This window comes from Vallitalea okinawensis (assembly GCF_002964605.1).
Lineage (GTDB): Bacteria > Bacillota > Clostridia > Lachnospirales > PQDH01 > Vallitalea_A > Vallitalea_A okinawensis.
In genome coordinates this window covers 403,700-461,370 of record NZ_PQDH01000003.1, presented here as the reverse complement: position 1 = coordinate 461,370, position 57,671 = coordinate 403,700, and the positions used below count along the sequence as shown (strand labels likewise).

The following is a 57,671-nucleotide window of genomic DNA, read 5'->3' as shown; positions in this document are numbered from 1 at the left end:
TCATATCATAAAGACCTTCTTTTCTACCATGCATAAATTTAGCAGCTCGAACTGCACCAACTGCAAAAACTTCTTTTGATAATGCGTTGTGTTTTAATTCAATAATTTCATCTTGACCTGCAAATAGGATGCTATGTTCACCTACAATAGTTCCGCCACGCATAGCATGAATACCAATCTCATTTTTATGACGCTTTTCTCTTTCACCCGAACGATCAAATTTATATTCATATGAAAAGTCCAAGGTCTCATTAATGGAGTGGGCGATAGCTAGGGCAGTTCCACTAGGAGCATCAACTTTTTGATTATGATGTTTCTCAATAATTTCTATATCAAAATTAGAGCCAGTTAAAACTTTTGCAGCCTGTTTAGCTAGACCGATAAGTAAGTTCACTCCGATTGACATATTAGCAGAAAAGAATACTGGGGCAGTCTGGCTGATTTGATAAACTCGGTCCATCTGCTCTTTTGATAAACCTGTCGTACAAAGTATGAGTGGGACTTTGGTTGCCTCAACATAATCTAATAAAGAATCAACAGCTACTGCGATGGAGAAATCAATAATTACATCTGCATCTACAGTACAGTTCTCCAAAGAATCAAATACTGGGTAAGAAAGTGCAGTATTTGTATTTAAATCAATTCCAGCTACGATTTCTGTTTCAGAGTCATTAGCAGCAACTTGGGATATCACTTGCCCCATTTTACCATTACAACCATGCATAATAATTTTTGTCATAAGTAAATCTCCTCGTGATTAAAATTTTAGTCCATAATCCTGCATAGCGCCCATGAGTTTGTCACGGTTGCTATCATCCATAGATGTTAAAGGTAGACGGCAAGGACCAGCTTCCATACCTAATATATTCATTGCTTCTTTAACTGGTATTGGATTAACTTCACTGAATAATGCTTTGTTTAAAGGCATCATATCCAACTGCATCTTTCTACTACCTGCTAGATCGCCATCCATGAATTTCTGTACAAGGTCATGAAGATCTCTTGGAACAATATTAGCTGCTACAGATATAACACCTTTTCCACCTATAGACATTAAAGGTACCACTTGATCATCATTACCAGAGTAAAGATCAAGTTTGTCACCACATAATGCCATCATTTCAGTAATAGTAGAAATATTACCACTGGCTTCCTTAACAGCTATGATATTTTCAATTTCAGCAAGTTGAGCTGCAGTAGTAGGTTCAATAGCAATGCCTGTACGACTAGGTACATTATATAAGACAATAGGAATCTTTACATTATTTGCGATATAGGCATAATGCTCATACAGACCTTTTTGTGTGGTTTTATTATAATAAGGTGTTACGATTAAAGCGGCATCTGCTCCTACTTCCTCCGCTTTCCTTGTTAAATGCAAAGCATGTTCTGTGTAGTTAGAACCAGTACCTGCTATAACTGGAACACGTTTATTAACTTTCTCTACAGTAAATCGAATACACTCTAATTGCTCTTCGTCTGTCATTGTAGATGCTTCACCAGTAGTACCACAAATAACAATGCAATCCGTATGATTGCTGATATGAAATTCAATTAATTTCTCTAACACTTCATAATTAACCCCTGTTTCTGTAAAAGGTGTTACAATTGCTACACCTGATCCTGTAAATAATGACATTCCATTAACCTCCTAATATTATTAAAAGTCAAAAATAAGCTTTTATTTCATTTCTTCTATTAGTTTTTCAGCGATTTGAATCGTATTTGTAGCGGCTCCTTTTCTAATATTATCAGCAACCACCCATAAGTTGACACCATTTTTAACACTTTCATCACGTCTGATACGACCTACAAAAGTCTCATCACGTCCAGATGCGGTTTCAACTAATGGGTAGATAGCCTTCCCAACTTCATCTTCAACAACAACACCTGGAGCATTAATCAAAGCTTCTTTTAATTCTTTTAGATCAAATGGTTTCTCAAATTCTAAATTGATGGCTTCACTATGACCATTAAAGACAGGAACTCGAACACATGTCGCTGTAATTGGTAGGTCTGTTTCATGAAGAATTTTGCGAGTCTCATGGACCATTTTCATCTCTTCTTTAGTATAACCGTTATCCATAAATACATCAATATGAGGTAAACAGTTAAAAGCTATTGGATGCTGGAACTTTTCAGGTACAAATTCTTCATTGTTTACATGTGCTTTCATACCTTCTTCTAAGTCTCTCCAACCAGCTACACCTGCACCAGAAACGGCTTGGTATGTAGAATAAACGACTCTTTTAATCTTAAATAAGTCATGTAGTGGCTTAAGAACCACCATAGCTTGAATAGTAGAGCAGTTTGGATTGGCGATGATACCATTGTGTCTGAAAATATCTTCAGGATTAACTTCTGGTACTACAAGAGGGATGTCTTCAACCATACGCCATGCAGACGAGTTATCGACTACAACGCATCCTTTTGAAGCTGCGATAGGAGCAAATTTCTTGCTAGTACTACCACCTGCTGAAAATAATGCGATATCAATTCCTCGGTCAAAGGATGTTTCAGTTAATTCCTCTACAGTATATTCATGGTCTTTAAACGTTATAGTATTTCCTGCGGACCTGGAAGATGCAAATAGATATAAATTTTTTATCGGTAAATTTCTTTCTTCTAAAATCTTAAGAAATGTTCTACCTACCATGCCTGTTGCTCCAACAATAGCTAGATTGATTTGTTTCATATGATCCCAACTTTCTACGTTATGTGTTTTTCTCTAATATTCATTCTAGTTGATATAAGTTGAATGACTTATATTCAATGTACATTTTATGAATATGCCAGGGGTATAGATGAAATTTCTTAAGTGTATTCCGCTGATTCTATTATAACAGAAAACATTAAGAGTGATAACCACTTTACATGTGAAGCAGGAAAGCATGATACCTTGATAGCAGAACTCAAACTTCCCTAGTACACAAAAAAACCAGCTACAGAGCTGGCCCATAAATATAGAAATACTATTCAAGTTCATCTATATTGGGTAGCACTCCATCATAAGTGATGACAGTCATACGACTATTAATCATATGCCCAGAGTTGGATGTACAGACATCTTTCCCTTCGGCATTTCACCCTTTCACTCATCCTCAACTATGTCTGTACATATCAGATAGGTTACTCATGAAAAATGCGCCTCTACCATATTTTTATGAAATTAGTTGAGCATATGATACCATTATCTAGAGGTGATGTCAATAATATTTTAAATAATCAAAATGGTTGAGGGTTATTCTATTGACTAAAACTTACATAGAATTAGTTATTGATTATTTCTTAAAATCCATGTAATATATAAGGGAAAAAGTTAATTTAGTAAAAGTGATGAGTTAATTTATTAAAATATCATAAAATATGTAAAATGTGCTGAAAATTGAATGTCAATTAGTTATGATGAGCCATTTCTTCATTGAGAATAATGTGTGGTAGCGTTATAAGCGGGTTGAAGATCATCATACTAAATGAGTATAAATATATAAATTATGTAGAGGAGTTATGATGTGATAAAATCAAGGATGAGTAAACTTAGCAAACAATTTTTAAGAGATAAAGTATCCAAAGTAGCAAGTTATATGGAAATCTTCTTATCTGTACTTATTTTGCTTGGTATTTTATTTGCTTCTTTTACCGTAGTACAACAGCTTAAAGATTTAACGTTCCAATTTACAAATGGGGGGACCATAGAGTTTCAAAGTTTCTTGACTCATGCTATTGAAATAATTATTGGTATTGAGTTTGTAAAAATGCTTGTCAAGCATACACCTGGTAGTGCTATTGATGTATTATTATTTGCCATAGCTCGTAAGCTGATTATATCAGAGTCAAATATGCTAGACTTTTTAATTGGCGTCGTTGCTATCGCAATTTTGTTTGGGGTAAAGAAGTACTTAACCAGCCTAGACAATAATAATACTGAAGATGAGATTATACTCAATGGAGGGACAACCATTGATGATGCCAATCAATTAGCACACCTTCACTTGAGAAATGATATGGGAAATACTTTAGCTGGTATACTAGCCAATATGGCAAAAGCTGATAATATTACTATTCAACCTGGGTACGAGTTACAAATTGATAATTATCTTCTTGAAGTATATTCAATGGATAGTAATTTGATTAAGCAAGTACGCATTAAAAGAGTCATCTAAACTTCCTATAATTAGGAAGTTTTTTGTCTATTAAGGTATGAAGTAAAAGAATATGTTAACAATAAAGTATGTAAATAAGCGTGATGGGGGTGCTATATGAAAAAAGAAGTATGGGATTTAATTGATCAAACTCGGGTTATTGATAAGAAGATTGATAAGTATTATGAAGGTTACTTAAAAGAGCTTATTGAAGAAAATAAGGGTATTGAAGAAGGTGTTTCTTACCTAGTTATGCCTTTAGGATTGCATTATGAAATATCTGCTATTACATTAGGTTTGACAAAACCGGGACATATACTCTTTTTATACACGAAAGAATCAAAGGAAACACTAGAACGAATAATTGAACTATTAGAGATTGAAAAAAACAAATTTGAAGCATATATTGTTGATGATGCTGATCCTTTAGACGCGTATAATATCATCAACAATGCATTTATGGAGTGGGAAAAACCGAAGAGTGTTTATATTGATATAACAGGTGGAACTAAAGCGATGAGTGTGGCTACTGCTCTTGCTGGAGTCAATATTGATGCGAAATTCTTATACTTAACAGCTGAGAACTTTATAAGGGTTATTAACCGACCGGAAATGGGAACAGAACACTTGAAGATTCTTGATAATCCGATTAAACTTTATGGTGACTTCGATGCAAATATTGCTCTTGAACATATGGAAGCTTATGATTATGTCAGTTCATCAGAAATCTTCAAACAGCTTATGAATAGTGCTTTAGATATTGAACGACGTAATTACTATCGTATTTTATTTTTACTTGCAGCAGGTTATGAGCATTGGGATAATTTAGAGTTTCAGGAGGCTTATAAGTGTTTTGATAGGATGATTGATTCAATTAATAAGGTTGAGAAACAGTATGGACAGTGTGTTTTAGCTGATAGGGTAGATGATTTAAAGTTACAAAGAGGTATCTTGAAGAACTTAGGTTTTGAATTTGAAAACACAGTTAATTACGATATAGTTCAAGATTTAGATAGTATACTAGCCTTAATCATGACCATTTACAGATCAGCTTATCGAAGAAAAGAACAAGAAAAATACGATATGGCTGTTCTCTTGTTATATCGACTAGTAGAAATCATTGGACAAAGGCGACTTGCGGTTAACGGTATTAATTACGAAGACCCTAATTTTTTTAATAAGTTAGGTGAGAGAGATTATGTTGATTTTAAGCTTAGGTTTAACAAGTTAAAAAATAGAGTATTTAATGATCACAGAACATATAAACCTCCTAGACGTAATATTACATTAATGGATGGGTATATCATACTAGGAACGATCAATGATGCTTTGTTTAGAGAGAAGGATAAAGAAGGCTATATCCAAGAATTATATAATTTTTGTAAGATTAGAAATCAAAGTATATTTGCTCATGGCTTTAAGGTCATAGGCAAAGAACACTATGACGAGTTTGAAGAATTCGTTGAAAATTTATTAAAAGAATTTGCAAGACATGAAAACATTGATCTTCATGCTTATGAAAGTAAAGTGAAATTTATTAATCCTGAAAATACGAAATATATCAAGTAATAGAGTGAAGTACCAAGATATAGGTAGCTAAGTCTTCTGACAAGCTTAATCAATTAGCAAGAAAGCTTAACGAGGAAATAACTATTTTAAAATATAATGATGTAATCGATAAATTTAGATTCAGGCACAGGAGCAAAAGGTTTGGGATTGTGCCTGATTTTTCATTGCAAATTTTTGAGGAGTAACATCATTCTCCTTGACAAACCAAAGAGGTTGTGATAAAAGTTAGAAGGTAGGATATAATTTCCATTGGTATAATAGTTTTATTAATCTTCTTTTATATTCATAAGTAGTTTCATATATTTTTACATACAATATATAGCGTAATAATTGGACTTATTTAAATACTATATATTATATGAGGTAGTTAATGTAGGAACTTTCTATAGTTGATTTTATTATAAAATGGATAAAACATATCTTATAAAAATATGAATATTTATTTTGAAAGGTGATGCTAATGAGTTACCATAATAAATCGATTAAACAAGTTTTAGCCGATGAAGGTACCAATGCTACACAGGGATTAGATTCGAATGAAGTCAAGAAGCGGATTGATAAGTATGGTGAGAATAAATTAGAAGAGAAAGACGGTAAAACACTGAAAGATATGATTATCGATCAGTTTAAAGATGTCTTAATCATCATTTTAATTGTTGCAGCTATTATTTCTATAGTTCTAGGAGAAATTATAGATGGAACCTTTATTATCGCAATCGTAATATTGAATGCTGTCTTAGGTGTGGTTCAAGAGAATAAAGCCAGCAATGCATTAAAAGCTCTTAAAGAGATGGCAGCTCCCGCTGCTAAAGTAATAAGAAACAGCAAGTTGGAAAAAATAGCGTCATCTGAACTTGTTCCAGGAGATGTGGTTATATTAGAGGCTGGTGATTATGTACCAGCAGATATTCGCCTAATTGAAAGTGTTAATTTAAAAATAGAAGAAGCTGCTTTAACAGGAGAATCAGTACCTGTTGAAAAGGAAGCAGATGCCCTTGTCGATACAGATGCCCCTTTAGGTGATCGTGAGAACATGGCATTCATGAGTACAATCGTAACCTATGGACGTGGAAAAGGTGTTGTCACATCGACAGGTATGAAAACAGAAATAGGTAATATTGCAAACATGTTGAATGAAGTAGAAGAAGTAGCAACGCCACTTCAAAAAAAGTTAACACAATTTGGTAAAGTACTTGGTGTTGTTTGTCTTGCAGTCTGTGCCATTATATTTGTTTTAGGTATATTAAGAGATGAACCTTTATTAGAAATCTTTATGACATCTGTTAGTTTAGCTGTTGCAGCTATTCCAGAAGGTTTGCCGGCTGTTGTAACTGTCGTCCTAGCCTTAGGTATGCAGAGGATGGTAAAACGTGATGCCATCGTTAAGAAGCTTGCAGCTGTAGAAACTTTAGGGAGTACGACTGTTATCTGTACAGACAAAACAGGGACTTTAACACAAAATAAAATGGTTGTTACAAAGCTTTTTGATGGCAATCATATATGGGATGTAAGTGGTGTGGGTTATTCTACTGTCGGTCAAATTGTTTGTGAAAAGGGTGAATGTACTTCTGATTCACTAGAGAGAATTATGCAGGTATCTGTATTATGTAATGATGCTAAAATTGTTAAAGAGAAAGAAGATATCATAGGTGATCCAACCGAAGGTGCCCTAGTTGTGTTAGGAGCTAAAGGGGGTTATCCTCAAGAAGAGCTCAATAAAAGCTATCCACGTATTGATGAGTTTCCTTTTGACTCTGAACGTAAACTTATGTCAACGATTCATCAAAGAAAAGACGATCGTGTCATGTATACCAAAGGAGCACCTGATGTTATTTTAAGTAGATGTACAAAAATCAATATTAACGGCGAAATTCAAACCTTAACTGAGGAGCATATTAATCGAATTAAAGAAATTAATGATCAATTTGCTAATAATGCATTAAGAGTTTTAGGCTTTGCATATAAAGTGGTGACAGAAGGTGTAGATATTACTCAAGAGGAAAAGGATCTTGTATTTCTAGGGTTAACGGGTATGATGGATCCGCCAAGAGAAGAAGCACGTGAAGCAGTAAAACTTTGTAAACGTGCAGGCATTCGTGTTGTCATGATTACAGGTGACCATAAAACTACTGCAAGTGCAATTGCAAAAGACTTAGGTATTATTGATGGGCAATCAGAAGCTATGAGTGGTTCTGAAATTAATGGTTATTCTGATGAGGAATTCAAAGAAAAAGTTAAGCATGTCAGTGTGTTTGCAAGGGTTTCTCCAGAGCATAAAGTTAAAATTGTTAAAGCCATTAAGTCTAACGGCGATATTGCAGCTATGACTGGTGATGGTGTAAATGATGCCCCAGCACTGAAGCAAGCTGATATAGGTGTTGCTATGGGTATTACAGGAACGGATGTTGCTAAAGAGGCAGCAGACATGGTATTAACGGATGATAACTTTGCTAGTATTGTAGATGCGGTAGAAGAAGGCAGGGTTATATTTAGTAATATCCGTAAGTTTGTAGGATTTCTATTGTCCTGTAACTTTGGTGAACTGTTATTGATATTCGTAGCTATGTTAATTAACTGGGGTTCTCCATTAGTAGCTATTCAAATACTTTGGATTAACCTGGTTACTGATTCTTTCCCAGCTTTTGCATTGGGACTGGAAGCTAAAGAAGATGGTATTATGGATGAAAAACCTCGTGATCCTAATGCACCGATTACAGATAGAGATATGCTTATTGCTATAGGTTTTCAATCAGTCGCCTTAGCTGTAGCAGGTTTAGCTTCATTTTGGTTAGGTTCACAGCACGGTGGCGTTGTGGCAGGTCAAACCTATTGCTTCATTACGGTAATTATAGGTGAATTGTTAAGAGCTTATTCAGCGCGATCTGAAGAGAAATTCCTTATTAAAATGAAAGTTTTTGGTAATAAATACTTGAATTACTCCGTGTTACTAGCACTTGTATTATTATTTGTTGTCGTTTATGTACCATTTTTACAACCAATCTTTAGCACGACATTTGTACCACTAGCCGATTTAGGTATTATTATAGCAATGGCATTAATACCATTAGCAGCTGGTGAGTTATCTAAAATCTTAAAAAAAGCCAACTAAAAACCCTTTGAATTACCTATGATGTCCATTCGTCATAGGTAAATTTTTTGCTAAGATTTGTTAAAAAGCGGGTTTTTTTAACAAATTGTTAACCAATCCATTGACTTTAGGCGACAAATATTATAAAATTTTGACTGGTAGCATATATGTTCAATACATAAACGCGTTCATGAATAATTAGTATACTGAAAGGGTGTGTTATCATTTTAACAGACTTTAGGAATACTAATGAAGGGAGTGCGTGTATATTAAACAGAAGAAAAGTAAAATCAAAAAGAGTAAAAAGGGTAACATGAGTGTAAAGTTTAAACTTGTTTCAATGTTTGTAGTAGCAATTCTTGTCCCCATTATGATACTTGGAATTACTGCTACAAGTATTTCGGAGGGTATGCTACAGAATACCTTCAAAACCACTAGCGAAGAGATAAATAGAGAGATTGCCAGTATCTTCGATGAGCATTTAAATGGCTACGAATTAATGATTGCCACATTAAGTGAAAGTAGCTTTTTAAAGAATTTCAATGAAGATAATGAAGCAATTATGAATGAATTTTTCTCTTCATACATAGCAACAAATGAAGATGTATTACATATTTATTTTGCAACAGAAAAGAAAGAGTTGTTTTTCATATCCCAGGGTGAGGTGGATATCCCTAGTGATTTTGATCCTACTGTTAGACCTTGGTATGTGGAGACAGTAGAAAAAGACCAACTTATTTGGACAGGACCATCCATCGATAGTGGAACTGGAGAGATGGTATTAGAGGTAACGAGTCCTGTTAAAGATAAGAATGGTCGCTTGCTAGGGGTGGTAGGATCAACAGTAGCCATATCATCCATTACAGAGTACATCGATACTATCCAATTCGGTAAAACAGGTTATGCTTTCATTGTTGCTGATGATGGTACAATCGTTGTACATCGTAATCAAGACTTAGTTGGTCAGAATTTTAGTGACCTTAATCAAGATCTTTATACAGCTATTATCAACAATGAATCCATGCAAGATTACGTTAAAGTTGAATCGGATGGTAAAAAAGAAGATAAACTTGCTATGTTTCAAGATCTAGAGAGTATAGAGTGGAAAGTCGTCGGTACTATTTATATGGCAGATATCTATAGTACGATTAATATACTCAGAATATTAACAATTGGTATTGCTCTGATTACTTGCATAGTTGGTGTCATAATATCCTACCGTTTTTCAAGAAAACTAACAAAAGCTATTAGAGCTCTTGATGATGGTATGTTACGACTAAAGGAGGGGGACTTTAAGGCTGAACTTCTTATTAAGAGACAAGACGAATTAGGTTCTCTTGGTAAAAGCTTTAATGCTATGGCGACTCAGGTAAGAAACCTCATCGCCCAGGTAACAGAGGTATCGGATTATGTTAATGAATCTGCTGAAGGTTTAGCATCCATATCCGAAGAGACCTTAGCTACATCTCAAGAAATTGCTGAAGCTGTTGAAGAGATTGCAAAAGGTGCAACTCATCAAGCTTCAGAGACGGAAACAGGTGTTAGATTGGTAAGTGATTTGGATGGGAAACTGAACCAACTAAGTAATAATTCTGAAGTTATGAAGACTAAAGCTTTATCAGTTGTGAATGCTAACGACATAGGTATGAAAAAAATGACAGAGTTAAAGGCTAAGAACGAGGAAAATACTTTTGCCAACGCGGAAGTCGAAGCTGTTATACTTAGTTTAGCAGATAAAACTGAAAAAATAAGTACTATGCTTCAATCCATTAAATCCATTGCAGGACAGACTAATCTTTTAGCTTTAAATGCATCCATTGAAGCGGCTAGAGCAGGAGAAGCTGGTAGAGGTTTTGCAGTGGTTGCCGAAGAGATTCGAAAACTTGCCGAAGATTCCAATGAAGCTGCCGATCATATTTCACAAATAGTAAGTGCTATCCAAACTGAAAGTGGTAATTCAGTTGCCATTATTACAGAAGTTAAATACATCATGGAAGATCAAACAGCAGCTGTGGCAGATGTCTATAATGCCCTCAGTACCATAACAGAAGCTATCAATGATATTAGTGCATCCATTGATCATGTTAGTGAAGACGTTGGTCACATTAATAATCAAAAGATAGAGATTGTTTATGCTATAGAAAACATCTCAGCTGTCTCAGAAGAGACTGCTGCATCATCTGAAGAAGTAACCGCTTCCATAACGCAACAAACATCGGCTGTCGAAGAAGTCGCTAAGGCTGCTGATTTACTAAATGACACAGCTAAAAAATTAAGTGAAGAAGTATCAAAATTTGAAATATAGAAAAACAGGGCTCCTTTGAGAGCTCTGTTTTTTAAAACTTAAATAGATGAAGATCATGAATTACATAACCTAAAGCCGTAAAGTGTTCTATGAACTAGCGTTATGGAGCTCCTTTGGTACTTAACTTTTTTTGTCACTAGATATTTTAAGAACTTTATAGGGTTCCTTGACAAAAGAAATTTTCTGATACTATAATGAATTAGATAATAGAACTAATGTGGCTAACGCCACATTAAAACTGGAATAGGTTGGGTGTAAAACAAAGTACTTTCCTATTTCAAATACGAGGTGAAATATGAAGATTTCAACAAAGGGAACATATGGACTCATTGCAATTGTAGATTTAGCACTTCACTCTAATGGAGACTGTATACCTTTATATAGTATAGCCGAAAGACAGAACATTTCAACGAGTTATTTAGAACAAGTTTTTGCAGTACTTCGAAAAGCAGGTTTCGTTAAAAGTATTAAAGGACCTCAAGGTGGCTATATCATTGCTGATAAACTTAATCAAATAACAGTTGGGAATATATTAAAAGCTCTTGAAGGTGATTTATCTATAGTCACCAATTCGAATAAGGAGCCTGATAATCGGAATACTATTGAAGAGTGTATTAGTGAAACAGTTTGGAAAGAAATAAATACGAGTATTAATGAAATAGTAAGTGGTATCACATTACAAGACTTAGTTGATGAATATAGACAAATGCATATTGATGATGCCAATATGTATTATATCTAGAGCGGCATGATCAATACTAATTGGATGATTTAATTTATAATTGAAAAAAATATTCAAATAACTTTGCAAAAAGTATTGACAAGACAGCCGCTTTTAGCATAAACTATAACCAAGTAAACCAATAGGATAACTAAGATATTGAATGGAGGTTTTTATGTATGAGTAAAATAGCTAAGAATTTAACAGACTTAATTGGGAATACACCATTACTTGAGTTAGGCAACTATACTAAAGATCAGGAATTAAAGACAAATGTTATAGCTAAGCTGGAGTATTTTAATCCAGCAGGAAGTGTTAAGGATCGTATTGCAAATGCAATGGTTAAAGATGCAGAAGAAAACGGAAAAATCAACAAAGATACAGTTATTATCGAACCAACAAGTGGTAATACAGGTATTGGATTAGCTTTTGTTGCTGCGTCTAAAGGATATAAACTCATATTAACAATGCCAGATACTATGAGTATTGAAAGAAGAAACTTACTTAAAGCTTTAGGTGCGGAATTAGTTTTAACGCCTGGAGCTCAGGGGATGAAGGGTGCAATTGATAAAGCCCAGGAATTAGCTGATAACACACCTAATTCATTCTTACCACAACAGTTTAATAACCCTGCTAATCCAGAAGTGCACAGAAAAACAACTGCTGAAGAAATTTGGAGAGATACAGATGGTCAAGTGGATATCTTTGTAGCTGGGGTTGGTACAGGTGGTACTATTACAGGTGTTGGTGAAGTATTAAAAGCTAAGAATCCAAACATAAAGATTGTAGCAGTTGAACCCTTTGGATCACCAGTATTATCTGGGGATAAGCCTGGACCACATAAAATTCAAGGTATTGGCGCTGGCTTTATACCACAAATCTTGAATACTGACGTTATTGATGAAATCATTAAAGTAAAAAATGAAGAAGCCTTTGAGTCTTCAAAAAAACTAGCTGAAACTGAAGGTTTATTAGTAGGTATCTCAGCAGGAGCTGCTGTTTTTGCTGCAGCTCAATTGGCTAAAAAAGAAGAGAATGCTGGTAAAACAATTGTTGCTTTATTCCCAGATACAGGGGAAAGGTATTTGTCTACAACTCTCTATGGAGATAAATAAGTTCTTATATAATTGTATTAGGAACGATAATAATGATACGCCCTTGCTAATAAATCTAGTAAGGGCTTTTTCTTTTAAAATTAGACAAACAAGTTAAGATATGCTAAGATTATCTCTAGGCAAAGGAATTATGGGATAGTGATCATGTCTTGTCATAGAGAGGAGTATATCTTATGGCTGAAGTTGTACAGTCTGTGGACCGAGCTCTCGAAATATTAGAGTTATTATCCTGTCATGTGGATGGTCTCGCTATCAAAGAAATTAGTGAAAAATTAGAGCTTCATAAGAGTACAGTTCATCGTCTTTTAGGTACATTAATTTATAAAGGTTATGTTGAACAAAACGAGCTAAATAATCGCTACCTCGTTACACTTAAACTCTTTCAATTAGGTTCAAGAAAAGTAGAAAATACAGATGTCATTGAAACCAGTAAGCCTTATCTTAATCAATTAGCTCAATTCAGCGGAGAAGTGGTTCATCTAGTACTGCGAGATGGGACTGATATCATTTATGTTGATAAGGTTGAGGGGAATCAGACGATTCGTATGCATTCAAAAATTGGTAACCGCAGTCCAATGTATTGTACTGGAGTAGGTAAAGCTATTATGTCTACACTAGAAGAAGACGAAATTAAGATGATTTGGGAGAACAGCGAAATAAAACGTCTCACAGAACATACAATTATTGAATTAGCAGAGATGCATCAAACTATTGAACAGATTAAGTTATCTGGTTATGCTTTAGATAATGAAGAGAATGAATTAGGTGTAAAGTGTGTTGCCGTATCTATTAAAGACTATAGAGGTATAAGTATTGCAGCAATTAGCATATCAGGACCTAAAGAGCGTATGACTAATGAAAAGATTATTACTTATAGTCAAAAGTTGAAGAAAAGTTGTCAAGAAATATCTGAGCGACTTGGATATAACCCAATGTAGTAAAAGAATGTTCAATCTCGATTTCAGGTTTGTACCCTGAGATAAAAAATCACCAAAGCTGGGAGGAAGCTTTGGTGATTTTTTATGGTCGATTATATTTTAAAAGTGTGCATGTGGTTGTCAAGGGTGTAGGTTTCATCTTCTAATGTTAGGATACTTTTATGTGTTATTTTAGCTAAGTCATTATATTGCTTCATTATGGCTTGAACTTCGATGGCTGTACCTGCATGATTCTTTGATAATTCCATTATATGCTTCATTAATTTAGAGACATCGTTTTTCTGAAGGGTAACCCCTCGAATGATCTGATTAGATTGCTCATAATTGACTGTTAGATTATTAATAATCTGATCAATTTCTTGAAAAGTTGAATCAATTTCTTGTACATTCTTTTCTTGTTGAGCAGATGTTTTTCTAAGATGTTCCATTGTTGTTTCGGTATTATTACTTAATATCATTATTTCTGACACAATACCGCTAATATTCTCTGCAGCTTTTGTACACTGAGTAGATAACTTTTGTATTTCTTGAGCTACAACTTTAAATCCATGACCACTATCACCGAAACGAGCTGCTTCAATCGTTGTATTTAATGCAACTAAATTGGTTTCATTAGCAATGTGGCGTATAACATTTAGTATATCTTCAATGGTTTTCATACGATGACCTAATTGATCAACTAGGGATTCCATCTTATTAAAGTAACATTGGTTAAGCTTATGATCCTCTTGAAAAACATGGAGTATTTTTCTATTTTCAATATTAAAATCTTGTACAGAACTATAGAGTTCTCTATCTGTTTCAAACTTACTATGTAATGAATCAATTTCATTACCAATGACATTCATGGCATCAAAACATTTTATTGCATCTTCTTCTTGCACTTGACCACCTGCAACGATTTCATTGAGTTGATTTTCTATAGTGTAAGCAGAATCTAAGCTGGATTTGGACTGTTCATTAACTTGTCTTGAAATACTGATGATCTGCTCTGACACCCCAGTTGACATTTCAATCAATGCCTTTAAATTATTAATCATATCGTTGGTTTTATGTGCAATCTTTCCAATTTCATTCTGTGACTTGATGGAGATCTGTAGGTCGAGTTGACCCTGTGAAACCTTATTGAGTATCTCGAGAATATGGGGTATATCACTTAGAGTATTCTTGAGCGTTAATCGTGAACATAATAATGCTAATACCACAATTGCAATAAACAAACAAAGCAAAATGATAATACTCCATAAAATTTGATCATACATGCTTGTTAAATTATTATAGAGTTCAATGGTCCAACCTAACTCATCAAGGAAGATTTCTGTTTTGTAGAGTGATGGTTTATGATCCCATAATTCGTAAAACTTTTCTGCCTTTTTTCCGATAAAAGAGGCGTCAGGACCATAGATAAGATCTCCCTTTTTATCAATGATAAGTATGGTTATGTCATCATTAATAACTTCTTGGATATATGAATCAAGGAAATCTAATGCCAAATCATATGCTATGATACCTTTAATTTCTCCCTTTTTATCCTCGATAGGGATTCCTATGGTCATGACTAAACCGGTGGTGTTGAAATCTAAGTAAGGTGATAACATAATGACTTCTTTGTCGTTAAAGTTGGTAAGTTGATCATGATTAAAATTTGTGATTGTTAAAGAGTCCTTATTAATTTCACAATTTGTCTCAGTTAATATGAATGACACTTTTTTTATGTCACTATGATTGGCTTGTAATTCACTCATATATAGCTGTAAGTCCTCACACTCAGGTAAAGGGCCGATTTGATTGAGCATTAGGTTCTTTTCCTTAAGTATTGATACTACTGAATGACTGTAGGCTAGGTTCTCAAGACTGACAATATATTTATCAATAAAGTGGTTAATTTCAGCAGATATATACTCCTTTTTATCATCCAGTGATGCATAAGTCTTTTCTTTAATAATCCTTGAATAATAAAAGATTGAAAAGGATGTACATAGGCCTAAACTTATGATTATGATAGCAACTATAAAGACATTAAGTTGTAGAAGTAGACTTTTTTTCATAGACAGAATTCCCCCGTAATCTTTTGTTAAGTACTCAACCAATGGTAACTCTTAGAACGAATTACACAGCAATTATAGCATTATTTTTGAGGGAATTCCTTTAATTTACATAGACGTTACATAGAATTTACATCAGAGTTATATAACCATTTTTTATGATTGTTAATAACTGTCTTCATAGTATTGATGGCAGGACCACCAATTATATTTCGGCCATTTATACAGGCATCGATTGTTATATAATTATAGAGATCGTCTTCAAAGTAGGAGGATAACTGAGTAAGTTCATCTACAGTTAGATCTTCGATATTTTTTTCATTTTCCATACAATACAAAACTGTTTTCCCAATGATCTCATGGGCATCTCTAAAACTAACACCTTTCTTTACTAAGTAATCAGCTGCATCAGTAGCATTACAAAAGCCGCTTTTTAGACCTTTTAGCATATTGTCTTTTTTAAAACTTGATGTTTCTAATAGCTTTGTTAACACTGATATGCAGGCTTTTGTTGTGTCCAGAGCATCAAATAGAGCTTCTTTATCTTCCTGCATGTCTTTGTTATAAGCTAGGGGAAGGGCTTTCATTGTTGTTAAAAGAGCCATTAAGTCACCGTAAACTCTGCCAGTTTTTCCTCTTATGAGCTCAGGAATATCTGGGTTTTTTTTCTGTGGCATGATACTACTGCCAGTAGAGAAGGCATCATCTAATTGGATATACTGAAATTCGTCTGTATTCCAAATAATGAGTTCTTCACATAGACGACTCATATGCATCATCATAACTGAACAGCTAAATAAAGTTTCAAGTGCAAAATCTCTATCACTGACAGCATCCATACTGTTTAAGGTCAGGGCTTGAAAATCTAATGAGTCAGCTACAAATTGACGGTCAAGAGGGTAAGTAGTAGAAGCTAACGCACCTGAACCAAGGGGCATGATTTTGGTTCGTTTTAAATTATCTTCTAAACGCTCATAATCCCTCTTAAACATTTCAAAATAAGCCATGAGATGATGAGCTAATGTCGTAGGCTGTGCTTTTTGAAGATGGGTATAGCATGGCAAGTAAGTACCCATATGCTCTTCAGATATTTTTATGATAATCCCTAGTAAATCTGTTACTAAGGCAAAAAGTTCTTGTATCTCGTCTGTTATATAGAGTCTTAGATCAAGAGCCACCTGATCATTTCGGCTTCGACCAGTGTGAACTTTTTTGCCCACAGTACCTATACGTTGAATTAATAGTTTTTCGATGTTCATATGAATATCTTCTGCTTCTATATCGAATTCAATCTTACCCTTCTCGATATCTTCATGAATATCTTCCAATGTTTTTGTGATCATCTCAGCTTCCGAAGGAGGAATAATATTTTGCTTACCAAGCATTTTTGCATGGGCAATACTACCTTTAATATCCTGAGAATATAGTCTTTGATCAAATGATATTGAAGCATTAAAAGCGTTCACTTCTTTGTCTGTGTCTTTAGTAAAACGACCTTTCCACATTTTCATAATTAACAACCTTTCCAATTATACAATGTTTTGCTCCATTAATGCACGGACTTTTAAAGGTAAGCCAAAGAGATTGATAAAGCCTTCGGCATCTTTATGATCGTATAAATCACCTGTATCAAAACTAGCGATATCTTCATTGTAAAGAGAATAGGGTGAAGAACTTCCAGCAGATACAATGTTCCCTTTATAAAGCTTTAGGGCAACTGTACCTGTTACAGTTTTTTGAGTTTCATCAACAAATGCAGAGATAGCTTCACGTAATGGGGTGAACCATTCACCGTTATAAATTAATTCAGCAAATTTATTAGATAATTGCTGTTTCATTGCGAAAGTCTGCTTATCCAAGCACATATGCTCCAACTCTTGATGAGCTGCGTAAAGAATACTACCTCCTGGCGTTTCATAAATACCTCTTGATTTCATACCTACAATTCTATTTTCTAATAAATCGATAATCCCTATACCGTTAATGCCACCAATAGTATTTAATTTTTTTAGCATATCAATTGGAGAAAGGATTTCGCCGTTTAATTTTGTAGGAATACCTTCTTCAAAATCTAAAGTAATATAAGTAGGTTTGTCTGGGGCGTTTTCGGGTGTGTTGGATAGGTGAAGCAATGTATTATAGTTAGGTTCATTTTCTGGATTTTCTAGATCTAAACCTTCGTGGCTAATGTGCCAGATGTTTAAGTCACGGCTATAGCTGTCATCTTCTTTCATAGGCACATCAATACCTCTAGCCTTGCAATAATCAATCTCATCTTGACGAGATTCCATATCCCATATTCGCCAAGGGGCAATAATCTTTAACTCTGGCGCCAATGCTTTGATGGTTAACTCAAAACGTACTTGATCGTTTCCTTTTCCTGTTGCACCATGGCAGATGGCTACAGCGCCTTCTTTTTTAGCAATCTCTACTAATTTCTTAGTAATGATAGGACGTGCCATGGAGGTACCTAGTAAATATTTATTTTCATATTTAGCACTTGCTTTGAGAGTTGGGTAAATATAGTTGACGATGAAATCTTCTGTTACATCTTCAATATAGAGCTTGCTGGCTCCTGATGCTAAGGCTCGTTCTTCCATACCAACAAGTTCTTTATCTTGCCCTACATTAACACATACTGCAATAACATCATAGTTATAGTTTTCCTTTAACCATGGAATAATGACTGTGGTATCCAATCCACCTGAATAAGCTAAAATAATTTTATCATTCATATTCTTTCACCTCTATGTATAAATATTCATTTTTATTAATAAATATAATAACAGATAATCAATTAAAATTCAATAACTAAATTCGAAATATCGTTGAAATTAAATATTTTAACACATTTATAGCAAATTGCATAAAAATATAAATATAAATTAAAATAAATAATTATACATTACCAATTGAAATAATATTCATAATTATGTATAATTATAAACAATTTAAATTATTTACTGCTGTTTTCATCTTTAAGACAGGGTGGATGATCAATAGATATTAAAATGAGGGTTAAGTACTATAGGAGGTGCTAAAATTGATAAAAGCGTCAATTATCGGAGCGACAGGTTATGCAGGAGGAGAAATATTACGCTTACTTATTAACCACCCAAATGTTCATATTGAAGCCATTAATTCTAATACATACGCAGAAATGAAATATGATACCCTTTATGGCGGATATAAGAATATATTTGAAAAAACTTTAGAAAGTGTTGATTTAGAAGAATTAGCTAATCGCTCAGATGTCATTTTTATGGCTATGCCAAATGGGAAAGCCATGGAGTTTGTTAATAAAGAACTACTTAATCAAGTAAAAGTAATCGATTTAAGTGGGGATTTTCGATTAAAAAATATGGATCTCTACGAAAAGTGGTACAAAATAAAGCATCATGAATCAAAAAGTTTAAAAGAGGCTGTTTATGGCTTAACAGAATGGAATAGGGAAAGTATTAAAGAAGCTCGTTTAATAGCTAATCCAGGTTGTTATACAACTTGCAGTCTATTGATTCTTCTCCCACTTTTAAAAGAAAACTTAATAGATCCAAAGCATCTGTTTATTGATGGTAAGTCGGGAGTTTCAGGTGCAGGAAAAGGTCTAGCTTTAGGTACCCACTACCCAGAATGTAATGAAAATATCAAAGCTTATAAAGTTGCAGAACATCGTCACACACCAGAAATCGAAGCTTGCATAAAGGATATGACGGATAAGAACATACAAGTCAATTTTACACCCCATCTTGTTCCTATGAATCGCGGAATTCTATGCTCTGCATACACAGTGGCAAATCAGGGTGTTACAAGTAAAATGATTGAGCAAGTTTATGACCATTATTACAATGAAGAACCCTTTATACGGTTTCGTGGAGATAAGCAAATGCCAGAAACAAAATGGATAAAAGGAACTAATTATTGTGATATAGGATTTAAACTGGATCAACGTACAGGACATCTTATGTTGTTCGGAGTAATTGATAACATGATGAAAGGTGCTGCAGGTCAAGCAGTACAAAACATGAATCTACTATTTGGCTTAGAAGAACAGATGGGCTTAAATCAGATACCGCTAACAATATAAGAATTTATTTACTCAGCAGTCTAAGACATGGACGTCTTTCCAGCTGATGTAATTGATCTCCTTACATGCTTGATCCCACGGAACTATCTTTACAAAGAAGTTTTAATAAATAGAGAGGATGGTAGCTATATGATACAAAAAAATAAAGGCATCACATACCCTACTGGTTTTATGGCAGCTGGCAGCCATGTAGGGCTTAAAAAGAAGAAAAAAGATTTATCCATGGTAGTTTCTACTGAGAAGGCCAATATGGCAGCAGTATTCACAACGAATAAAGTTAAGGCTGCTCCAGTACTATGGAATCAAAAGGTTCATCAACTAGGTAAAGGTGTAAAAGCTTTGGTCATAAACAGCGGGAATGCCAATGCATGTACAGGTGAGATAGGGCACCAGCATACCGAGCAAATGGCAGAGCAAATGGCGACTTCATTTGAAGTAAAAGCTGATGAAGTTCTTATTGCATCAACAGGGGTAATAGGTGTGCCATTACCCATAGACAAAGTAATAAAAGGCATTCAGAAGGTTGCTCCTACTGTTTGTAGTGATGACAAAGCAGGTCAAGATGCAGCAGAAGGCATTATTACGACAGATACATTTATCAAACAGGGGGCCATACAAGTTCAATTAGAGAACCAAGTAGTGCGTATAGGTGGAATGGCAAAGGGGTCAGGGATGATTCATCCAAACATGGCTACCATGCTATCCTTTATAACGACAGATGCCAACGTGGACCCATTACTACTGCAAGAGATGTTAACTGAAACAACTGAGGATACCTATAACATGATTTCTGTTGATGGGGACACAAGTACCAATGATATGGTAATCGCATTAGCTAACGGTTCGAGTAATGGAAGTCCTATCATAAAAGGAACAAAAGACTATAAGATTTTTAAAGGAGCCTTTCTCGAATTAAATATTTACTTAGCCAGAGAAATTGTAAGAGATGGTGAGGGAGCAGGTAAGCTAATCAAAGCAACAGTCAATGGAACAGCCACCAAGAGAGACGCTAAACTTCTTGCAAAAGCCATTGTAGGCTCAAATCTTGTCAAAACAGCCTTCTTTGGAGAGGATGCTAATTGGGGACGGATATTATGTGCAATGGGTTATTCAGGAGCACAATTTAATCCTAATCAAGTTGATATACGCTTTTTATCGAAAAGTGGATTAATAGAAGTGTTTAAGAATGGAATACCAGTAAGTTTCAGTGAGGATAAAGCTTTAACAATTTTGAAAGAAGATGAAGTAGAAGTGCTGGTGAATGTCTACGATGGAATAGCACATGCAACAGCATGGGGCTGTGATTTGAGTTATGAATATGTCCGAATTAATGGTGAATACAGAACATAGGGAGTGATAGAATGGAAAAGTATATTTCAAAAGCAAAGGTATTGATTGAAGCGTTACCATATTTTAAAGCTTTTAATGATAAGATAGTCGTCATAAAATATGGCGGAAGTGCCATGATTGATGACCATCTTAAATCAGCAGTTTTAGAAGATATCGTTTTGATGCGCTATATTGGTATGAAACCTGTCATTGTACATGGTGGAGGTAAAGAGATTAGCACAACTTTAGAACGTTTAGGTAAGAAGACGGATTTTATACAAGGTTATCGTGTAACAGATGAAGAAACAATGGAAATAGCTGAGATGGTTCTATCAGGTAAAGTAGGTAAGAACATTGTTAGACATCTTCATGTACATGGCGTCAATGCAGTAGGTATCAGTGGCAAAGATGGTGGAATTCTTAAATGCTGTAAAAAAAGTATTGGAGATATCGATGTTGGTTTAGTTGGTGAGGTAACAGATGTCAATCCAAAGTTAATCATGACATTACTTGAAGATGGTTTTATACCTGTCATCTCTCCTATTGGTATTAATAAAGAAGGTGAAACATTTAATGTGAATGCTGATCAAGCTGCATCCTCTATTGCAGGAGCAGTGAATGCAGAAAAATTGGTTTTCCTGACAGATGTACCAGGTGTGTTAGGTGATAAAAACGATCTTTCAAGCTTAATGAGTACTTTATCCTTGAGGGAGATTCAACTACTTATTAAAGAGAAACAAGTAGAAGGTGGGATGATTCCTAAGCTGCAATGTTGTTATCAAGCAGTAATAGATGGTGTGAAAAAAGTGCATATACTGGATGGTCGTGTGGAGCATAGCCTGCTTCTAGAGATGTTTACCAATGATGGTATAGGAACAATGGTTGAAGGAGGCGAGCAGGATGAAAAAATGGTTATCTAGAGGTGAAGAAGCCTTGATGAATACTTATAACTCTTTTCCTGTTGTACTTCATTCCGGCGAGGGCGTCTATGTTAAAGACATAGAAGGAAAAAGGTATTTGGATTTCGTGAGTGGGATAGCAGTCAACAGTCTGGGTTATGGTAATGAGAGTTTTATTAAGAGTGTGACGAACCAACTACATAAGATATGTCATTGCTCAAATTTATACTACAGTCAACCCAATATTGAAGTAGCAGAAAAGTTAATCGAACTATCAGGCTTAGATAAAGTATTTTTCTGTAACAGTGGTGCAGAAGCAGTGGAAGGAGCACTTAAGCTGGCAAGACAGTATGGAAAAAAGTATAAATCAACTCAGGCGGCAAAGGTGATAGCCATGGAAAATTCTTTTCATGGTAGAACATACGGAGCGTTGACCTTAACTGGACAAAAAAAATATCACGCTGGATTTCAACCACTTCTGGATCAAATTCAGCATGTTCCCTTTAATGACTATTCCAGTCTTGAGCAAGCAATTGATGATGACACCTGTGCTATATTTTTAGAGCTCATTCAAGGTGAAGGTGGCATTAACATGGTGGACCAAGACTTTTTAGAACAAGTGAGAAAGTTATGTGATGATAAAAATATCTTACTGATCTTTGATGAGGTTCAAACTGGGATTGGTCGAACAGGCAATTGGTTTGCTTTTCAAAATTTTGGTATCAAACCGGATATTGTCACTTGTGCAAAAGGTCTTGGTGGCGGTTTTCCAGTAGGAGCGCTCATAGGAAATGAGAAAGCAAGTAGAGGTTTTAGTCCAGGTGAACATGCATCTACCTTTGGAGGAAATCCATTAGCCATGTCAGCAGTAAAAGCTGTTCTTGAAGAAGTAGAGAAAGAAAATATATTGCCACATGTTAAGGAGGTAGGTGAGTATTTATCTTATCGTTTGAATAAATTAAAGAAAAAATATGCTGTAATCAAGTCTGTTAAAGGGATAGGTCTTATTCAGGGGATTGAAGTAAGCAACATGAAAGACATGAAAGAAATAATAAACAAGGTAATGGAGGAAGGCTTATTATTAGTCAATGCAGGTCCAAAAGTCATACGTTTTGTGCCACCTCTTGTGACAACAAAAGCTCAGATAGAAGAAGGTATAACAATCTTAGAAGTTGCTTTGAAGGAGGTTACTGATGGAAGTTAATATTTTACTAGAAGATGGCACCAGCATGAAAGGGAAGACTCAGATACATTTTGATCATTTAGTGGGGGAGCTTGTATTCAATACTGGCATGACAGGATATCAAGAGGTGATGACAGATCCATCCTATGCAGGCCAGATGGTTTTAATGACTTATCCTTTAATAGGTAATTACGGTATTCGAGTAGGGGAAGAAGAATCTGAGCGAATTCAAGTAAAAGCCTTTATAGTGAAAGAAGTCACCGAGGAAATCAGCGATTATACGGCAAAACAAGATATCCCTTTAATCTATGATCTGGATACAAGAATGCTTACTCGGAAAATAAGAAAAAGTGGTACAATGAACTGCATGATTCAATGTGAATACGATAAAGATGAGGAACTTGATCAACTTTATACTTATGCAGCTGATAAAGAGATTATCGATGTGGTATCATGCAAAGAAATTATCGATTACTCAGGTTCAGGCACAAAAGTAGGTGTACTGGATTTTGGAGTCAAAAGAAGTATAATTGATCGCTTAAAAGCTTTGAATTGTCATATTATTCAGTTTCCTCATGATACACCAGCAAAGGTTATTTTGGGCTATAAATTAGATGTATTGTTGTTATCCAACGGACCTGGTGATCCAAAGTGGGCTGAGATAGGGATAGACTGTTGTAAAGATTTAGCTGGGCAGATACCTTTAAGAGGTATTTGCTTAGGTCATCAAATATTGGCCCTAGCTTTAGGAGGAGATACCTATAAGTTAAAGTTTGGCCATAGAGGGAGTAATCATCCAGTCATGGAACTAGAAACAAATAAAGTTTTTATCACTTCCCAAAACCATGGTTATGGTGTTCGAGATGAAAAACTCCCAGAGGGAATGAAGGTCACTTATCGAAACATTAACGATCAAAGTGTTGAAGGAATAGAAGTTAAGGCACTCAATATTAAATCTGTTCAATTTCATCCAGAAGAAGGGCCTGGTCCGGAAGAAGGGCATATTATTTTGGATAACTGGATAAAAGAAATAGAAAAGGAGGATCAGATCAATGCCATTAAGAAATGATATTAACAAAGTTCTTGTCATAGGATCCGGTCCTATTCTTATTGGACAGGGTGCTGAATTTGATTATGCTGGGACTCAAGCGTGTAAGGCACTTAAAGAATTGGGGATAGAAGTAATTCTTGTCAACAGTAATCCAGCTACCATCATGACAGATGACCATATTGCTGACAAAGTATACATACAGCCCTTAACTGTAGAAGCTCTAACATGGATCATAAAAAGTGAAAAGCCAGATGGATTATTAGCTACATTAGGAGGACAGACGGGTCTTAATATGGCTATTAAGTTGAAGGAAGCTGGAGTACTGGAAGAATATAAAGTCACCCCCCTTGGAACATCCATCGACACCATCAAGAAGGCTGAGGATCGTGAATCCTTTAAGGAGTTGATGCTGGCTATTAAAGAGCCAGTTGTAAAAAGTGAAATTGTATCAACAGTTGAAGATGCCTTGATCTTTGCAAAACAAATTGGTTACCCTGTTGTTGTAAGACCTGCTTTTACACTTGGAGGAACAGGTGGTGGCATTGCTGAAAACGAAGAAGTTTTACGAAGTATTGCTAATCGTGGGTTGCTTTATAGTCCCATTGATCAAATACTCGTGGAACAGAGTATTGCAGGATGGAAAGAGATCGAATATGAAGTGATGAGAGATGGCAATGATACGTGTATCATTGTGTGTAATATGGAGAACATGGATCCTGTAGGTATTCATACAGGAGACAGTATAGTGGTTGCTCCGTCTCAGACATTATCCGATAATGAATATCATATGCTTCGTACATCAGCAATTAAAATTATTAAAGCTTTGAATATAGAAGGTGGTTGCAATGTTCAATACGCTCTACATCCAGATACAGCAGAATACTTTGTTATTGAAGTCAATCCAAGGGTTAGTCGATCCTCGGCCTTAGCGTCTAAGGCAACAGGCTATCCTATTGCTAAAATATCCGCTCAGATAGCAGCAGGATTGCATTTGCATGAAATAATTAATCCAGTTACAGGTAAAACAGTTGCAGCCTTTGAGCCAACCTTGGACTATATTGTAACTAAAATACCAAAGTTACCCTTTGATAAATTTAATTATGCAGATAGAAGTTTAGGAACTCAAATGCAAGCTACAGGTGAAGTGATGGCTATAGATAGGAGTTTTGAAAGTTCTTTACTCAAAGCTCTGATTTCCTTAGAAGGTGGATGTATAGGTTTAAGAGATGAATCGCTCAGTCAATTGTCCGATAACGAGGTATTTAAGAAATTACATGAACCCAATGACCAACGAATTTTTGTCATTGCAGAATGTTTACGTAGAGACTTTACACCTATTGATCTAGCTGACATAACTATGATTGATATGTGGTTCATTAACAAAATCAATAACATCATTTTAATGGAAAAGCGATTAGCTAATGAAGTGTTAAACATGGATCTGCTTAAGGCTTGTGAAAAAATGGGTTTTACAGATCAAGAGATTTTAGAATTATCAAGAGTTTCTAAGACAAAGATCGATACTCTTCGACGAGTTAACAACATCTACCCTGTATATAAAATCGTTGACACATGTGCGGCAGAATTCGAAGCCAAAACCCCTTATTACTATTCTTCTTATGATGAAGAGGATGAAAATAACATTAGTTTAAATGAAAAGATTATTGTCATTGGCTCAGGACCTATACGTATTGGGCAAGGTATAGAATTTGACTATGCTTCAGTACATGCTGCATGGGCTATTGAAGAACTGGGATTTGAATCAATTATGATCAACAACAATCCGGAAACAGTGAGTACAGATTTTGATACATCCAATAAGTTGTACTTCGAACCATTGTATTTTGAAGATGTACTTAATATTGTCAGAGCAGAGGTACCAAAAGGTGTTATTCTACAATTTGGAGGACAAACAGCAATTAACTTAGCTGAAAAGCTGATGAAAAAAGGTGTTCAAGTTTTAGGTACATCTGTTGAGGCTATTCATTTGGCAGAAGATCGTAAACAATTTGATAGTTTGTTGGAAGAACTCAATATACCAAAACCAGATGGAATGTCAGTTATTACTTATCAGGGGGCTGCCATGGTTGCTAAGGAATTAGGCTATCCTCTTTTGGTCCGCCCTTCTTTCGTCATCGGTGGTAGAGCTATGCAGGTAGTTAATAACGAGATTGAATTAAAAACATACGTAGAGGAGGCAGTAAATCTTTCATCAGAACATCCTATTTTGGTTGATAAGTATATAGAAGGTATCGAGGTTGAAATCGATGCAATCTGTGATGGAGAAAATATCTTGATCCCAGGAATTATGGAGCACATAGAAAGAACAGGGGTTCATTCAGGAGACAGTATGTGTGTCTATCCTCAACAGACCATTAATCAAGCGGCTATATCAAAAATTATTGATTATACATCAAAACTAGCGAATGCTTTACAAATAAAGGGATTAATGAATATTCAATTTGTTATAGCTAATGATCAAGTTTATATTATTGAAGTTAATCCAAGAGCTTCTCGTACAGTGCCAATTATTAGTAAAGTAACGAAGGTACCCATGGTGAAATTAGCTATCGCAACGATCTTAGGACATAAATTGACTTCCTTAGGTTATGGAACAGGACTCTATCCTTCATCTCAATTAATAGCTGTTAAAGCACCAGTTTTCTCTTTCCATAAATTAAAGCAGGTAGATATTGCTCTTACTCCTGAGATGAAATCAACAGGAGAAGTTCTCGGTGTTGATAGCAACTATGAAAAGGCATTATTAAAGGCATTTATTGGGGCTGGTTACCCCATTATTAAAGAGGGTAATGTTCTCATTTCACTGACAAAAAACCGATATGAAGAATGTCTACCTCTCATTGAAAAACTAATCGTTAGTGGATTTAATCTCTTGGCTACTGAGGGAACTTATGAATTCATCAATCAGAAGGGTTATCCTGCTCTTAAAGTGGAAAAGGATGAAGTAGAAGCTTTGCAACATATGCTCCAGGAGGGCAAAGTGCAGATGTTATTTAATCTTCCAACTGCGGGTAGACAGCCTGAACGAAGTGGTTTTAAGCTTAGAGAAACGGCCAACTCATTCGGCATTCCTTGCTTTACATGCTTGGATACAATAGAAGCTTATTTAACAGCTATCCAACAAGAGGCAAAGGTTTTAACTTATAACGAGATTAAGGCATATATGTAAGAAAAGGGACTATCTCAAATTGAATAGGTTTGAGATAGTCTTAGTTTATTTAAATAACCTCTTTCTGAGCCTTATATTCGGATGGTGAACAACCGTATTTCTTTTTAAATAATTTACTAAAGTAATAGGGATCTTCATAACCCACTTTTTGTGATACCTCTTGAATGGTAAAATGACCTTCTTCAAGTATCTGCTTAGCTTTTTCTATGCGTAGATTAATGAGATAGTTAATGAGTGTATCCCCTGTAATTTCTTTGAATATTTTAGATATGTAATTTGAACTTAAATATGTACTCTGAGAAAATTGTTCTATAGAGACTTTTTTCATGTAGTTCTCATTAATGTATGTGATAATGGTCTCCACAACAGTATGCTTATCATATGTCTCGAAATTAAAATAGTGTTCGATCTTTTCTGAATTAATAGGTGAAAGCTCTTTTAAAATTATAATTAAAAATTTTAAGATTAAAGCTTTATTCAATAATTCCCACCCTATATCTTTTTTTTCTTGAACAGTCATGATCTCATGGTAGCAATTATAAAGTTCTTGTTTGTACTTTTTTATGGATAGAACAGGGCAACTAGTCTGTAACCTATTCTTTTCTACACCTTTTATTTCAATATCATTGAGTCCAAAGTGGAATATGCTAACATCTTCAGTTGAAGTTATTTCTTTATAATGACTTGTAAAGGGATTAAGGATAATGATATCACCTTTTTTCGCCAAATAACTTTTATCATTAATAATATAGTCACATGTGCCTGATGTGATATAGTTGATGGTTAAAAATTCATGTTGATGTACTTGAGCAAGTTTGCTTGAATGATTTAATTTACATTTAAATGAAAACATAATTTGTGGGTTAAAATCATTAGGTATAATACCTAAGCTATACATATAATATAATCCCCCTCATATAAATTCTTTTCTATTCTATAAGCAACCATTTATAATTGCAACATGTAAAATCGCCTAAACATATCTATTATTTGTAATGACATCCCATTGGGTCCTTTTAATGCTTATATTCATAATTAAACTTGATAATGCTTTAGAATGCATCGCAAGTCGGACTTTAGTTTAGAAAAGTCCATTAATCAAATAGAAAAATCCATTTTCTTTTGTAGCTAAAAGAGCATAATAGAATAGAAATCATAATAAATCTTATTCCATGAGTTAAGCTTTTTGCATATGGATGTAGATGAAAAACTTGAGGTGATTGATATGAAAGAGGCTTTAAGATACCTATGGTCATTTGTCAAACATTATAAATGGCAGTTGCTTCTTGCTTTGTCCTTAACAGTAATAGTAGCTGTACTAACCATGATCAACCCCTATTTAATAGGTGTTGTTATTGACCACGTCATTTACGATGGCCATAGAGATATATTGCCAGTGATTATTACTGTTATGATAGGTGTAACTTTAGTAGTAGCTGTTCTAAGGTATGTGTTTCTTATGAATTTTGAAAGTATATCACAAAAAGTTGTTTTTAATATTAGGGAGGACTTATATAGGAAAATACAAAAGTTAGACTTTGAATTTTTTAATAACAATAAAACTGGAGATATCATGTCACGAATGACCAGTGATATTGAAGCCATTAGGCATTTTGTGGCTTGGGTTGTTTATCAAATTTTTCTCAACCTGCTTAGTTTCATATTTGCTATCATGATGATGATGCATGTTAATTTTAAGATCACTGTGATCATGTTATGTTTAACACCTGTTATAGCTTTTTTTGCAGTTAAGCTTTCAAGGAGTGTTAGACCTACTTTTATTGCCATAAGAAATCAATTTTCAAAATTAAACTCTGTTGTACAAGAAAATATTAGTGGAAATAAAGTTGTTAAGGCTTTTGCTAAAGAAAGCTATGAAATAGAAAAATTTGAAAGAGAAAACAGGGCTTTTAGAGATAGAAATCTAGAATCAGCAGCGGTGTGGGGAAAATATGTACCGATTCTAGATTCATTAGCTGTGATGATGACTGTTGTCATGCTATTAGCAGGTGGCATTATGTGTATCAATCAACAAATGAGTATCGGTGATTTAGTTATTATTAACGGCTATTTATGGGCGATTAACGGACCATTACGAATGTGTGGCTGGCTAATTAATGATACGCAACGATTTATTGCTTCTTATCATAAATTATCAAACATCATTAAAACAGTTCCAAAGATCCAAAATAAACAAGAGGAATCTGAAAAAAATCTTAAAGGCACTGTCACTTTTAATCATGTATCCTTTAAGTATGATGATGACCTCATACTTAAAGATATTAATTTTACAGCACATGTTGGGCAGACAGTGGCCATACTAGGACCCACAGGGTCTGGCAAGTCTACATTAGTTAATCTGATTTGTCGATTCTATGATTGTGATGATGGCATGGTGTTGATTGATGGAAGGAACGTTAGAGATATTAATGTTAAAGAACTAAGGAGTAATATTGCGGTAGCTATGCAAGATATTTTCCTTTTTTCAGATACCATAGAGGGGAATATTGCCTTTGGTAATCCAGAAGCATCCATGAAAGATGTTCAGTGGGCTGCTGGATTGGCTGGTGTTGAAGAATTTATTAGTAAGTTTCCGCAGCGTTATGACACCATAGTAGGTGAGCGCGGAGTTGGTTTATCAGGTGGACAAAAACAAAGAATTGCTTTAGCACGAGCATTGCTGAGAAATCCCTCAATACTAATATTAGATGATACGACATCAGCGGTGGATATGGAGACAGAATTTAAAATATACACGAACCTAAGGGAAATCAGCAAGAAGAAAACAACCTTTATCATAGCTCATAGGATATCTTCTGTTAAAGATGCGGATTTAATATTAGTCATGGATAGGGGGAAGGTAGTGGAAAAGGGTACCCATAAAGAGTTAATTCAAAATAAGGGACATTATTACCATGTGTTTATTAATCAATTAGGCGACTTTGATCATGAACTCGTTAAGGAGGTTGGCTAAGATGGCGAGAAATACATTCAATGTGGACGAAAAATTAGAATCTCAATTCAACTTTCAGCATCTTAAACGCATAGGAGGCTACTTAACTCCCTATAAGAAAACACTACTGATTACTGTAGGTATTATGTTAATAGCTAGTTTATCCAACATCCTTGTGCCTTTACTAATGAAAGTGACTATTGATGATATCATTCCTAAGGGGAACTTAAAGCAACTTTTTATAATGGTGGCATTTTTTATTCTCGCTATTCTAGTTAGTGGCATCTGCTTACACTTGAGAATAAAGATTATGAGTCGAATGGGTCAGGAAATTATAGCAACAATACGAAAAGATCAATTTATACATCTTCAGAAACTTCCATTTACATATTACGATAGTCGACCTCATGGAAAAATACTTGTAAGAGTTGTTAATTATGTGAATGCATTAAGCGACCTCTTATCCAATGGTTTAATCAATGTCATCACTGATTTATTTAGCTTAGTACTCATAATTGGGTTTATGTTTGCTATGAATGTTCAATTAACCCTAATCTGTTTATTGGTTCTTCCGGTGATGAGTGGATTAATATTATGGCTTAAAAATGCTCAGAGAAAATCATGGCAAACCTTAAGTAATAAACAGTCCAATATGAATGCTTATATTCATGAGAGTATTAGTGGCATGAAGGTAACTCAGTCATTTGCTAGAGAAGAAGTTAATTTAGGAATCTTCCGAGAACTGATGACCAACTATAAAAATAGTTGGATGAATAATCGCAAAATAGCCTTTTTGATTTGGCCTATAGTAGATAATAGTGCAATGATTGCTAGATGTCTTGTAATTGGTATTGGTATTTTGATGATTGGTGAAGGTATAACTGCAGGGGTCTTAGTAGCTTTCATTGGCTATGTGGGGCGATTCTGGGGACCCATCATTAATATTAGCAATTTTTATAACCAGCTTATATCAGCCATGGCCTATTTAGAACGTATATTTGAAACATTAGATGAAGAACCTGATGTGAAAGATGCTGACAATGCCTATGAGATGCCTAGTTTAAATGGAGAAGTCACCTTTCAGCATGTCACGTTTGGCTATGAAGAGGGGCAAAAGATATTAGATGGTGTAAGTTTCCATATCAAACAAGGAGAAACCGTTGCCCTAGTCGGTCCAACAGGAGCAGGTAAAACCACAGTAATCAATCTAATCAGTCGATTTTATAATGTAAATGATGGGTCTATCGTTATTGATGGGCATGATATATCTCAAGTTACATTACAGTCCTTAAGAAAACAGATGGGTATCATGCTTCAGGATTCATTTATTTTTTCTGGAACTATTATGGATAATATCCGTTACGGTAAGTTGGAAGCTAGTGATGAAGAAGTTATAACCGCTTCAAAAGCTGTTAAAGCTCATGATTTCATTATGGAGATGGAAGAGGGATACGAAACACAAGTTAATGAACGAGGAAGTCGACTTTCTGTTGGGCAAAGACAATTGATTTCTTTTGCACGAGCTTTGCTTGCTGACCCAAGAATATTGATTTTAGACGAAGCAACATCAAGTATAGATACTCAAACAGAAAAAGCTGTTCAGGAGGGACTGGAAAAATTATTAAAAGGAAGAACATCTTTTGTCATAGCTCATCGACTATCTACCATCCGTAATGCTGATAAAATCATGGTTATCAATCATGGAAGAATTGAAGAGGAAGGCAATCATGAAGAGCTTATTAAGCGTAAAGGTCATTACTACAATCTCTATACAACTCAAAATAGATTTTTAGCATAAAATAATCCCCTACTACATCATCATTGATGATTGAGTGGGGGATTTGATTAAGGTTTTACTGTTCATGAACAGCTGATTCGGCATCTAAAATGTCATCTTCTAAATGGATATTATTTAATTTTTCATTCTTGATTTCTTTAATGCTGAAATAAAATAATACTAAAGCTATCATAATGCTTAAACCATCTGCTACAGGCTGAGCTATTAATACACCTGTTAAACCCAAATACTGAGGCAGTATAAACAGAAGGGGTATAAGAAATAATCCTTGTCTGGAAATAGAAACTATCGCAGCTTTTCCAGCATGACCAAGGGCTTGATACAAAGCAGTTGCTACCATAAAAATGCCTAAAACAGGTAAGAAGATGGCGTAGTAATGTAAGCCGGTTACAGCAATCTTCGTTACAGATTCAGAAGCTTTAAATAATAAGACAATAGGTTCTGTAAAGAACTGAAATATGATAGTTAGAAAAAGGCAAAAGCCTGTAATCCACAAGGAAGCAGCTTTAATGGCATCTAAAAGGCGGTCATAGTTTTTAGCACCGTAAGAGTAGCCCGCAATAGGTAAAAAGCCTTGTGAATATCCAAACATAATGTAGAAGCCCATCATAAACACTCTTGAAACAATACCCATAGCTGCCAAGGCTTCTGAATTCCCATAAAGAGCTGCTTGATTATTTAATAATCCCATGGCTACACTGGTAAGCATCTGAACTAAAAAGCTAACAATACCAATTTTATAAATCTCTGCATACATCACCTTATCAGGCGAGAAATATTTGAACGATAATTTTAAAGATGACTTTTTTCTTATGTAAAAGGAAATTAAAATAGCTGTTGAAACAATTTGAGATAATACAGTTGCTATTGCTGCACCAGCTACGCCTAGATTAAAAACAAATATAAAAAGAGGATCTAAAATAATATTAAGAATGGCACCAACACTTAATCCAACCATGCTAAAAGTGGCACTTCCTTCAGCTCTTAATAAGTTATTCATTGTAATATTAATCATTGTAAAAACACTACCCATGATTAATATACCGACATATTGACGAGATAATAGTAATACACTGTCATTAGTAGCTCCAAATAACCTTACCAATGGGTTGAGCAATAATAAACCTAATAGGGTAACTCCTACTGCAGTGATTATGGAAGTAATGATGGATGTGGATACGGCTCGGCTAGCTCTTTTTACATCTCCTTGCCCTAGTAGACGGGATACATAAGTACTTCCACCTAATCCATATATGGAACCAAGACCACCTAGTAACATGATAATGGGAAACCCAACTGTAGCAGCAGAGAGTGCATCGGTACCAGCCCAACTCACAAAGATGGTATCAACAAAATTATAGATTGCCGTAATCAATAAACCTATTATCGTTGGTATCGCTAATTTTAAAATAGATGTTGATACGTTACCTTCACCTAGAATCTTATTTTTATCTTCATTCATTACAATTCTCCTTCATCTTTGCTTATTTTTAAGTAGTATTGCGGCAATTATGTACAGACATGTTTAAAATACAGCTTATATTTGTATATTGAACAAAGTTCATATCTATTATATTGAACTTTGTTCAATAAGTCAATAATAACATATAACTGTTACAAAATGACTGATATTCATTATTGACCATGTATTGAAAAAGTTATAAAATAGAAGTAGATGCAAACCACAGCATATCTTAAAACTTTCATGAAAAATTCTACTCAGTATGTCTAAAAGATTTCCAATATGATCACTTCATCAAATAACTTAGATCCCATAAACTCTTAACTCATATAAAAGGTGCGTAAAAGTGAATAAAATGTTTTCTGAAGGAGGAGTTAGATGACTTGGACATTGAAAAAGGCAATGTACAGAGGGTATCACAAGATTGCAAAAAGAATCATTGCAAAACAGGAATTCCCTATTCCAGAATTATTAACTGGGGCTGGGTGTCTAAAAAACTTACCTGAATTAGTTAAAGAATATGGCGTTCATAAACTTCTTATTGTGACAGATAAAGTTTTAGTGAGTTTAGGACTTTTAGACGAACTAATTGAAGGATTGAAAGAGGCAGAAATAGACTTCATAATCTATGACGGGGTACTTCCAAATCCAACTATTGAAAATGTTGAGTGTGCAAAAGAGATGTTTGAAAGTAATCATTGTGAAGGCTTCATTGGTTTTGGTGGGGGATCACCAATGGATTGTTGCAAATTAGCGGCAGCTCGTGTAGCAAACCCTAATAAAACTATTCGAGATATGAGTGGTTATTTTAAAGTTAAAATCCCTCTTGCGCCTTTATTTGCAGTGCCTACAACATCAGGAACAGGATCAGAAACTACTGTGGCTGCCTTAGCAACAGATACTCTCACTCATGAAAAATTAATCGTTGGTGATTTGAAGCTGGTACCTAAAGTAGCCGTATTAGACCCAGAATTAACCCTAGGTCTCCCATCACATATTACAGCTGCTACAGGAATGGATGCACTCACCCATGCAGTAGAAGCTTATATCGGTATACATGGAACTGAATTTACAGATGAGCATGCAGAAAAAGCTACTCAAATCATATACAATTATCTCGAAAGAGCTTATGTTAATGGTGAAGATATAGAAGCTAGAGAGCAAATGGCTCTGGCAGCTTATCACGGTGGATTAGCTTTTACAAGAGCATCTGTAGGTTATGTCCACGCAATAGCCCATAATTTAGGAGGTATGTACGGTGTGCCTCACGGCTTAGCAAATGCTGTTGTTTTACCTTATGTACTGGAATACTACGGGGAAACCATAGAAGAAAAGTTAGCTAAGCTAGCAATTGTTGGAGGTATAGGTAAACAAGGAGAGTCTCATCAAGCATTAGCCACAAAGTTCATTGATCAAGTGAAGGTTATGAATAAAGAAATGCAAATCCCTACGAAGATCAAAGATTTAAAGGCTGATGATATAGATATAATTGCTGAAAGAGCTTTGAAAGAAGGTAATCCTACATATCCTGTTCCAAAGATCATGAGTAAAGAGGATTGTATAGCAGTTCTGAGAAAATTATTAAGATAACCAAATCTTTAACCTGATGGATAATAAAAATTCCATCAGGTTTTTTTATTGAACCTATTGACTTTAACCTAAGGGAAAGGTTTATACTCACCATGTTATCGTCAAATTAAGGGATAAAGGAGGCAGTAAGCATGAATGAGTATGTCAATGAGGCGGAGATTGTTCTTAAAGTTGAAGGGTTAAGCAAGACGTATAAAGATATCACAGCTGTTAATAACCTGAGTTTACAAGTTCATCAAGGTGAAATATTCGGTTTGTTGGGTCATAACGGTGCAGGTAAATCCACAACCATTGAATGCATTTTAGGCACTAAAAACGTAGATGGAGGGTGTATCTCGTTACTTGGACTGAATCCCCGACAACAGCGTAAAAAATTATTTGAAAACGTGGGTGTCCAATTTCAAGAATCATCTTATCAAAGCAAAATTAGAGTGGATGAGATATGCAAAATAACAGAATCATTATACAAGAAGACTTTAGATTGGAAAAAACTTCTTAGAGACTTTTCATTGGATCATAAGCATAAGAGTTTAGTATCTCAATTATCAGGTGGTGAAAGACAAAAGTTATCAGTATTACTAGCATTTTTACATCAACCACAAATAGTTTTTCTTGATGAATTAACCACAGGGCTTGATCCCAAAGCCCGTCGTGATATGTGGAAATACATTGAGTTGCTCCGAGATGAGGGGGTCACAATTTTTCTAACATCTCACTATATGGATGAAGTAGAGTATTTGTGTGATCGAATTTGTATCTTAAAAAAAGGTTCTGTTGTAGCCTTTGACACGCCTCAAAATATTCTATTGAAAAGTGAGAAAGAAACCTTAGAAGATGCCTATTTATACTATACAGAGATGGAGGTTATGTAAAGATGAAATCACTGAGCATACTCTTTTATATAGAGCTTAAACTAGCTATCCGAGAATTTTCTGCTATATTTTTTGGGATAATATTTCCCGTAGGAATTGTATTATTAATGGGTGCCATATACGGTGATCAGGTAGCTTATGAAGGAGCATCTTATACCATGATGCAACAATCTTTTGGTGCATTTGTAGCCGTTGGCATATGTGCAACTGGTTTAATGGGGATACCCCTTAGTCTATCGGATTATAGACATAACAAAATCCTCAAAAGATTTAAAGTAACTCCAATTAGTCCTGCACAACTTCTCATAGCTCAAGTAGCTGTTAACTTTTTGACAGCGATTGTATCTGGAATATCTGTTTTTCTTGTTAGCAGTACTATTTTCGGATATACGATGACAGGTACATTAAGCCATTTCATATTGGCATACTTTTTAGTTACATTATCCATTTATGCTCTAGGCATGTTAATCGCAAGTGTTGCTCCCAATATTAAAATCGCTAACTTTCTATGCACCTTGTTTTATTTTCCTATGTTATTTTTATCAGGTGCAACCATTCCATTTGAGATCATGCCAAAGAGTTTACAGCTTGCAGCTCATATTTTTCCATTAACTCACGGCATAAAGTTATTAAAAGGTGTCTCCCTTAATCAATCCATTAAAGCCTTTTCAACAGAGATGGTCATATTAGTCTTAATAGCTCTAGTTGGAACAGTCATTTCTCTAAAATATTTCAAATGGGAATAGATGATTCGTATAATTACTCAAAAAAATATTGACATGACCCTAAGGTAAAAGTTTATACTGATTATAACCGTATCGTTTTTACACTGTGGTTAGACTTTGTTCTTGCAAGCACATTATGTCATGTCACAATTATATGAGGAAAAGTTGGTGATAGAATGTTTTCCATTGGGGTATTTTCAAGCATTAATAAAATTACAACAAAAACATTGAGGCACTATGATGAAATTGGGCTACTTAAACCGGAGTACGTAGATGATTTTACAGGATATAGATATTACTCTTCTAATCAATTACCACGGCTCTATAAAATCAGAACATTAAAACAGATGGGGCTTTCTCTTTGTGAAATAAAGGAAGTTATTGATAACCCTATAAGTATTAATATGTACCTCAAACTAAAAGAACAGGAAATTCAAACGAATATAGATCTTGAAAAAACTAAATTATTGCAGATTCAAAATTATATAAAGGGAATGAAAGGTGAGTTGGATATGCCTTATAATGCTATTATAAAAGAACTACCTGAGGTTATTGTGGCATCCATGAGGAGAGTTGTTCCTGACCATGGAGCCTATTTTACGATCTATCCTGAGATGGGTGAGTACATGCATGAGCAAAAGGTAACATGTGCTGTTCCTGAATACTGCTTTACGATCTATCATGATGGAGAATATAAGGATAAGGATATTGATATTGAAATTTGTGAAGCTGTAACTGACTATGCTCAAGATTCAGAGGACGTGAAATTTAAAAAGATGGATAGAGTGCCAACAGCAGTATGTACACTTCATAAAGGTCCCTATACGACTTTTAACCTTGCATATGGGTTTATTTTCAAGTGGATTGAAGATAACGGTTATAAAGCTATAGGTATGCCAAGAGAATCCTATATTGATGGCGTTTGGAATAAAGAAGATCAAAATGAGTGGCTTACTGAAATACAAGTTCCTGTCAGTAAGATTTAGATGAATGAAAAGCCTGTAGGTAGTCATAATATTACCAACAGGCTTTTGCACCTTTGGATATTGAAAATGAAAATCAAATGTGATAAGATGTTATGAGTTTAAGAGAAAGGAGGCAAATCAATTGAAAAAGCAACCAAAGGATACAAAAATTATTATGGGGATGTCTGGTGGCGTGGATTCATCTGTCGCTGCATTATTATTAAAAGAGCAGGGATATAATGTGATTGGTGTTTTCATGAAAAATTGGGATGAAAAAGATGAGAATGGTGTATGTACTGCTACTGAAGATTATGATGATGTTCGAAAAGTTTGCGACCAAATAGGTATTCCATATTATACGGTTAATTTTGAAAAAGAATACTGGGATCGGGTTTTTACCTATTTTTTAGATGAGTACAAAAAAGGTCGTACACCTAATCCAGATGTATTATGTAATAAAGAAGTAAAGTTTAAAGCTTTTCTAGATTTCGCATTAAAATTAAAAGCTGATTATATCGCAATGGGGCATTATGCACGTGTTGGAGAAGAAAATGGCGAATTTAAATTGTTAAGAGGTGAAGATAACAATAAAGATCAAACCTATTTCTTATGCGCCCTTAATCAAAAACAACTTGCTAAGGCGATGTTCCCTATAGGGCATTTAACAAAGGCTGAAGTTAGAGAAATAGCTATTAGTCATAAACTTCATACAGCAAAGAAGAAAGATAGCACAGGTATATGTTTTATTGGTGAAAGAAACTTTAATGAGTTCCTAAAAAAATATTTACCAGCTCAAAATGGTGACATAAAAACTTACGAAGGTGAAATATTAGGTGAACACTATGGGTTAATGCACTATACCATTGGTCAAAGAAAAGGCTTAGGTATTGGTGGTATTGGATCTGGAGAACCATGGTTTGTTAGTGAAAAGGATCTAGAAAATAATACCCTCTATGTCGTACAAGGATCTAATCATCCAAAACTTTTTTCTAAGGGTTTGATAGCTACAGATGTGAATTGGATCAGTGGTAAGAACATTGAAAAACCACTAAAGTGTACTGCTAAATTTAGATACCGTCAATTGGATCAAGATGTTAGAGTTGAGCCTTTAGAAGGTAACCAAGTAAAAGTTATCTTTCATAAGTCCCAGAAGGCTATAACTGAGGGGCAATTTGTAGTTTTCTATGAAGGAGAACTTTGCCTAGGTGGGGGCATCATTGATGAAGTTATACAATAATTGGACCTAATACTTGCTTAAAAGTATAGGTCCTTTATTTTTTTAGTTCTATTAAGCTTCAACTGCATTTCTGTTTTCTTTCTTTGATTGAGCTTCTTTAATAAGCGCTGAGCCATGACCCATTGGGCAAACTTGGCACCAGCTTCTAGGTTTAAAGAAAATGCCTATAACAATTCCTACAATAAAGGACATCAGCATAAAGCGATAAAAGACTTTAGCTATGACGATAAAGTGGAAACCGTGAACGATAACAGCATAGCTGAGGACAGTTCCAAAAACAGATAACATAATGATTAATATAATGTTTTTAGCTTTCTTAGTTCTTAGCCAACTAGGTAAAGTATGACCTAATGATATTTTACTTAAAAATTTACCAAGGAATGAGCCTCTAGGACAATATTTTGAGCAATGAATTTTACCTCTTCCTTTAAGTGCATGATAGATTGGTGCGCCCATACAGAGAACGCCTAGAATACCAAAACGTATATCAATAATACCAAGGACAAAGAATGTAATGATAATGATCCAGCTCCATTTCATGTGACTTTTATGCTTTTTCTTGTTAGTCATAATAAGTTCCTCCTAAATAAGTTTAATTTTCGTTCCAAGATGTAATAACTAAGTTCAATTTAATCTATATATTATTATATTCAAATAATGCGATATGTCAACTAAAAATATAAAAGTTTTAAAAAAAATTATAGTTTTTAACTATCTTTATCTCTTGATATTTTAAAGCTTATATTAGAAATGGCCTAGAGATTAAAGGCTTTGAATGACTATCAAATTATAATAAATTATGGATTTTATACATAAATTAGTAATAAAATTTATTAATTACCGAATTTGTTATATTGAAATAAAAATAAGAATGTGTTAGTATGTTCATGTGAGAGTGAACAAAAAGAACTTTGCCTATAGTAGTTTATACTTTTTCATAAGGATAAAGAAGGAGGTATTATTATGAATAAGAAGAAAACTGGAATGATGGAGTTCATTAAATTTTATAAAGACAATGGAAAAGCTTTTAAAGCCTATCCATTAAGAGATAAATCACGAATAAAGCTAACACTTGCCAACTTGAAAATAGCAAGACTTGATCCACTTTCAAAGATCTATCAACTTCGAGTTAAAGAATTCAATGATGGTATGATTTATCACTACAGTGGTAAATGGCTAGCGACTAAAGCACTACAAACAAAAGATAAAGAAACATGGTATAAAGCTTTTGATGCTTTCAAAAAAGCAATTCATATTGCTGATGAATTACATCATCATCTAGACACAAAGAGCAATGATGAAATTCATTATGAAACACCGGATATTCATCAAGAAAAAGAAATATTATTTTCTAATGATATTCCCTTAGTACCAGACATAACACCTATTGTTTTATTACAAGGGTCAAGTTATGAGATGGGGTTTCAGTATGCTGAGCAACTCGTTACCATTTACGGTAATTGGATGCTTGAAAGGCATACAGAAAAAAAGTTCAATCAAGATGAAATAGATGAAATTAAAAAGTGGGAAGAGATGCATCAAAAGTATACACCGGAGATCATTGATTTCGTAAGGGGATGGGTTGACTATAGCAAGGATCATGGGATTAATCTTAGTCACAATCAAGTAATGGATTTATGGGTAGGGCATAAGCCCCCAGCTTCATCTTATCTCAATGCAGAGTCGGGAATACCAGAATTACCACCTCTTGCATGTACAGCCATTGCAGCTTGGAATAGCGCTACTGAAGATGGTGAGTTAGTTGTTGCAGCTACAGGTGACCATGATATGAGTTATCAAATTACCATAGTCATGTATCCAGACCATGGAATACCTTTGATCTTCACACCTTTTGAAGCGACAGGAACATTACCAACCATGGGACCTAACTGGTTCTTTGGTCATCCTGGAATGAATCTTGAAGGTCTTGCTTATGTCCACCACGGTGGAGGGCCAAAGTTATTAGAACCAATATCGGAGTGGGGTTATGGTATAAGACGAGGAGCTTCAGTTTTACACAACTTAAGGTATAGTAAGACTGCTCAGGAGGCTTTTACTCAGGAAATGGAATGGCCGATTGGAGATATTGGCTATGGGGATCAAGCTACAGTAGGAGGATTTTATGCTGATGGTAATTATGGCTATGTGATTGAGTCAAGAAAAAGTCCAGTATGTGTACGTGAAACAGGACTTCTAGGGGAGACAGACTATCTCTTTTCGAATAACAGTGTTATGCATCCAGAGGCTGTTAAATCTGATTGGATGAGGAAAATTGATGATTTATGGACATGGGATGCCAATGGCGGGTGGAGACCGAAGGAACCACAAGGTATGACTAAAAACTTAGCTATGATTTTTAAGTGGTTTACTGGAAAGCTTAAAACAGATGAATTAATGTCAAGAGGGATGATGTTTGCTTACTGGAATAGCTATAATCGGAATCTATTCTTAAATACAATGGGTAAAGTACATCATGGTAAGCTATCAACTGATAGCATGAAGCGTATATACAGAACAACTGGAACAATGCCTGTAGGAGATTTTAAGTATGTCAAGCAAGCATATGTTGAACGAGGAGAATGGGGTGTCATATCTGCAGCGCATGCTTCAAATGCATTAGTCGTAGCAATGAAGCCAAGTGAAGGATCTTACTCACTTTGCACAGGGCCAGCTATTCGTGGAGCTGCACCTATAAGTCCTGATCTATCCATATCTATTTTAAACGAAAGAAATGCTTTCTGGGATATAGAATTAGATGATGAGCCAGCAGTTACAGTAGAAGCAGCTAAGAATTTAGCCCATGGATTAGTACTAAGAGCTAAAGATATTTATCAAAGTAAAGAGGTAGAGAATCAACCTAAGGAGATCTTTGAAGAGTTGATTAATGAAGAAAAAGGAATGCAAGAGTTCAATACAGATAATTTATTTGAAATGAATAAAGCTATAAGGAAGTATACACGAATTCATGTTATAGCTAGACAGTTTATCAATTTTTATGAGGAACCAAAAAAATATAGTTATAAGTAAAAGTTCCACCTGTTATGATCTAAGAATAGTTTTTTTCAAGCAATAAATAGAGACTGATTATGCTTTAGTATAATCGGTCTCTATTTCTATAATCTTCCCTTAAGTTATATAGAACTATATTAATTTACATTAATATAGTCATGTTGCTAAAGACTATATTAATGGAGGAGGTGTAATTGTTTATAGATATTATATAGTGCAATATAGAACTATATAAGAGTATGTAATTTGACATAAGTTATTTTATAAGCTATACTTTATAAGAAGCATTTACTAAAAATGAATGAAAATTGTTTTAAATGAGGTGAGAAATGATGGTCTATAGTTTGTATTGTATTTCTTTAAAACTAAAAACACCTTCAGAAAAGGGTAAAAAAATTAATTTTAAAAATAATCAAGAGGATTTACTAGAAGCATTAGAAGAATTTAATAAAAAGTACCGTTCATGGAGCAAGAGATTAATACTCACTAAAATTGAAGATAAATTTTTTAACCTAGTACTTATTATTGAGAAAGATAAAGAAAAAGTTTCTACACGAGAAATTCGTTCTTTTACTGCTTATTTAAATAAAGAAAAAAATTGGTCAGTTTATTCCAGAGAAACCTCAAAACTCTTTGAAGGGATAAAGTTTTCAAAAATTACCTTAGAAGAAGCTAAAGAAATTATTACCACTTTTGATAGTAATACAGAACTTTTTGAACTTCAAAAAGAAAATATAGATTACTTACGCCAAACTCAGAATCAGCTAACTAAAAAAGAAATTAGTGAAGAAAAAAGTAAGATTTCCAATCAGACTAATCATGATTTAAGTGATGAACAAGCAATTGCTATCTTTAATTATTTGATAAAAACAAAAGATTTAGGTATAAATCATAAAGAAAAAAAAGAAAGCATTCTACAAATAAAAGATATACTAACCAATTGGCTTTAATAGTACCAAGCTGCTAATGCATCATTAAGCAAGAATAGTATGGTACAGAAAAGAGAGGGATAAGATAAGATGATTGAATTAAAGAACATTATTAAAACATTTGATGGAAGCAATAATGTTGTTGATAATCTTGATTTAACAATCCATAATGGTGAGTTCATGGTGTTAATAGGAGAGAGTGGCTGTGGGAAAACAACAACAATGAAAATGATCAATCGATTAATTGAACCAACATCCGGTACCATTAAAATTGATGGAAAAGACATCACCAGTATCGACAAGATTGAATTGCGTAGAAACATTGGTTATGTTATTCAAAAAGTCGGTTTATTTCCACACCTTACGGTTGGGCAAAATATCGAATTAATTCCTTCCCTCAACAAATGGGATGATGAGAAGAAGAAGAAACGTGCTTATGAGTTGCTGGATTTAGTAGATTTACCACCAGAGCAGTATTATAGTCGTTTCCCAAGCGAGTTAAGTGGTGGTCAACAGCAGAGGATTGGTGTAGCTAGAGCTTTAGCGGTGGATCCTGACATCATTCTAATGGACGAGCCATTCAGTGCATTGGACCCTCTTACAAGGGAACAGTTGCAACAAGAAATGCTAAAATTACAAGACGAGTTACATAAAACTATTGTTTTTGTTACTCACGATATGGATGAGGCTATTAAGCTCGGTGATCGTATTGCAGTTATGAAAGATGGTAAGATTATTCAATGTGATGCACCAGAAGAGATACTAAAAAATCCTATCAATGATTTTATTGAGTATTTTGTTGGAAAAGATCGTCTATGGCGAACACCTGAAATGCTGTATGCTAAGGATATTATGAATAAGAAAACAGTAAAAATTGGAGCTAAAAGATCATCAGCACATGCAATTGAATTAATGAAGGAAAAAAATACGAATGTACTAGTAGTTGTTGATAGAGATTCTGTGAAGCCGCAACAACCATTAGGCATAGTCGGAATAAGACAGCTCCGTAAAGCTGATAATCACGAGATTAAAATGAAAGATATCATGAAAACAGATATGGAATTTGTCTATGAAGATACAAACCTGTTAGAAGTTTTGAATCTTAGAAAAGAACATAAATTAAGAAATATCCCAGTACTTGATAAAGAAAAGAACTTAAAAGGTATAATTACTCAAACAAGCATATTAAATATATTAACAGAAGTTGTACCAGAGATTGATGAATAATAAATGTGAATTATTAGGAGGGTTTTATGGAGTTTATACAGTTTATTATCGATAGAAAAATGGATATATTAGTAGCACTAACGCAGCATATAAAGATTACCTTTTTTGCAGTAGCACTAGCAATTCTAATAGGCGTGCCTATTGGTATTCTCATTACCCGTAATGAGAAGGTTGCAAATTTTATAATAGGTTTTGCAAATATACTCCAAACATTACCTAGTTTAGCTTTATTTGGTATTATGTTACCATTATTGGGGATAGGTATGACCAATGCAGTTTTTGTTTTATTTTTATACGCATTATTACCAATCATCAAGAATACTTATCTTGGAATAAAAAGTGTCGACCCATCTATTAGAGAGTCTGCAAGAGGAATGGGTATGACAACATCGCAGATATTGAGGATTGTAGAGATTCCATTAGCTCTACCAGTTATCATGGGTGGAATAAGGATTTCAACTGTCATTAATATAGGAACAGCCACTATTGCCAACTTTATAGGCGCCGGCGGACTTGGTGACTTAATCTATAAAGGTATTTCAATGGTTAACTATAATTTGATTCTTGCGGGAGCTATTCCTACAGCAATATTAGCACTTCTAGCAGATGGTGGTCTGGGTCTTCTTGAAAATACCCTTACATCTAAAGGGATAAAAGTATCTAGTAAATAAGCTCAATCCATTAATAGGTACTTTTGATTGTTAATGGTTCTATTTAAATATAAAATACATAAGGGAGATTTTAGATGAGATTATTAAAAAAGTTGATTACAGTAGGATTAATGGTAAGTATTTTATTATCACTAGCTGGTTGCGGTAAGGATGAGAATGTTATCAAGATTGGACATAAGAATTATACCGAAGCACGCATACTAGGGAATATGTTCTCAATTATGATTGAAAATCAAACAAGCTATGAAACAACATTAACTGAACTAGGGGGAACATCTGTATGTTTTGAGGCATTAAAGAGTGAAGATATACATCTCTATCCTGAGTATACGGGGACAGGTTATTCTGTAGTTTTAAAACAAAATACTTTGAAAGATCCAGAGGAAGTTTATAATTATTGTCAAGAGCAATATAATGAACAGTACAATATAACATGGCTTAAGCCTCTAGGTTTCAACAATACTTATACAATGACTGTAAGAAGAGATATGGCAGAAGAATTGAACCTTAAAACAATTTCTGATTTAGTTAAGCATGCCCCTAACTTAGTTATTGGTGCAGAGATGGAGTTTTTAGAAAGATCAGATGGCTTACCAGGACTTAAAGAAGTCTATGGGATTGACTCATTTAAAGAGGAAAAGGGTATGGATATCGGTTTAACCTATGCGGCCTTAAAAGAGGGGAAAATAGATGTTAATGATGCCTATGGAACAGATGGTCGTATTAAGAAATTGGACCTGGTTTCTTTAGAGGATGACAAACAATTTTTCCCACCTTATTATTCTGCGCCTTTGGTTAATGAAGCTTTTATGGCTAATTACCCAGAAGCTGTGGATGCGTTAAACATGCTAGATAATCAGTTTACTGATGAAGAGATGCAGGCATTAAACTTATTGGTAGATGAAGGTGCAGATCCAAAACAAGTAGCAGAAGATATATTACGTGAAAAGGGATTAATCCAATAATTTAAACAAAATGATATTGACAAATCTAATTCACTGACGTATAATCAGAAACATACATTTTTAACCTCATTAAGAAAAAGTGTAGATTGAGAGTAGTAAGTTGATAGATCTATTTACAGAGAGCTAACGGCGGTGAGAGTTTAGCAATGGTATATGAACTGAATGGACTCATGAGCGGAAACTGAAAGCTATTAAAGTGAGTAGGGGTCACGGTTTTCTCCCGTTATAGAGATAGGATATCGGATTTTGATCCCGTATCTGAAAAAGTGATAGAATAAGTTTAAGGCTTAGTCTATAAACATGAGGTGGCACCGCGCTAGTTCGCCCTCTGTATGCATACGCATATAGAGGGCTTTTTTGATGCACTTTTCTCCAAGAGGTCATTATAAGGAGGAAAAGAAGATGAAAAAGTTTATGGTAGGAATAATGATTTTAGTAACAAGTATGGTGGCTATGGCAGGATGCAGTCAAGATGGGAACGAGAAACAAGTTACACAAATAGGATTAACCCAAATTGCTGAACACCCATCTTTGGATATGATCAATGAAGGTATCAGAGATGCTTTGGAGAGTAATGGCTATGTGGATAGTGAAAATATAAAAATTGACTATAAGAATGCTCAAGGAAGTATGGATATAGCCTATCAGATTGCCAACTCTTTTAGTGACAAGGATCTAGTTATTGCGATAACAACACCCAGTGCACAGGCTGCTTTTAATGCATTAGAAGATATACCTATTATTTACTCAGGTGTAACAGCTCCAGAGAGTGCAGGGCTAATAGGAGCTAACATTACTGGGGTCAGTGATATGACACCTATTCAAAAACAATTTGATCTTATGATGGAACTTTTTCCAGAAACTAAAGAAGTAGGTATGGTCTATAATACTAATGAAGTCAATTCAGAGATTCAAGTTCAATTGGCAAAAGAGATCGTTAAAGGCATGGGCTTAGATCTAATTGTCTCTGGGATTACCAATACAGATGAAATGGCATTAGCCATGGATACAGTATTAGAAGAAGTGGATATCCTATATACGCAAGTTGATAATTCTATTGCAGCAGCCTACCCGATGGTCATGGCTAAGGCTAACGAAAAAAGCGTACCTGTTATTGGCGGGGTTGAAGATTATGTTACTCAAGGTGCTATAGCAACTGATGGTATCAACAACTATACTATTGGGTATCAGACCGGAGAAATGATCAGCCGTATTCTTGACGGTGAAAGCATTGAAGATAATCCTTTTGAGACAATTAAAGAAACGGAATTATCACTCAATAAAGAAGTTTTAGAAAAATATAACATAGATATAGACGAAACTTTAGCCAATAAAGCGACAATATATTAATCTATGTGTTAGGTTTTAGTTTCTAGACACATGAAGTAACATATAATCAAAGAAACAGGAGGAGGTAATTTTATGAAGCAGCACAAAACTTATTTAACTGGAATCAAACCTACTGGCATTGCTCATATAGGTAATTATCTGGGTGCTATAAAACCTGCATTAGAGAAAATATCACATAATAAAGACGAACGGCATATCTATTTTATTGCCGATTATCATGCATTGAATTTAATAAAAGATAGAAATCTATTGAAAAAGTATACTTACAGTATTGCTGCAACATGGTTAGCATTAGGACTTGACCCTAATAGAGTCATTTTCTATAAACAGTCTGATATACCTGAGATCTTTGAATTAAGCAGTATCTTAGCTTGTATGACTCCTAAAGGATTAATGAACAGAGCACACGCATACAAGGCCAAGGTAAGTGAAAATATAAAGAAAAAGATCGATCCAGATACAGATGTCAATATGGGGCTTTATACCTATCCTATTTTGATGAGTGCTGATATTCTACTATTTAATACAGATGTGGTTCCTGTTGGGAAAGATCAGGTTCAGCACGTGGAAATTGCAAGAGATATTGCAGAAAATTTTAATAAAACTTTTGGGAATACATTTTCATTGCCTAAATATGTTCTAAATAAAGAAACTGCTATTATAACAGGCTCTGATGGAAGGAAGATGAGTAAGAGTTATCATAATACATTAGAAATATTCGAAACGGAGAAGGTTTTAAAGAAATACGTTTATAGTATGAAGACAGACTCATCACTGCCTACTGATCCAAAAGATCCAGACAACTCAAATCTGTTTAGTATGTATAAGCAATTTGCGACCCAGGATGAAATAAATGATTTAAGAGAAAGATATCATCAAGGTATTGGATGGGGTGAGGTAAAAAGAATTCTATTTAATAAAATAAATGATTATTTAGAAGAACCCAGAGAAAGCTATAAAAATTATACGGATAAGACATGGCTTATTGATGAATTTTTAGAGAAAGGTCGCCATGAAGCACGTCAATTAGCAAAACCCTTCCTTGAAGAGATTAAAAGCAAAATAGGGGTAGGGTGATAATGGGCTATTGATTTTACAATGATCTATGTTATAATAAATATAGTTAAATAAAATATACCATTACCTACATGATTAGCCTTAGATACCAATCCATCTAAGGTTCTTTATTCATTTAGGTATTTTTTTCAAAAGTAACTGACCAAAAGTCATTGTCAGAATTATTTGACATGATTATTAAAATAATAAAGGAGGAGATGGCAGATTTAAGGATTTAGGAACAGAAGAATGTAGTAAGAAACGGTGGCCTACTTAAAGTATATAAATGGAAGCTCTATGAGGTAAGGAAGTGAGAGCATGCGTGTTAAAGTGTATGCACCAATGTTTATTAAGACAGTCAATATTGATGATGATGGCTATGTTGAATTGAAGGATGGTTCTAGAGTAAAAGAATTACTTAGAAGAATAAAAATCCCAGTACCTTTAAGCCCGCTTCTTATGTGTTCAGTGAATTACAAACCCGCAAAAGTGAGTACACCATTAGAAGATGGGGATATTATTACTTTTATCAATATTGTTTCAGGGGGATAAGATTAGTTCAAAGGCCACTATTTATAGGGAGGTATTTCATTGTGAAGGGTTATCAAGGGAAGATACTCATTGTAAATCTGACAACAGGTGACATTGAAACACAGAAAATTGATGATAGCGTATACGAGAACTTTTTATCTGGAGTTGGGTTAGGTGCTTACTATCTTTATCAGAATATACCTACTGGGGCTGATCCATTAGGTCCAGACAATATATTAGGCTTTGTTAGTGGTCTCCTTACTGGAACAGGTAGTTTTATGACAGGACGATGGATGGCAGTGTGTAAATCACCTTTAACTGGAGGGTGGGGAGATGCAAACTGTGGCGGTACTTTTTCACCTGCAATAAAACAGTGTGGGGTAGATGCTATCTTTTTTAAAGGATCATCAGAGAAACCTGTTTATCTCTATATGGATAATAAAGGAGCTCAGTTGCGGGATGCTTCTGCACTTTGGGGAAAAGACGCTATTATGACAGAAGAGATACTTGAAAAAGAAAATTGGATTAAGAAAAAACCTGTTATAGCAACTATTGGGCAAGCTGCAGAGAAGTTGTCATTAATTTCTGGGATCGTGAATGATCGTGGAAGAATTGCTGCACGATCTGGAGTCGGTGCGGTTATGGGTTCAAAGAAACTAAAAGCAGTGGTTCTTGCTGGTTCAAAACCTATCAAATGTAATGACCCAGAGGCTGTAAAAGCAATTAGTATTCAATTTGCAGAAAAAGTAAGGCATACTAATTTCCCCAGTTTTGTTGGCAGTAACATGTTGGCCTTAATAGGTAAGCAAGTGGGAAAGGCAAAAGAAGTCAAACCTAATGACCCAATGCTGATGGCATCATTATGGAAAAAGTGGGGAACCGGCTTTGGTAATACATACTCAGCAACAAGTGGAGATTCTCCCATAAAAAACTGGGGTGGTTCATGTAAAGAATACAATCGGTCCTATTATAAGAAAGTGACAGCAGATAAGGTTAATAAAAATGAAATGAGAAAGTACCACTGCTACTCATGTGCAATAGGGTGTGGCGGTATATGTGATATCAAGTCCAATACTAAGGGGGAGTTTAAGCATACCCACAAGCCTGAATATGAAACGGTATGTGCTTTTTCAGGTTTAGTAATGAATAAAGACTTAGATGCTATCTATTACATTAATGAACTTATGAACCGAGCTGGTATGGATACAATCTCTGGTGGTTCTGCTGTAGCCTATGCGATTGAATGTTATGAGAATGGTATTATCACCAAAGTAGATACGGGTGGTTTAGAACTAACCTGGGGTAATGCAGAGGCCATTGTAGCTCTTATAAAAAAAATGATTCAACGTGAAGGAATCGGCGATGTATTGGCAGATGGAGTAAAACGTGCAACGCAGAGGATTGGTCAAGGTAGTGAATGTTTCGCAATTCATGCAGGCGGGCAAGAGCCGGGTATGCATGATTCACGATTTGATCCAATGACTGGTGTACATTATAGTGCAGATCCTACTCCTGGACGACATACTATTGGTGCAGCTGTCTACTATAATGCCATGTCTTTATGGGATAAAGTATCTTGGGCTCCTAAGGTTACAAAATATCTTAAAGATGAAGAATATGTACCTTCGGATGAAGAAGCGTTAAAGAGTGTTGCAGGTAGTTGTTATAAACAACTAACAGATGGTGTTGGAGGATGTTTATTTGGTATGATACTAGGCGTTCATCATTGGAAAATGTTTGAATGGCTTAATGCAGCGACAGGATGGAATAAAACACCAGATGAATACATGGAAATGGGTAAGCGTATGCAAACATTACGTCAATTGTTTAATATTAAGCACGGTATCAATCCAATGGATTTTAAACTACATAATAGAATGGCTGGAAAGCCACCTCTGGAAGAAGGTCCATTAACAGGTAGACAGGTGCCTATTGAAGAAATGATGATGCTTCATTGGAAAAATTTTGGCTGGGATGAGGAAACAGGTCGACCACTTGAAAGTACCGTTGAAACACTAGACTTACAAGAAATCGTATAGGGGTGATGGAAATGGATAAAGGAAAACCAGTAGTTGATTATAAGACCTGTATGGCTTGTGGTATCTGTATTCAAGCATGCCCGTTCAGTTGTTTAGATTTAGTGAAGGCAGATATTGATAAATATAAAAAAGCTTATCCTGGATTAGTAGATAATCAGCGTTGTACCAGCTGTGGATTATGCGATAAAGCATGTCCTGTCAGCGCGATTACCTTAGTCTGAAGTGACATAAGAAATGCACATGATCCATTTATCATGTGCATTTCTTATGTTCATAATTATTTGATGAAGCTCATTATTTTAGAATTATATTACAAAATTATATATTAATTGATAGGAGTTAGCAAATAATGTATAATGGTGTGAGTGAGAAATGAAAAGGGGGAGTGTATATGAGACTAGATGAATGTACATGGAAAGAATTAAAATCCTATACAGAAAAACAGAAAGGATTAATTATACCAATTGGTACTTGTGAACAGCATGGTCATCATCTTCCACTAAATACAGATGTGTTGGTTTGTGAATACTTTTCAAAGGTGTTATCAGAAGAATCAGGAATGTTAATCGCTCCAACGATTAATTATGGAGTAAATTTAAGTTGCGATAAAAATTATACAGGAACCACTAGTATATCTGCTGAAACGCTTACACAAACAGTTAAAGAAATTGTACAGTGGTGGCAACATCAAGGGTTTAAGGACTTCTATCTATTATCTTATCATGGTGAGCCCAAACATATTCAGGCACTAAAGACTATTCATAATAAGTGTCATGTTTTAGAACTTTACGAAGGTGATTATGAAGGGATATTAGAGAAGCAAAACCGTGTTATGCATGCCTGTGAAGGAGAGACATCACTGATGATGTTTTTATATCCAGACAGAGTTAGAGAAAATATGATGACAGACTTTTACATGCCAGAAGAAGAGTTTGATCATTTTGTGGCCAATAACCTGTGTTTCGATACGGATAAAATGCCTGGTAATCATGGCTACGCAACAGCTGCGACAAAAGAAAAAGGAAGAATGATTGCTGATACTATTAAAGAGAATATGATGAAGTGGTATAATATTAATTCGATTAATCATTAGTAGAAACTAGACTAGTTGTTAACTATTAATAGATAGGGGGGATTGTTTTGAAAAAAATATTTGTACCAATGACACAAGCTTATGCTAGTGAGATAGCCTATGAGTGGAAATATGATGGTGAATACGCTTTTTACGATATGACAGCTGATGAGGAAGATTTACAACTTTTCTTAGACCCGAAACAATGGGAAAATCTTTTTGCAGTTGTTAACGAGGAAAATGAACTAATCGGTTTTTATAGCTATTTTTATAACAATGAAATATTGGAATTAGGTTTTGGCATGAAACCTCAATTGACTGGAAAAGGATTGGGTTCAGAGTTTGTATTTTCAGGAATCCAATTTGCTCAGAAACATTTCAAATATGAACAAGATTATATCATGTTATCTGTTGCAAAGTTTAACAAGCGTGCCATTAAAGCATACGAGAAACTTGGATTCAAGCCTGTGAAAGAATTCATTCAAGAAACCAATGGTGGACAATATGAATTTATTAGTATGAAGTTAGACTTAATCAATTATGGCTATTAAGGGGAAAAAATGAAAATATTATATGGAACGACCAATCAAGGTAAGTTAAATTACATGAGAACCCAATTAGATGGTTTAGGATTAGAGGTTTTGAGCATAAATGATATTGATGAAAAAGTAGAGGACGTTGAAGAAAACGGTAATCTACCTGTGGAGAATGCAAGAGAAAAGGCATTGGCATATTACAAGGCAACAGGAATACCTGTATTCTCTTGTGATTCTGGATTATTTATTGATGGATTAGATAATCAGTCTCAACCTGGTGTTCATGTTCGCCGAGTAGGTGGGAAGAATCTCAGTGATGAAGAAATGATTAGTCATTACTGTGCAGTTGTTGCAGGGCTAGGTGGAGAAGCAAAAGCACAGTATAAGAATGCCATATGTTTAGTACTCAGTGAGACAGAGATTTATGAATACCATGGTGATGATCTTTCCTATGAGAAATTTATTCTGACGTCTGTTCCTCATATTAAGAGACAGGTCGGCTTTCCACTGGATTCAATTAGTAAAGATATACGGTCAGGGAATTACTTCTATGATATTAAAGAGGATGAATATGTCCAGTTAAAGAGTGATCAAATCGCAGATGCATTCAGACGTTTTTTTATAGAAAACCTTGGATTAAAAGGTGAAGCATTTATAGAAAAGGCTCTTAAGAGAAGCTCTGTTATAGCAGAACTGGAAGGGAATTTAAATCAAGGAAAGACAACTGCTTTAGCAGAATTTTGGGCTATGATTGAAGATCATGGCGCGCCCATTATTGAAAATTTATCCGATGATAAAAAGCACAGTCTTGTCACCTTTATCTATAAAGGGGATGAAACGGTTGATAATGTACTGGTTATTCCTGAAATAGAGGAAGGTCAATCCTTAGAATATTCAATGGACAGATTACTTGACACAAATCTATGGTATTTAACATCTAAAGTTAGAAATGATATACGATTTGAATATTTCTTATCAATTAACGATCCACTTGATGATGATTGGGATCGAAGAATAGAGCAATTGTCTCATGATCAATTAAATAAGAACTTTTTATTAGTTGAGGACGAAAATGAAGATGACAATGAGATATTATCTCATGTAATTATGCCACGTGCAGAGGAGCATGTGTGGGTAAAGGAAAAAGAAAATATCTCTAAGGGTACAATGAAAAAGTACATGATTTATATCAATAAATTGGGTGAAGAAAGAAGAGTAAGAGTCTATACACCACATGGATATAATGTAACAAATGATCCTTATAAGTTTATGGTGTTAACTGATGGAGATGAATATATAAACATCCTTTCAACAAAAGCTGTTCTTGATAATTTAATAGCTGAAAAAAGAATATCCCCCACTGTCGTACTGTTTATTGATTCTACCGATACAAGGGAAGAAGAATTAAGCTGTAATGATATATTTTTAGAGGTGTTGGCAGATGAGCTCATGCCGTGGTTTAGAGCAAATTATCATATATCTTTAGATCCTAAAGACGGTATCATTGGTGGATTAAGCTTAGGTGGCTTAACTGCAGCATATATTGGTTTGAAGCAATCCCATCTCTTCGGCAATGTATTATCTGAATCAGGAGCATTTTGGTATAAACCAGATAGATGTGAAGAGACTGAAAGAGCTTGTTGGATGAGCAAAAAATATAATCAAGTAGATAAGTTACATCTTAAGTTCTATCTTAATGTAGGCATACTTGAAGAATTTGATAACATGATTGGTGTCAATAGAAAGTTAAGAGATATACTACAAGCAAAAGGGTATGATGTTATATATGAGGAATTTAAAGGAGGTCATGATTATTTATGCTGGGGAGAAACATTAGCTAATGGCTTGATGGCATTAATTGGACAGTGATAGAGGAGGTGGTTTTATGGCTGTTCACGAATTTGATAATCAGATGCTGTCAGATGATAGCTACTTGGAAGGACATATTCGGTACTTAGTCAGAAAAAGTGGACTAATGTACAGCGTACATACTTACCTTGTACTCTAAATCTTGATGTAGCTAAGGCTTTTAGTAACTTTAATGAAAACAGTAAATATAAAAATTCTTATCTCATAAAATTAACAACTTCCGTCGATAAAATCTTCATGACTTACTTGGAAACAGAAGTTATGAATAATCAATATGAAGAGGCTGAGGTTATCCTTTTATACGATGAGATAATGACAATATAAGATATAATATCCTATTTTTAAGGTTTTTCTGCTCAAATTCTTGATAAACTATTGTCAAGAAAACAAATAGCCGTTATAATAAGATGGGATGAGTCAGCGTTCATGATTCAAACTCCTATGATAGGTAAACTTATCAATAGGAGTTTTTTAATGACTTGAACAGTTAAGATGACATGAAGATATAAAGTGTATCAACTTATGACTCAAATCATGAATTAGTAAAGCTCTAGTTACATAACTAGCCGATACTATTTCAGTTTAAATGTGGCAATGGCCGCAATTGTCCTATCCGCTAAAAACAATTTTCATTGAGAAAGGGAAGAATGATTATGAAGTACACTCATGAAGTAACAAACATGTGCTGTGTTGCAAAAGGTCCTAATCATGGTCCAGCACCTATTCCTCAAGAAGGAAAATGGGTACAAGCTAAAGAGGTTAAAGATATTTCTGGTTTAACACATGGTGTTGGCTGGTGTGCGCCTCAACAAGGTACAACAAAATTAACGTTGAATGTTAAAGATGGTATCATTCAAGAAGCATTAATTGAAACTATCGGTTGTTCTGGTATGACACACTCTGCAGCTATGGCTTCAGAAATTTTGCCTGGTAAAACTATTTTAGAAGCACTTAACACAGACTTAGTTTGCGATGCGATTAACACAGCTATGAGGGAATTGTTCTTACAAATTGCTTATGGTAGAACTCAAACTGCATTTTCAGAAGATGGTCTTCCAGTAGGTGCTGGTTTAGAAGATTTAGGTAAAGGTCTTCGTTCACAAGTAGGTACTATGTATGGTACTCTTGATAAAGGTCCACGTTACCTTGAAATGGCAGAAGGTTATGTTACTGAAATTGCTGTAGATGAAGATGACGAGATTATCGGTTATAAATTCGTACATTTTGGTAAAATGATGGATATGATTAAAGGCGGCATGGAAGCAGCAGAAGCTTTAGAAAAAGCGACTGGTACATACGGCAGATTTGCTGACGCTGTTAAAACGATAGATCCAAGACACGAATAGGAGGTTTGTAAGGATGCCATTATTTGAAGGATACGATAGAAGAATTGAAAGTATTGAAAAAGCTCTTAAAGAATTCGGTATTGGTTCTTTAGAAGAAGCTAAGCAAATTTGTGATGATAAAGGGATCGACGTGCATGAACTTGTAAAGTCTATCCAACCAATTTGTTTTGATAATGCATGTTGGGCTTATACATTAGGCGCAGCAGTAGCTATAAAGAGAGGTATTACAGTTGCAGCCGATGCAGCTGAAGCAATCGGAGAAGGTCTTCAAGCGTTTTGTATTCCAGGTTCTGTAGCTGATCAAAGAAAAGTTGGAATCGGTCATGGTGGTTTAGGAGCTATGCTATTAAGAGAAGAAACTAAATGTTTTGCTTTCTTAGCTGGTCATGAATCTTTTGCTGCTGCTGAAGGTGCAATTGGTATTGCTCGTTCTGCAAACAGAGTTAGAAAAGAGCCATTAAAAGTCATTCTTAATGGTCTTGGAAAAGATGCTGCTCAAATCATCTCAAGAATTAACGGATTCACATATGTTCAAACACAATTTGATTATACAACTGGTGAATTAAACATTGTTAAGGAAAAAGCTTATTCTCAAGGTGAAAGAGGTAAAGTAAGATGTTTTGGCGCTGATGATGTACGTGAAGGTGTTGCAATTATGCACAACGAAAGCGTAGACGTTTCAATCACAGGTAACTCAACTAATCCTACTCGTTTCCAACATCCAGTTGCAGGAACATACAAAAAAGAATGTAATGAAGCTGGTAAGAAATACTTCTCAGTAGCTTCTGGAGGTGGTACTGGTAGAACACTTCACCCAGATAATATGGCTGCTGGTCCTGCTTCTTATGGTATGACTGATACAATGGGTAGAATGCACTCTGATGCACAGTTTGCAGGTTCTTCATCTGTACCAGCTCACGTAGAAATGATGGGGCTTTTAGGTATGGGTAATAACCCAATGGTAGGTGCTACAGTAGCAGTAGCAGTTGCTATTCAAGAAGCAATGAATAAATAATCTAATGAATAATGAAAAGAGTGGTTAAGTTAACCACTCTTTTTTTTACTTTTCTCTTTTCCAACATGTAGTTTTAGTATATAATATTGCTTATAGTGGAAGATACTAACGGGTGGTGACAGATTGGATATACAAAAGAATATTGAGTGCATTAAGCAGATATATCCTGAGCTGATTATAAAGGATTATAGACAAAATAATTTGGGGCAGAATAATACAATTATTATCGTTAATAATGAGGTTATTTTCCGTTTTCCTAAATATGAAGAAGGTATTAAATCACTAAAATTAGAAACAAAAATTCTTGAGAGCATTAAAGGAAAGTTATCTGTTCCTATACCCTATCCTCAATACAAATCTTTCGAATCCAATAAAGTTGGAGACGTATTCACAGGTTACTCTATGTTGACAGGAAAGCCTCTATTACAGAAGTTATTTCTCAATATTAAAGATCAACAAGGAGTAGCTAATCGATTAGCGTTATTTCTTAGAGAACTTCATTGTGTAGAAGTGAAGGCCTTTAGTGACATATTGGATTGTGAAACGAAAGATCTCTCTTATTGGTATCAATTCTACTTGAACGTAAAAGAATTGCTATACAGCTACATGAGAAAAGATGCTGTCGATAACCTAGAAAAGTTCTTTCAAGAAAACATCAGTGAGGAGCTTCTATCGTTTAAACCTACATTAGTACATGGTGATTTTGGACCAACCAACATATTATTTGATGAGGTAACTGAAAGTATAACAGGAATTATTGACTTTGGTAGTGTAAGCATAAGTGATCCAGCTTAT

At 34.7% G+C, this 57,671-nt stretch carries 46 protein-coding genes, 1 riboswitch and 1 other annotated feature (2 of these 48 running past the window's edge); of the genes, 37 read left to right on the top strand and 9 right to left on the bottom strand.

What is annotated here, in order from left to right; all coding sequences use genetic code 11:
* The 3 genes in view from dapB to C1Y58_RS11605 are tightly spaced (at most 42 nt apart) and all read right to left on the bottom strand, a layout consistent with a single transcriptional unit that may run on beyond the window.
* Positions 1-739: the 5' portion of a 4-hydroxy-tetrahydrodipicolinate reductase gene (gene dapB / locus C1Y58_RS11615; RefSeq protein ID WP_105616207.1), read on the bottom strand. 26 nt of this gene lie to the left of the window's left edge; 739 of the gene's 765 nt are visible here — the first part of the coding sequence; the start codon lies at positions 737-739; the stop codon falls past the left edge of the window.
* A gap of 18 nt (positions 740-757) precedes the next feature.
* Positions 758-1,639 (bottom strand): 4-hydroxy-tetrahydrodipicolinate synthase, encoded by an 882-nt coding sequence (dapA, locus tag C1Y58_RS11610; protein WP_105616206.1) that lies wholly within the window; start codon positions 1,637-1,639, stop codon positions 758-760.
* A gap of 42 nt (positions 1,640-1,681) precedes the next feature.
* Positions 1,682-2,695 (bottom strand): aspartate-semialdehyde dehydrogenase, encoded by a 1,014-nt coding sequence (locus C1Y58_RS11605; RefSeq protein WP_105616205.1) that lies wholly within the window; start codon positions 2,693-2,695, stop codon positions 1,682-1,684.
* A gap of 293 nt (positions 2,696-2,988) precedes the next feature.
* Positions 2,989-3,161: riboswitch (Lysine riboswitch) on the bottom strand.
* A gap of 351 nt (positions 3,162-3,512) precedes the next feature.
* Between C1Y58_RS11605 and C1Y58_RS11600 the strand changes: the two genes are divergently transcribed.
* The 7 genes from C1Y58_RS11600 to C1Y58_RS11570 all read left to right on the top strand — a co-directional run bounded on the left by C1Y58_RS11600 (position 3,513) and on the right by C1Y58_RS11570 (position 13,878).
* On the top strand, positions 3,513-4,163 hold the full coding sequence (locus C1Y58_RS11600) for a transporter associated domain-containing protein (RefSeq protein WP_105616204.1): 651 nt from the start codon (positions 3,513-3,515) through the stop codon (positions 4,161-4,163).
* Between the two features lie 96 nt (positions 4,164-4,259).
* Complete coding sequence (locus C1Y58_RS11595; protein ID WP_105616203.1) at positions 4,260-5,711, top strand: TIGR02710 family CRISPR-associated CARF protein; 1,452 nt, start codon at positions 4,260-4,262, stop codon at positions 5,709-5,711.
* A 460-nt stretch (positions 5,712-6,171) separates the two neighbouring features.
* Positions 6,172-8,820 carry a calcium-translocating P-type ATPase, PMCA-type gene (locus C1Y58_RS11590; RefSeq protein WP_105616202.1) on the top strand — a complete coding sequence of 883 codons (2,649 nt, stop codon included), beginning with the start codon at positions 6,172-6,174 and terminating at the stop codon, positions 8,818-8,820.
* Between the two features lie 241 nt (positions 8,821-9,061).
* The gene (locus C1Y58_RS11585) at positions 9,062-11,104 is read left to right on the top strand and encodes a methyl-accepting chemotaxis protein (protein ID WP_105616201.1); all 2,043 of its coding nucleotides are present in this window, start codon (positions 9,062-9,064) and stop codon (positions 11,102-11,104) included.
* 295 nt (positions 11,105-11,399) lie between these two features.
* Entirely contained in the window at positions 11,400-11,846 is a 447-nt protein-coding gene (locus C1Y58_RS11580) for an RrF2 family transcriptional regulator (protein ID WP_105616200.1), read from the top strand.
* 158 nt (positions 11,847-12,004) lie between these two features.
* Entirely contained in the window at positions 12,005-12,940 is a 936-nt protein-coding gene (gene cysK, locus C1Y58_RS11575) for a cysteine synthase A (protein WP_105616199.1), read from the top strand.
* 173 nt (positions 12,941-13,113) lie between these two features.
* Positions 13,114-13,878, top strand: a complete 765-nt coding sequence (locus C1Y58_RS11570) for an IclR family transcriptional regulator (RefSeq protein WP_105616198.1) — start codon at positions 13,114-13,116, stop codon at positions 13,876-13,878.
* A 92-nt stretch (positions 13,879-13,970) separates the two neighbouring features.
* On the opposite strand, the gene C1Y58_RS11565 is transcribed toward C1Y58_RS11570, so the two are convergent.
* The 3 genes from C1Y58_RS11565 to C1Y58_RS11555 all read right to left on the bottom strand — a co-directional run bounded on the left by C1Y58_RS11565 (position 13,971) and on the right by C1Y58_RS11555 (position 18,658).
* Positions 13,971-15,926: a methyl-accepting chemotaxis protein gene (locus tag C1Y58_RS11565; RefSeq protein WP_105616197.1), complete on the bottom strand. Its 1,956-nt coding sequence runs from the start codon at positions 15,924-15,926 to the stop codon at positions 13,971-13,973.
* A 116-nt stretch (positions 15,927-16,042) separates the two neighbouring features.
* Positions 16,043-17,434, bottom strand: a complete 1,392-nt coding sequence (gene argH, locus C1Y58_RS11560) for an argininosuccinate lyase (RefSeq protein WP_105616196.1) — start codon at positions 17,432-17,434, stop codon at positions 16,043-16,045.
* An 18-nt stretch (positions 17,435-17,452) separates the two neighbouring features.
* Positions 17,453-18,658 (bottom strand): argininosuccinate synthase, encoded by a 1,206-nt coding sequence (locus C1Y58_RS11555; protein ID WP_105616195.1) that lies wholly within the window; start codon positions 18,656-18,658, stop codon positions 17,453-17,455.
* A 308-nt stretch (positions 18,659-18,966) separates the two neighbouring features.
* Between C1Y58_RS11555 and argC the strand changes: the two genes are divergently transcribed.
* The 6 genes from argC (at position 18,967) to carB (ending at position 27,659) form a co-directional block, all read left to right on the top strand.
* Positions 18,967-20,007: an N-acetyl-gamma-glutamyl-phosphate reductase gene (argC, locus tag C1Y58_RS11550; RefSeq protein ID WP_105616194.1), complete on the top strand. Its 1,041-nt coding sequence runs from the start codon at positions 18,967-18,969 to the stop codon at positions 20,005-20,007.
* A 129-nt stretch (positions 20,008-20,136) separates the two neighbouring features.
* A complete protein-coding gene (gene argJ / locus C1Y58_RS11545; protein ID WP_105616193.1) occupies positions 20,137-21,357 on the top strand; it encodes a bifunctional glutamate N-acetyltransferase/amino-acid acetyltransferase ArgJ in 1,221 nt (406 codons plus the stop codon).
* 11 nt (positions 21,358-21,368) lie between these two features.
* Positions 21,369-22,256 carry an acetylglutamate kinase gene (gene argB / locus C1Y58_RS11540; RefSeq protein WP_105616192.1) on the top strand — a complete coding sequence of 296 codons (888 nt, stop codon included), beginning with the start codon at positions 21,369-21,371 and terminating at the stop codon, positions 22,254-22,256.
* Complete coding sequence (locus tag C1Y58_RS11535; protein WP_105616191.1) at positions 22,237-23,439, top strand: acetylornithine transaminase; 1,203 nt, start codon at positions 22,237-22,239, stop codon at positions 23,437-23,439. Before argB ends, C1Y58_RS11535 begins: the two co-directional genes overlap by 20 nt.
* The gene (gene carA, locus C1Y58_RS11530; RefSeq protein ID WP_105616190.1) at positions 23,429-24,487 is read left to right on the top strand and encodes a glutamine-hydrolyzing carbamoyl-phosphate synthase small subunit; all 1,059 of its coding nucleotides are present in this window, start codon (positions 23,429-23,431) and stop codon (positions 24,485-24,487) included. Before C1Y58_RS11535 ends, carA begins: the two co-directional genes overlap by 11 nt.
* A complete protein-coding gene (gene carB, locus C1Y58_RS11525) occupies positions 24,471-27,659 on the top strand; it encodes a carbamoyl-phosphate synthase large subunit (RefSeq protein ID WP_105616189.1) in 3,189 nt (1,062 codons plus the stop codon). The genes carA and carB overlap by 17 nt, the downstream gene beginning before the upstream one ends.
* A gap of 49 nt (positions 27,660-27,708) precedes the next feature.
* Here carB and C1Y58_RS11520 read toward each other — a convergent pair whose 3' ends face one another.
* Positions 27,709-28,557 (bottom strand): AraC family transcriptional regulator, encoded by an 849-nt coding sequence (locus tag C1Y58_RS11520; RefSeq protein WP_105616188.1) that lies wholly within the window; start codon positions 28,555-28,557, stop codon positions 27,709-27,711.
* A 327-nt stretch (positions 28,558-28,884) separates the two neighbouring features.
* Between C1Y58_RS11520 and C1Y58_RS11515 the strand changes: the two genes are divergently transcribed.
* Entirely contained in the window at positions 28,885-30,633 is a 1,749-nt protein-coding gene (locus tag C1Y58_RS11515) for an ABC transporter ATP-binding protein (RefSeq protein WP_105616492.1), read from the top strand.
* A gap of 1 nt (position 30,634) precedes the next feature.
* Positions 30,635-32,410 (top strand): ABC transporter ATP-binding protein, encoded by a 1,776-nt coding sequence (locus C1Y58_RS11510; RefSeq protein ID WP_105616187.1) that lies wholly within the window; start codon positions 30,635-30,637, stop codon positions 32,408-32,410.
* Positions 32,411-32,465: 55 nt separating this feature from the next.
* Here the strand turns inward: C1Y58_RS11510 and C1Y58_RS11505 are convergent, their stop codons facing one another.
* On the bottom strand, positions 32,466-33,872 hold the full coding sequence (locus tag C1Y58_RS11505) for an MATE family efflux transporter (protein ID WP_105616186.1): 1,407 nt from the start codon (positions 33,870-33,872) through the stop codon (positions 32,466-32,468).
* A 378-nt stretch (positions 33,873-34,250) separates the two neighbouring features.
* Between C1Y58_RS11505 and C1Y58_RS11500 the strand changes: the two genes are divergently transcribed.
* From C1Y58_RS11500 to mnmA, 5 genes are all read left to right on the top strand, one after another.
* Positions 34,251-35,462: an iron-containing alcohol dehydrogenase gene (locus C1Y58_RS11500; protein ID WP_242985383.1), complete on the top strand. Its 1,212-nt coding sequence runs from the start codon at positions 34,251-34,253 to the stop codon at positions 35,460-35,462.
* Between the two features lie 131 nt (positions 35,463-35,593).
* Positions 35,594-36,334 carry an ABC transporter ATP-binding protein gene (locus C1Y58_RS11495; RefSeq protein WP_105616185.1) on the top strand — a complete coding sequence of 247 codons (741 nt, stop codon included), beginning with the start codon at positions 35,594-35,596 and terminating at the stop codon, positions 36,332-36,334.
* 2 nt (positions 36,335-36,336) lie between these two features.
* Positions 36,337-37,080 (top strand): ABC transporter permease, encoded by a 744-nt coding sequence (locus tag C1Y58_RS11490; protein ID WP_105616184.1) that lies wholly within the window; start codon positions 36,337-36,339, stop codon positions 37,078-37,080.
* A gap of 155 nt (positions 37,081-37,235) precedes the next feature.
* Complete coding sequence (locus tag C1Y58_RS11485) at positions 37,236-38,045, top strand: MerR family transcriptional regulator (RefSeq protein ID WP_105616183.1); 810 nt, start codon at positions 37,236-37,238, stop codon at positions 38,043-38,045.
* Between the two features lie 121 nt (positions 38,046-38,166).
* Positions 38,167-39,261 carry a tRNA 2-thiouridine(34) synthase MnmA gene (mnmA, locus tag C1Y58_RS11480; protein WP_105616182.1) on the top strand — a complete coding sequence of 365 codons (1,095 nt, stop codon included), beginning with the start codon at positions 38,167-38,169 and terminating at the stop codon, positions 39,259-39,261.
* Between the two features lie 51 nt (positions 39,262-39,312).
* Here the strand turns inward: mnmA and C1Y58_RS11475 are convergent, their stop codons facing one another.
* Positions 39,313-39,831 carry a 4Fe-4S binding protein gene (locus C1Y58_RS11475; protein ID WP_105616181.1) on the bottom strand — a complete coding sequence of 173 codons (519 nt, stop codon included), beginning with the start codon at positions 39,829-39,831 and terminating at the stop codon, positions 39,313-39,315.
* A 393-nt stretch (positions 39,832-40,224) separates the two neighbouring features.
* Here C1Y58_RS11475 and C1Y58_RS11470 point away from each other — a divergent pair, with 393 nt between their 5' ends.
* The 17 genes from C1Y58_RS11470 to C1Y58_RS11395 all read left to right on the top strand — a co-directional run.
* Positions 40,225-42,288, top strand: a complete 2,064-nt coding sequence (locus C1Y58_RS11470; RefSeq protein WP_105616180.1) for a C45 family peptidase — start codon at positions 40,225-40,227, stop codon at positions 42,286-42,288.
* A 311-nt stretch (positions 42,289-42,599) separates the two neighbouring features.
* Positions 42,600-43,220, top strand: a complete 621-nt coding sequence (locus C1Y58_RS11465; protein WP_105616179.1) for a hypothetical protein — start codon at positions 42,600-42,602, stop codon at positions 43,218-43,220.
* A gap of 69 nt (positions 43,221-43,289) precedes the next feature.
* The gene (locus C1Y58_RS11460; RefSeq protein WP_105616178.1) at positions 43,290-44,426 is read left to right on the top strand and encodes an ABC transporter ATP-binding protein; all 1,137 of its coding nucleotides are present in this window, start codon (positions 43,290-43,292) and stop codon (positions 44,424-44,426) included.
* 26 nt (positions 44,427-44,452) lie between these two features.
* Positions 44,453-45,097 (top strand): ABC transporter permease, encoded by a 645-nt coding sequence (locus tag C1Y58_RS11455; RefSeq protein ID WP_105616177.1) that lies wholly within the window; start codon positions 44,453-44,455, stop codon positions 45,095-45,097.
* Positions 45,098-45,171: 74 nt separating this feature from the next.
* Positions 45,172-46,062 (top strand): ABC transporter substrate-binding protein, encoded by an 891-nt coding sequence (locus C1Y58_RS11450; RefSeq protein ID WP_105616176.1) that lies wholly within the window; start codon positions 45,172-45,174, stop codon positions 46,060-46,062.
* Positions 46,063-46,135: 73 nt separating this feature from the next.
* Positions 46,136-46,394, top strand: a binding site (T-box leader).
* 70 nt (positions 46,395-46,464) lie between these two features.
* Positions 46,465-47,412: an ABC transporter substrate-binding protein gene (locus C1Y58_RS11445; protein ID WP_157950057.1), complete on the top strand. Its 948-nt coding sequence runs from the start codon at positions 46,465-46,467 to the stop codon at positions 47,410-47,412.
* Between the two features lie 72 nt (positions 47,413-47,484).
* Positions 47,485-48,489, top strand: a complete 1,005-nt coding sequence (locus C1Y58_RS11440) for a tryptophan--tRNA ligase (protein WP_105616174.1) — start codon at positions 47,485-47,487, stop codon at positions 48,487-48,489.
* A 297-nt stretch (positions 48,490-48,786) separates the two neighbouring features.
* On the top strand, positions 48,787-49,020 hold the full coding sequence (locus C1Y58_RS11435) for a MoaD/ThiS family protein (RefSeq protein WP_105616173.1): 234 nt from the start codon (positions 48,787-48,789) through the stop codon (positions 49,018-49,020).
* A gap of 41 nt (positions 49,021-49,061) precedes the next feature.
* Positions 49,062-51,038 (top strand): aldehyde ferredoxin oxidoreductase family protein, encoded by a 1,977-nt coding sequence (locus C1Y58_RS11430; RefSeq protein ID WP_170311579.1) that lies wholly within the window; start codon positions 49,062-49,064, stop codon positions 51,036-51,038.
* Between the two features lie 11 nt (positions 51,039-51,049).
* Entirely contained in the window at positions 51,050-51,259 is a 210-nt protein-coding gene (locus tag C1Y58_RS11425) for a 4Fe-4S binding protein (RefSeq protein ID WP_157950056.1), read from the top strand.
* 170 nt (positions 51,260-51,429) lie between these two features.
* Positions 51,430-52,131 (top strand): creatininase family protein, encoded by a 702-nt coding sequence (locus C1Y58_RS11420; protein ID WP_105616170.1) that lies wholly within the window; start codon positions 51,430-51,432, stop codon positions 52,129-52,131.
* A gap of 47 nt (positions 52,132-52,178) precedes the next feature.
* Positions 52,179-52,661: a GNAT family N-acetyltransferase gene (locus C1Y58_RS11415; protein WP_207655741.1), complete on the top strand. Its 483-nt coding sequence runs from the start codon at positions 52,179-52,181 to the stop codon at positions 52,659-52,661.
* Positions 52,662-52,670: 9 nt separating this feature from the next.
* Positions 52,671-54,515 carry a non-canonical purine NTP pyrophosphatase gene (locus tag C1Y58_RS11410; RefSeq protein WP_105616169.1) on the top strand — a complete coding sequence of 615 codons (1,845 nt, stop codon included), beginning with the start codon at positions 52,671-52,673 and terminating at the stop codon, positions 54,513-54,515.
* 16 nt (positions 54,516-54,531) lie between these two features.
* Positions 54,532-54,654 (top strand): hypothetical protein, encoded by a 123-nt coding sequence (locus C1Y58_RS27035; RefSeq protein WP_278286093.1) that lies wholly within the window; start codon positions 54,532-54,534, stop codon positions 54,652-54,654.
* A gap of 514 nt (positions 54,655-55,168) precedes the next feature.
* Entirely contained in the window at positions 55,169-55,861 is a 693-nt protein-coding gene (locus C1Y58_RS11405) for an iron-sulfur cluster assembly scaffold protein (protein ID WP_105616168.1), read from the top strand.
* Between the two features lie 13 nt (positions 55,862-55,874).
* Positions 55,875-56,876 (top strand): GGGtGRT protein, encoded by a 1,002-nt coding sequence (locus C1Y58_RS11400; protein WP_105616167.1) that lies wholly within the window; start codon positions 55,875-55,877, stop codon positions 56,874-56,876.
* Between the two features lie 123 nt (positions 56,877-56,999).
* A protein-coding gene (locus tag C1Y58_RS11395; RefSeq protein WP_157950055.1) for a phosphotransferase family protein crosses the window boundary here: on the top strand, positions 57,000-57,671 show its 5' portion. The gene runs 198 nt beyond the window's last position; only the first 672 of its 870 coding nucleotides appear in the window; the start codon lies at positions 57,000-57,002; its stop codon lies beyond the right edge, outside the window.

What these genes read in the sequence shown, in the direction of transcription:
- C1Y58_RS11420 (WP_105616170.1), top strand. Translation starts at nt 51,430, where the DNA reads ATGAGACTAGATGAATGTACATGGAAAGAATTAAAATCCTATACAGAA.
- dapA (WP_105616206.1), bottom strand. Translation starts at nt 1,639, where the DNA reads ATGTCATTATTTACAGGATCAGGTGTAGCAATTGTAACACCTTTTACA.
- C1Y58_RS11485 (WP_105616183.1), top strand. Translation starts at nt 37,236, where the DNA reads ATGTTTTCCATTGGGGTATTTTCAAGCATTAATAAAATTACAACAAAA.
- cysK (WP_105616199.1), top strand. Translation starts at nt 12,005, where the DNA reads ATGAGTAAAATAGCTAAGAATTTAACAGACTTAATTGGGAATACACCA.
- C1Y58_RS11590 (WP_105616202.1), top strand. Translation starts at nt 6,172, where the DNA reads ATGAGTTACCATAATAAATCGATTAAACAAGTTTTAGCCGATGAAGGT.
- C1Y58_RS11455 (WP_105616177.1), top strand. Translation starts at nt 44,453, where the DNA reads ATGGAGTTTATACAGTTTATTATCGATAGAAAAATGGATATATTAGTA.
- C1Y58_RS11470 (WP_105616180.1), top strand. Translation starts at nt 40,225, where the DNA reads ATGAATAAGAAGAAAACTGGAATGATGGAGTTCATTAAATTTTATAAA.
- C1Y58_RS11465 (WP_105616179.1), top strand. Translation starts at nt 42,600, where the DNA reads ATGATGGTCTATAGTTTGTATTGTATTTCTTTAAAACTAAAAACACCT.
- C1Y58_RS11435 (WP_105616173.1), top strand. Translation starts at nt 48,787, where the DNA reads ATGCGTGTTAAAGTGTATGCACCAATGTTTATTAAGACAGTCAATATT.
- C1Y58_RS11505 (WP_105616186.1), bottom strand. Translation starts at nt 33,872, where the DNA reads ATGAATGAAGATAAAAATAAGATTCTAGGTGAAGGTAACGTATCAACA.
- argJ (WP_105616193.1), top strand. Translation starts at nt 20,137, where the DNA reads ATGATACAAAAAAATAAAGGCATCACATACCCTACTGGTTTTATGGCA.
- C1Y58_RS11510 (WP_105616187.1), top strand. Translation starts at nt 30,635, where the DNA reads ATGGCGAGAAATACATTCAATGTGGACGAAAAATTAGAATCTCAATTC.
- C1Y58_RS11490 (WP_105616184.1), top strand. Translation starts at nt 36,337, where the DNA reads ATGAAATCACTGAGCATACTCTTTTATATAGAGCTTAAACTAGCTATC.
- C1Y58_RS11565 (WP_105616197.1), bottom strand. Translation starts at nt 15,926, where the DNA reads ATGAAAAAAAGTCTACTTCTACAACTTAATGTCTTTATAGTTGCTATC.
- C1Y58_RS11410 (WP_105616169.1), top strand. Translation starts at nt 52,671, where the DNA reads ATGAAAATATTATATGGAACGACCAATCAAGGTAAGTTAAATTACATG.
- C1Y58_RS11425 (WP_157950056.1), top strand. Translation starts at nt 51,050, where the DNA reads ATGGATAAAGGAAAACCAGTAGTTGATTATAAGACCTGTATGGCTTGT.
- C1Y58_RS11595 (WP_105616203.1), top strand. Translation starts at nt 4,260, where the DNA reads ATGAAAAAAGAAGTATGGGATTTAATTGATCAAACTCGGGTTATTGAT.
- C1Y58_RS11475 (WP_105616181.1), bottom strand. Translation starts at nt 39,831, where the DNA reads ATGACTAACAAGAAAAAGCATAAAAGTCACATGAAATGGAGCTGGATC.
- argB (WP_105616192.1), top strand. Translation starts at nt 21,369, where the DNA reads ATGGAAAAGTATATTTCAAAAGCAAAGGTATTGATTGAAGCGTTACCA.
- C1Y58_RS11440 (WP_105616174.1), top strand. Translation starts at nt 47,485, where the DNA reads ATGAAGCAGCACAAAACTTATTTAACTGGAATCAAACCTACTGGCATT.
- C1Y58_RS11520 (WP_105616188.1), bottom strand. Translation starts at nt 28,557, where the DNA reads ATGTATAGCTTAGGTATTATACCTAATGATTTTAACCCACAAATTATG.
- C1Y58_RS11495 (WP_105616185.1), top strand. Translation starts at nt 35,594, where the DNA reads ATGAATGAGTATGTCAATGAGGCGGAGATTGTTCTTAAAGTTGAAGGG.
- C1Y58_RS27035 (WP_278286093.1), top strand. Translation starts at nt 54,532, where the DNA reads ATGGCTGTTCACGAATTTGATAATCAGATGCTGTCAGATGATAGCTAC.
- C1Y58_RS11535 (WP_105616191.1), top strand. Translation starts at nt 22,237, where the DNA reads ATGAAAAAATGGTTATCTAGAGGTGAAGAAGCCTTGATGAATACTTAT.
- C1Y58_RS11515 (WP_105616492.1), top strand. Translation starts at nt 28,885, where the DNA reads ATGAAAGAGGCTTTAAGATACCTATGGTCATTTGTCAAACATTATAAA.
- carB (WP_105616189.1), top strand. Translation starts at nt 24,471, where the DNA reads ATGCCATTAAGAAATGATATTAACAAAGTTCTTGTCATAGGATCCGGT.
- C1Y58_RS11445 (WP_157950057.1), top strand. Translation starts at nt 46,465, where the DNA reads ATGAAAAAGTTTATGGTAGGAATAATGATTTTAGTAACAAGTATGGTG.
- argH (WP_105616196.1), bottom strand. Translation starts at nt 17,434, where the DNA reads ATGAAAATGTGGAAAGGTCGTTTTACTAAAGACACAGACAAAGAAGTG.
- C1Y58_RS11605 (WP_105616205.1), bottom strand. Translation starts at nt 2,695, where the DNA reads ATGAAACAAATCAATCTAGCTATTGTTGGAGCAACAGGCATGGTAGGT.
- C1Y58_RS11555 (WP_105616195.1), bottom strand. Translation starts at nt 18,658, where the DNA reads ATGAATGATAAAATTATTTTAGCTTATTCAGGTGGATTGGATACCACA.
- carA (WP_105616190.1), top strand. Translation starts at nt 23,429, where the DNA reads ATGGAAGTTAATATTTTACTAGAAGATGGCACCAGCATGAAAGGGAAG.
- C1Y58_RS11400 (WP_105616167.1), top strand. Translation starts at nt 55,875, where the DNA reads ATGCCATTATTTGAAGGATACGATAGAAGAATTGAAAGTATTGAAAAA.
- C1Y58_RS11580 (WP_105616200.1), top strand. Translation starts at nt 11,400, where the DNA reads ATGAAGATTTCAACAAAGGGAACATATGGACTCATTGCAATTGTAGAT.
- C1Y58_RS11500 (WP_242985383.1), top strand. Translation starts at nt 34,251, where the DNA reads ATGACTTGGACATTGAAAAAGGCAATGTACAGAGGGTATCACAAGATT.
- C1Y58_RS11450 (WP_105616176.1), top strand. Translation starts at nt 45,172, where the DNA reads ATGAGATTATTAAAAAAGTTGATTACAGTAGGATTAATGGTAAGTATT.
- C1Y58_RS11460 (WP_105616178.1), top strand. Translation starts at nt 43,290, where the DNA reads ATGATTGAATTAAAGAACATTATTAAAACATTTGATGGAAGCAATAAT.
- C1Y58_RS11405 (WP_105616168.1), top strand. Translation starts at nt 55,169, where the DNA reads ATGAAGTACACTCATGAAGTAACAAACATGTGCTGTGTTGCAAAAGGT.
- C1Y58_RS11570 (WP_105616198.1), top strand. Translation starts at nt 13,114, where the DNA reads ATGGCTGAAGTTGTACAGTCTGTGGACCGAGCTCTCGAAATATTAGAG.